Source organism: Streptomyces sp. NPDC046727, assembly GCF_040645635.1.
Taxonomy (GTDB): Bacteria; Actinomycetota; Actinomycetes; order Streptomycetales; family Streptomycetaceae; genus Streptomyces.
This window is the reverse complement of record NZ_JBEYYR010000026.1, coordinates 55,676-111,983: the sequence shown is the minus strand read 5'-3', so window position 1 is coordinate 111,983 and position 56,308 is coordinate 55,676. Positions and strand designations below refer to the sequence as shown.

Here is a 56,308-nt window from a genome sequence, read left to right as displayed (position 1 = left end):
TGATAAGTGCACATCCGCACGTGTGCACCCGCACCCTTACCAGCTGATTCGGCCTCTCATGCCCAGCCGAGAGGTCGCCGAGCAGCCGGCTGGCTGAGACAACCTCTGAGGAGACAGTGCTGTGACCGGGATCAAGACGACCGGCGAGAAGAAGTTGATGTTCTTCTCCGGCCGCGCCCACCCCGAGCTTGCCGAGGAGGTCGCCCAGCAGCTGGGTGTCGGGGTTGTCCCGACGAAGGCCTTCGACTTCGCGAATGGTGAGATCTACGTCCGTTACCAGGAGTCGGCTCGTGGTGCGGACTGCTTCCTGATCCAGAGCCACACGGCTCCGATCAACAAGTGGATCATGGAGCAGCTGATCATGATCGACGCGCTGAAGCGTGCGTCGGCGCGCTCCATCACGGTGATCGTGCCGTTCTACGGTTACGCGCGGCAGGACAAGAAGCACCGGGGTCGTGAACCGATCTCGGCGCGTCTGATCGCGGATCTGATGAAGACGGCGGGTGCGGACCGGATCCTGACGGTGGATCTGCACACGGATCAGATCCAGGGTTTCTTCGACGGTCCGGTGGATCACCTGTTCGCGCTGCCGCTGCTGGCGGACTACGTGGGCGCGAAGGTGGACCGGGACAAGCTGACGGTGGTGTCGCCGGACGCGGGTCGTGTGCGGGTGGCGGACCGTTGGTGTGACCGGCTGGGTGCGCCGCTGGCGATCGTGCACAAGCGGCGTGACAAGGACGTGGCGAACCAGGTCACCGTTCACGAGGTGGTCGGTGAGGTCAAGGGTCGTGTGTGTGTCCTGGTGGACGACATGATCGACACGGGTGGGACGATCTGTGCCGCTGCGGACGCGTTGTTCGCGCATGGTGCGGAGGATGTGATCGTGACGGCGACGCACGGTGTGCTGTCGGGTCCGGCCGCTGATCGGCTGAAGAACTCGCGGGTGAGTGAGTTCGTGTTCACGAACACGCTGCCGACGCCGGCGGAGCTGGGCCGGGATCTGGACAAGATCACGGTGCTGTCGATCGCTCCGACGATCGCGAGTGCGGTGCGTGAGGTGTTCGAGGATGGTTCGGTGACCAGCCTCTTTGACGAGCAGTGAGGTTTCTGCGACCTCGGGTTCGTTGATCCTTTTGGGTGCGGCCTCCCTCTCCGAGTAGACTGCTCCAGTTGCTCGGCGAGGGAGGCCGTACTCCGTTTCTGACGGGGGTACGGCGGTCCGTTATCGACGCGCTCTTCGTAGCAGGCCGTTCGTGGCCGGGTGACCACGTCCGTTCCCAGTTTCTACGAGGAGTGATCCACATGTCCGAGGTGAAGCTCACCGCCGAGACCCGCACCGAGTTCGGCAAGGGTGCCGCCCGTCGCATCCGCCGTGAGAACAAGGTTCCGGTCGTTCTGTACGGGCACGGCTCCGAGCCGCTGCACCTGAGCCTGCCGGGTCACGACCTGCTGCTGGCGCTGCGTACGCCGAACGTCCTGATCTCCCTGGACATCGACGGCAAGACCAACGAGCTGGCGATCCCGAAGGCCGTGCAGCGTGACCCGCTGAAGGGCTTCCTGGAGCACGTCGACCTGCTGCTGGTCAAGCGTGGCGAGAAGGTCACGGTCGAGGTTCCGGTGCACGCCGAGGGCGAGCTGGCCCCGGGTGGCAACCTGCTGGAGCACGTCCTTGCCGCGCTGCCGGTCGAGGCCGAGGCCACGCACATCCCCGAGGCGCTGACCGTCTCCGTCGAGGGCCTGGAGGCCGGTGCCTCCGTCCTCGCCAAGGACGTCACCCTGCCGGGCGGTGTGTCGCTGGCCGTGGACGAGGACGCCGTGGTGCTGCAGGTGCTGCAGGCCCAGGCCGAGGAGACCGAGGGCGAGGCCGCCGAGGGCGAGGCCGCCGAGGCCTGATCCTCGCCGTCGTCATCATCTGGTCAGCCGCTGCTTCCCTCGCCGGGGGCAGCGGCTGGCGCGTATCAAGGAGACATGGACGTGACCACTCCCGCCAGCGGCCCCTGGCTCATCGTGGGGCTCGGCAATCCCGGGCCGGAGTACGCCATGAACCGGCACAACGTCGGTTTCATGGTGGCCGACCTGCTCGCGGAGCGGATCGGGGGGAAGTTCAAGCGGGCGGGCAAGGCGCAGGCGCAGGTGCTTGAGGGGCGGATCGGTCCGGCCGGGCCGGCGAACCGCCGGGTGATCCTGGCGAAGCCGATGTCGTACATGAACCTGTCCGGCGGTCCGGTGAACGCGCTGAAGGACTTCTACAAGGTTCCGGTGGCGAACGTCGTGGCCGTGCACGACGAGCTGGACATCGACTACGGCACGCTGCGGCTGAAGCTGGGCGGCGGGGACAACGGGCACAACGGTCTGAAGTCGATGACGAAGGCGATGGGGGCGGACTATCACCGGGTGCGGTTCGGGATCGGCCGGCCGCCGGGGCGGATGCAGGTGGCCGACTTCGTGCTGAAGGACTTCTCGTCGGCGGAGCGCAAGGAGCTGGACTACTTCGTGGACCGTGCGGCGGACGCGGTGGAGTGTCTGGTGACGGAGGGGCTGGAGCGGGCGCAGAGCGCGTACAACTCCTGACTTGTCCGGTCTTGGCTCCGAGCGGAGTTGACCGGCCGTAGGCGTATGGCCAATGATCCCGGCCATGCCTGCCACAGCCGCCTCCGCTCGCCGGGCCTCCGTGACCGCTCTGCGGTTCGGGCGGGTCGCGGCGATGGGCACGCTCGCCGCGCTGATCCTGTTCGCCGGGGTGTGGGGTTCCTGGGGGACCGCACAGCATGTGCTGCTGACCAAGGGGCGCGAGCACGGGACGGTCCGGGTGACGCGGTGCGCGGGGGATGTGTGCAGCGGCCCGTTCACGCCCGTGTCGTCGGGGGCGCGGCCACGTGCGCGCGTGGAGATCGAGAAGTCTGTCGCGGTGCGTGCGGGGACGACGTACGACGTCGTGCTGAAGCCCGGGACGGGGGAGGCGGTGCGGTCCGGTCCGGCGGGGATCCTGTACGCCTGGGTGCCGCTGGGCGGGGCGCTGCTGCTGGCGTCGGTGGTGGTCGCGGGCGGGATGCGGTTGGTCCGGCCGGCGTGGGTGCTGGGGCTTGCCGGGGCGGGGCTGCTGACGGTGACGTTCGTGTTGTTGCAGTGAGCGGAGACAGACGAGTGCCCCCGGGGTCGTACGACCTCGGGGGCACCTTTGTGTCCGGGTGGGTCAGCCGGTGTTGCGCAGGCCGGCTGCCACGCCGTTGACGGTGAGGAGCAGGGCGCGGGAGAGCAGCGGGTCGGGTTCGGCGTCGGCGGCCGCGGCGTCGCGCTGGCGCTTGAGCAGGGTGACCTGGAGGTAGGAGATGGGGTCCAGGTAGGCGTCGCGGATGGCGAAGGTCTGCTTGAGGACGGGCTGGGCGTCCAGCAGTTCCTCTTCGCCTGTGACCCGGAGGACCTCGCGGACGGTCAGCTCGTGTTCGGCCTTGATGGTGTCGAAGACGTGCTTGAGTTCGTCCGGGACGAGGGTGTCGACGTAGTGCTGGGCGATCCGCAGGTCCGTCTTGGCGAGGGTCATCTCCACGTTGGAGATGAAGTTGCGGAAGAAGTGCCACTGCTGGTGCATCTCGTCGAGCACGGTGTCCAGGCCGGCTTCGCGGAGGGCCTTCAGGCCGGAGCCGACGCCGAACCAGCCGGGGACGATCTGCCGGGACTGGGTCCAGCCGAACACCCAGGGGATGGCGCGCAGGCCGTCGAGCGAGACGCCGGAGCCGGGGCGGCGGGACGGCCGGGAGCCCAGGTGCAGGTCGGCGAGCTGGTCCACGGGTGTCGACGCGAGGAAGTACGTCGGCAGGTCGGGGTCCTCGACGAGGCGGCGGTAGGCGGCGTGGGCGGCGTCCGAGACGACGTCCATGGCGGCGTCCCAGCGGGCGAGGGCCTCGTCGGACTGGCGGGGGGCGGTGTGCAGGGCGGATGCCTGGAGCGTCGCGGCGACGGTCAGTTCCAGGTTCTCCCTGGCCAGGGAGGGGATGAGGTACTTGTCGGAGATGACCTCGCCCTGCTCGGTGACCTTGATCTCGCCTTCCAGGGTGCCCCAGGGCTGGGCGAGGATGGCGTCGTGGGAGGGGCCGCCGCCGCGGCCGACGGTGCCGCCGCGGCCGTGGAAGAGGCGCAGGCGGACGCCGTAGCGGTGGGCGACGTCGCGCAGTCGGCGCTGGGCGCGGTGGATCTCCCACTGGCTGGTGGTGATGCCGCCGAACTTGGAGGAGTCGGAGTAGCCGAGCATGACCTCCTGGACGTCGCCGCGCAGCGCGACCAGGCGCCGGTAGGACGGGTCGGAGAGCATGTCCTCCAGGATCGTGTCGGCGGCCTTCAGCTCGTCCGTCGTCTCCAGGAGCGGGACGATGCCGATCTTCGCCCAGCCGGCGTGCAGGTCGATGAGGCCGGCTTCGCGGGCGAGGACGGTGGCGGCGAAGACGTCGTCGGCGCCCTGGCACATGGAGATGATGTACGACTCGATGACTTCGGGGCCGAAGACCTCCAGGGCCTTCTTGACGGTCTCGAAGACGCCGAGGGTCTTCTGCCCGGCTGCGTCGACGGGTGCCGGGGTGGGGGCGAGGGGCCGGCGTGAGCGGAGTTCCTTGGCGAGGAGCTTGGCGCGGTACTCGCGGGGCATGTCGGCGTAGCGCCAGGATTCCTCGCCGAGGCGGTCGAAGAGCTGGCCGAGGGCGTGGTGGTGGGCGTCGGCGTGTTCGCGGACGTCCATGGTGGCGAGCTGGAGGCCGAAGGCGGCCAGGGTGCGGATGGTACGGGCGAGGCGGCCGTCGGCGAACAGTGCGCCGCGGTGTTCGCGCAGGGAGGCCTGGATGATCCGCAGGTCGTGCAGGAGTTCGCTGGTGCCGAGGTAGTCGCGGCCGGGTTCGTGGGGGGTGCCGCTGGCGAGGCGCTGCTTGGTGTTCTCCAGCTTCTGCCGGATGCAGGTGGCCTTGAGCCGGTAGGGCTCCTCGGCGTTGAGGCGCTTGTAGCGGGGGCTGATCTCGGGGAGGAGTTCCAGGTCGGTGTCGAGGGATTCGAGCAGCTCGGTGGTGGCTCCGGTGTAGCGGATGGAGTTGGAGAGCAGGCCGCGCAGCTCGTCGATCATCTCCAGGGCGTCGTTGATGCCGTGTTCGTGCTGGAGGATGAGGACGTCCCAGGTGACCTGGGGGGTGACGTTGGGGTTGCCGTCGCGGTCGCCGCCGATCCAGGTGCCGAAGGTGAGGGGGCGGGTGTCGTCGGGCAGCTTGACGCCGACGCGTTCCAGCTCCGCGGTCAGGTCTTCGAGGACGTCGCCGACGGCGTCGGCGTGCAGCTCGTCGAGGTAGTAGATGGCGTTGCGGGCCTCGTCGGCCGGTTCGGGGCGTACGACGCGCAGCTCGTCGGTCTGCCAGACGAGGTCGATGTTCTCGGCGAGGCGGACGTCGTGGCGGCGGCGGTCGGAGTCGAGGACGGGGGTGTCCAGGAGCGCGGCGATGCGCCGGAGCTTGTTGAGGACGGAGCGGCGCGCGGCCTCGGTGGGGTGTGCGGTGAAGACCGGGCGGACGTTCAGGTTCTCGACGGTCTCCTTGAGGTGCTCCGGGTCGGCGTCCTTGAGCCGGTCCGCGGTGCGGGAGAGGAGGCCGCCCTCGGCGGCGCGCTTGGCGCGCAGTTCCCGGCCGCGGTGCACCTGTTCGGTGATGTTGGCCAGGTGGAAGTAGGTGGAGAAGGCGCGGACCAGCTTGGCCGCGGTCTCCAGTTCGGTGCCGCGCAGCAGCTCGGCGGCGGCGTCGCCGTCCTCGCGGGTCAGGCGGCGGACCTTCTCGACCAGTTCGAGGAGCTCGGGGCCTTCCTGCCGGACGAGGGTCTCGCCCAGGAGATCACCCAGCCGGCGGATGTCGGCGCGCAGCTCACTGCTGGTCGTGGTGGTCTGGTCGTCGGCACTGCTCACAGGTGCGGCTCCTTGCAGTGTTGAAGCTCGTCTGGGAGGGAACCCGGTCGGCTGCCGCGCGGCGGGCGCCGCATACGGGCCGGAGGGTCCGGGAAGGAAACTTCAGCGGACCGCGCTGTCCGACCGACTCCAAGGATAGGTGGCCATGCGGACGCGCAGGGTCTGGGGCTCTTGCCGCCGCACGACACGCTGCCATACTTACGACGCCGTAGGTTACGGAACCGTAGGGAAGCATCGTGGAGTCCCGTTCGGTCCCGGCGGCCCGGCATCTGTCTCGACCCTCGAACCCTCGACCCTCGACCCCACAGGGGACGCGCATGACCTCAAGTTCCGATGTGATCGACGAAGCCCGTAAGGCCACCGACACCGCTCTTCCCTCGGCCACGCTGGGCGGGGAGCAGAAGCGTTCGATCGAGCAGATCACGCTGCTGCTCTTCATCTCCGTCCCGTTCCTGGCGCTGGTGGCGGCGGTGCCGCTGGCCTGGGGCTGGGGGGTGAGCTGGCTCGATCTGGGCCTGCTGGTGTTCTTCTACTTCCTGGGATGCCACGGCATCACGATCGGTTTCCACCGGTACTTCACCCATGGTTCGTTCAAGGCCAAGCGGCCCCTGCGGATCGCGTTGGCGATCATGGGTTCGCTGGCGGTCGAGGGCCCCCTGGTGCGCTGGGTGGCCGATCACCGCAAGCACCACAAGTTCTCCGACGCGGAGGGCGATCCGCACTCTCCGTGGCGGTTCGGGGAGACGGTTCCGGCGCTGATGAAGGGCCTGTGGTGGGCGCACATCGGCTGGATGTTCGATGAGGAGCAGACTCCGCAGGAGAAGTACGCCCCGGATCTGATCAAGGATCCGGCGATCCGTGCGATCTCCCGCCAGTTCGTTCTGTGGACGGCGCTCTCGCTGGCGCTGCCGCCGGTGATCGGCGGTCTGGTGACGATGTCCTGGTGGGGCGCGTTCACCGCGTTCTTCTGGGGCTCACTCGTGCGGGTGGCGTTGCTGCACCATGTGACGTGGTCGATCAACTCGATCTGTCACGCGGTCGGCAAGCGGCCGTTCAAGTCGCGGGACCGTTCGGGCAACGTGTGGTGGCTGGCGGTCCTGTCCTGCGGCGAGTCCTGGCACAACCTGCACCACGCCGACCCGACCTCGGCGCGGCACGGGGTGATGCGCGGCCAGATCGACTCGTCGGCTCGTTTCATCCGCTGGTTCGAGCTGCTCGGCTGGGCGTACGACGTGCGCTGGCCGTCACGCTCGCGTATCGATTCGCGCCGCAACACCGAGGAAGGCGGCTCCCGGCGCCGGAGGGAGAGCGCCGAGGCGGCATGATTGACGCCGTGGCGACCGACTCCAGCAGCACTTCAGGCAACGACAAGCAGCGGCGGACCCGCCGGACCCGTATGACCGGTGCCGAGCGCCGCCAGCAGCTGCTGGAGATCGGTCGCACCCTCTTCGCGGCCAAGGGCTTCGAGGGCACGTCGGTGGAGGAGATCGCGGCGAAGGCCGGGGTGTCCAAGCCGGTGGTGTACGAGCACTTCGGCGGCAAGGAGGGCCTGTACGCGGTGGTGGTGGACCGCGAGATGCGCCGCCTGCTGGACATGGTCACCAGCTCCCTCACGGCCGGCCACCCCCGCGAACTGTGCGAGCAGGCGGCCTTCGCCCTCCTGGACTACATCGAGGAGTACACGGACGGTTTCCGCATCCTGGTCCGGGACTCCCCCATCCCCCAGTCCACAGGCTCCTTCGCGTCCCTCATCTCCGACATCGCCACGCAGGTGGAGGACATCCTGGGCCGCGAGTTCAAGTCCCGCGGTTTCGACCCGAAGCTCGCCCCGCTGTACGCGCAGGCCCTGGTCGGCATGGTCGCGCTGACCGGCCAGTGGTGGCTGGACGTGCGCCGCCCGAAGAAGGCGGAGGTGGCGGCGCACCTGGTGAACCTGGCGTGGCACGGCCTGGACGGGCTGGAGCAGAAGCCGCGGCTGATAGGGCACCGCAAAGCGTGAGATCAGTCCGAATCCGTGGCCGGCAACCGCAGCGCGCCGCCGGCACCATCGATCTCCGTCATGCCCCCTTCACCGCCACCGCGAACAGCCGGCGGAACGGCATCACCGTGCCGTACGGCGCGCTCGGGTAGGCCTTGCGCAGCAGGTCCCGGTACTCGGTGACGAACGCGTCCCGTGCCTCGGGGTCGTCGGCGAGGGCGGTCAGGGCGGGTCGCAGGCCGGTGCCCTTCACCCAGTCGAGGACCGGGTCCTCGCCGGTCAGGACGTGGAAGTACGTCGTCTGCCACACGTCGGCCGCGCAGCCGAGGCGGGTGAGGCGGTCCAGGTAGGCGGCGGGGGTGTGCACGGAGTCCGTGCGGCGCAGGACGTCGGCGAGGCGGTCCCGCCAGCGGGGGGTGCCGGCGAGGTCACGCATCAGGGCGTGCAGGGGGGCGTCGATGTTGTCGGGGACCTGGAAGGCGAAGGCGCCGCCGGGCCGCAGGGCGGCGATCCAGTCGCCGAAGCGGTCGGCGTGACCCGGCACCCACTGGAGGGTGGCGTTGGAGACGATCAGGTCGTACGGCTCCCCGGGTGTCCAGGTGCGGACGTCGGCGGGGGCGAAGTCCAGCCGGCCGCCGCCGGCCGTGGGTCCCTCGTGGTCGACGTGGGCCTTGTCGAGCATGTCGGGCGAGTTGTCGTATCCGGTGATGTGGGCGGTGGGCCAGCGGTCGGCGATGAGGGCGGTGACGTTGCCGGGGCCGCAGCCGAGGTCGGCGATCCGGGGCCGGTCGCCGGGCAGCGCCGGGACGCGGGCGAGGAGGTCGGCGAAGGGCCGGGCCCGGTGACCGGCGTGGCGGAGGTACTGAGCGGGATCCCAAGTGGTCATGTCGTCCACTCTCCCCGGCCAAACATCTCGACGTCAAGAGACTCGACATCAAGAGACTTCATGTCGACACAACCACTACACTGATCTCCATGGAGGACGAGGTCGATCGGCTGGTCGCAGCGTGGCGCCGGGAGCGTCCGGACCTCGACGTGGAGCCGCTGGAAGTGCTGAGCCGGGTGAGCCGACTCGCCCGGCATCTGGACCGTGCCCGCCGGCTCGCCTTCGCCGAGCACCAGCTGGAGCCCTGGGAGTTCGACGTGCTGACCGCGCTGCGGCGCGCGGGCACGCCGTACCAGCTCTCCCCCGGCCAGCTGCTGACGCAGACCCTGGTCACCTCGGGCACGATGACCAACCGGATCGACCGGCTCGCTAAGAAGGGCCTGGTCGAGCGGCTGCCCGACCCGAGCGACCGGCGGGGCGTGCTGGTCCGGCTGACCGACGAGGGCCGGGACCGCGCGGACCAGGCGCTGGCGGGCCTGCTGGAGCAGGAACGGGCGATCCTCGCCGAACTGTCCCGCGCCCAGCGCGCGGAACTGGCCGGGCTGCTACGCCAGCTGACCGCCCCGTTCGACAACATCCCCGGCTAGGTCCACCGGGCCCACCCCGGCCCGCCGGGCCAGCGCGACGGCGGCCAGCGTGGAGTGGACGCCCAGCTTGCCGAGGACGTTCTGCATATGGGTGCGGACGGTGTGCGGGGAGAGGAACAACCGCTCGGCGACGGCCTTGCGGCCGAGCCCGGCGACCATGCAGCGCAGCACCTCCCGCTCCCTCGGGGTGAGGGACTCCACCAGCCGCTCGCTCTCGGTGCGGTGCCGGCGGGCGGCCGTCAGTTCCTTCAGCACCCCGGTGAGCAGCGCGGGCGGCAGATGCGTCTCGTCACGCAGCACTCCTCGTATCACCGTCAGCAGCCGGGACAGCGAGCAGTCCTTGGCGACCCAGCCGGAGGCGCCGGCCTGCAGCGCGAGGGCCGCGCGACGCGGGTCGTCCTTCTCGGCGAGGACGACGATCCGTACGGCGGGCTGGGCCACGCGGACCCCGGCGACGAGGGAAATCCCGTCGACCAGGCCCTCCTCGTTGCCCTCCCGCACCGGGACGGCCGGGCGGGCGCCGGGCAGGTTGCCGCCCAGGTCGGCGTCGACCAGGAGGACGTCGTAGCGGCGGCCCTCGCCGGCCGCGCGCTCCAGGCAGCGCAGCGCGGCCGGGCCGCTGCCTGCGGCGAAGACGTCGACGTCCGGCTCGGCGGCCAGCGCGGCGGCGAGCGACTCGGCGAAGATGCGGTGGTCGTCGACGACCAGGACTCGGATGCGAACCACGAAACCCCCTTCCCCAGGCTCCGCGTGGAGCAGGGGATACCCAAGGTCCGGAAAGCTCCGGAACAGGCCGTCCGGAAATACCCGGAAAAGGTCCGGAGAACGACGACGCGCACGGGGTACGACACCCGCGGACAGGGACACACACCGCACGGCCGCCGCCGTTGCGGACACTGCTACCCCACCGCGGGCGTCGTACCCGCCTGTCTCGCCCCCTGAGCGGCACCGGCCCCCACCGGTGCTGTTCCACAGAGTACGGATGAGAGCACGCAGCGGAAGGAGATTTGCAGAACTGGCCGCCCAGCACGTTTATGGTGTGCCGCATGTTTCGTATTGAGGCGGAAGTCGACAAAGACCGACGTGATCTGCTCCGCTCACGGCTGCGGGACACCAACACGGCGGCGTCCCCGGTCCTGGCGGCCCTGCGCGGCACACCCGGCGAGCGCGAGGCCCCGCTCCACGTCTGGGCGCTGGACGCCGCCGGCGACCTCGCGGGCGGCCTGGTCGGCCACACCTGGACGACCTGGCTGCACGTCACCTACCTGTGGGTCGACGCCGCCCACCGCGGCACGGGCCTGGGCGCACGCCTGCTCACCGAGGCCGAGCACATCGCCGCGGCCGGCCGCGGCTGCACGGCCGCCCGTGTGGAGACCTGGGACTTCCAGGCCCCGGGGTTCTACCGGAAGCAGGGCTACGAGGTGGTGTGCGTGATCCCCGACTATCCGCCGGGGATCACGGAGTACACACTGACGAAGCGGCTGGGCTGACGGGAGGTCAGGCCAGCCGCCGGGCCCCGGCGGACGGTACGGCCTCGAAGACCCGCGGGGCCGTGAGGTCCGCCGCGGCGAAGGCCGCTTCGACCGCCTTGGTGAGGGTGTCGACGTCCGTCGCCTCCGCCAGGACGATCGCCGAGCCGCCGAAGCCGCCGCCGGTCATCCGGGCGCCCAGGGCGCCGTTCGCCAGGGCGGTGTCGACGACCAGGTCCAGCTCCGGGCAGGAGATGCGGAAGTCGTCGCGCAGGGAGGCGTGACCCTCGGTCAGGACGGCGCCGATGGCGCGGGTCTCGCCGGCGCGGAGCAGGGCGACGGTCCGCTCGACCCGCTGATCCTCCGTCACCACGTGCCGGACCAGGCGGATCACCTCCTCCTCGTCGCCCAGGCGGGCGAGGGCCGCGTCCAGTTCGGCGTACGGGATGTCCCGCAGGGCGTCGACGCCGAGCAGGGCCGCGCCCTTCTCGCAGCCGGCCCGGCGCTTGCCGTACTCGCCGCCGCTGTGGGCGTGCTTGACCTGGGTGTCCACGACCAGCAGCCGCAGGCCCTCGGCCGCGAGATCGAAGGGGATCTGCTGCTGGGACAGGTCACGCGTGTCCAGGAACAGCGCGTGGCCCTGCTCGCAGCAGGCCGACGCCGTCTGGTCCATGATGCCGGTCGGGGCGCCGACGTAGACGTTCTCGGCGCGCTGGCACAGCCGGGCCAGCCTCCAGCGCTGCAGGCCGAGGCCGAACAGGTCGTTCAGCGCGAGCGCGATCACGACCTCCAGCGCGGCGGACGAGGACAGCCCCGCGCCGGTCGGGACCGTGGAGGAGAGGTGGACGTCGGCGCCGGTGATCTCGTGGCCCGCCTCGCGCAGCGCCCAGACGACGCCCGCCGGGTACGCCGTCCAGTTCTCGTCGCTCTGCGGGGCGAGGGCGTCCAGCCGCAGCTCCACGACGCCGCCCTCGACGTCCGCCGAGTGCAGGCGCAGGATCCCGTCGTCCCGGCGCGAGACGGCCGCGATCGCCTGGTGCGGCAGCGCGAACGGCATGACGAAGCCGTCGTTGTAGTCGGTGTGCTCGCCGATCAGGTTGACGCGGCCGGGTGCCGCCCAGACGCCCTCCGGTGCGGCACCGTACAGCTCGGTGAAGCGCTCCGCGACCCGCTGTGCCCCCACTAGTGCTCCTTTGCGATGCTCTGCGCGAACTCCCAGGCGTCCGCGACGATCCCCGCGAGGTCCGCGCGGGTCGGGTTCCAGCCCAGTTTCTCGCGGGCGGTGTCCGCGGAGGCGACCAGGACGGCGGGGTCGCCGCCCCGGCGCGGGGCCACCACCTCGGGGATCGGATGGCCGGTGACCTCGCGGACGGTCTCGACGACCTGGCGGACGGAGAAGCCGTTTCCGTTGCCGAGGTTGCAGATCAGGTGCTCGCCGGGCCGCGCCGCGGTCAGGGCCAGCAGATGCGCGTCCGCCAGGTCGGCCACGTGGATGTAGTCGCGGATGCAGGTGCCGTCGGGGGTCGGGTAGTCGTCGCCGTAGACCGAGATCGCGTCACGGCGGCCCTGGGCGACCTGGAGGACCAGCGGGATGAGGTGCGACTCGGGGTCGTGCCGCTCGCCGTAGGCGCCGTACGCGCCCGCCACGTTGAAGTAGCGCAGCGACACCGCGGCCAGGCCGTGGGCGTTCGCCTCGCTGGTGATCATGTGGTCGACGGCGAGCTTGGAGGCGCCGTAGGGGTTGGTGGGCTTGGTCGGGGCGGTCTCCACGATCGGGACCTGCTCGGGCTCGCCGTAGGTGGCCGCGGTGGAGGAGAAGACCAGCGTGCGGACGCCGGCCTCGCGCATCGCGGCGAGCAGGGCCATGGAGCCGGCGACGTTGTTGTCCCAGTACTTCTCCGGCTTCACGACCGACTCGCCGACCTGCGAGGACGCCGCGAAGTGCAGCACGCCGTCGAAGGAGGGGTCGAGCCACTTGGCGGCGTCCCGGATGTCGCCCTCGACGAACGCGGCACCGGCCGGGACGCCCGCGCGGAATCCGGTCGAGAGGTTGTCGAGGACGGTGACCTCGTGGCCGGCCTCCAGCAGATGCTGGGCCACGACACTGCCGACGTATCCCGCGCCACCCGTCACCAGGTACTTCATGAACTCGCTACCTCTCGCAGTCGCTCGGCCGCGCGCTCCGGCGGCACGTCGTTGATGAACACGTTCATGCCGGACTCGGAACCCGCGAGAAACTTCAGCTTGCCGGAAGTGCGGCGAATGGTGAAAAGCTCTAGGTGGAGCGCGAAGTCGTCGCGCGTCACGCCGTCGAACTCGTCCAGCGCGCCGAACGGGGCCTGGTGCCAGGCCGCGATGTACGGCGTCGGAGGCTCACCCTCGCCGAAGATCCGGTCGAAGCGCCTCAAGAGTTCCAGATAGACCTGGGGGAATTCTGTGCGCGCCGCCTCGTCGAGCGCGAGCAGATCGGGCACCCGGCGCTTCGGGTACAGGTGGACCTCGTAGGGCCAGTGCGCCGCGTACGGCACGAAGGCCGCCCAGTGTTCACCCTCAAGGACGACCCGCTCCCCGGCGAGTTCCCGTTCCAGGACCGCGTCGAACAGGTTCTCCCCGCCGGTCGCCTCCCGGTGGGCGGCGAGCGAGCGGAGCATCAGCGCGGTGCGCGGGGTGGTGAAGGGGTAGGCGTAGATCTGTCCGTGCGGATGGCCGAGGGTCACGCCGATCTCGGCACCGCGGTTCTCGAAACAGAACACCTGCTCGACGGAGGGCAGATGCGACAGCTCCGACGTGCGGTCCGTCCACGCGTCCAGGACGAGCCTCGCCTGCTCCGGGCCGAGGTCGGCGAAGGAGGCGTCGTGGTCGGAGGTGAAGCAGACGACCTCGCAGCGGCCGGAGTCGCCGGCGAGGGAGGGGAACCGGTTCTCGAAGACGACGACGTCGTACGAGGAGTCCGGGATCTCGCTGAGCCGGTCGCCGCGCGTCGGGCACAGCGGGCACTCGTCGGCCGGCGGATGGTAGATGCGGCCCTGGCGGTGGGAGGCGATCGCCACCGAGTCGCCGAGCAGCACGTCGCGGCGGACCTCGGACGTGGTGATCGTACGGTCCAGCGGGCGGCGGTCGGCGGCGTCCCGCACGGTGTCGTCCCGGAGGTCGTAGTAGATCAGCTCACGACCGTCGGCCAGCCGGGTCGAGGTCTTCTTCACGGGTGGACTCCTCTACGTCCCGCACCCCATCAGCTCAACACAATCAAACATAACAGACCACAACTCCACAACGCCCTGGATCATCACGATCAAACAAAGAACACCAACAGAAGTGTTCAATAACTGAACACGGAGGCGTAGGTTCCGCTCTGATCAGTTCGCGCAACGAAGCGAGTTCTTCATGCAAACCCCCACATACGGCACCGTCCACCTGGCGGCGGAGCTACGGCTCCCCACCAACTGGCTGGACTACACGATCCTGGCGATCTACTTCGTCGTCGTCCTCGGCATCGGCTTCGCCGCCCGCCGCTCGGTGAAGACCAGCCTCGACTTCTTCCTCTCCGGACGCTCGCTGCCCGCCTGGATCACCGGCCTCGCCTTCATCTCGGCGAACCTGGCGGCCACCGAGATCCTCGGCATGGCCGCGAACAGCGCCCAGTACGGCGCCTACACCGTCCACTGGTACTGGATCGGCGCCATCCCCGCCATGGTCTTCCTGGGCCTCGTGATGATGCCCTTCTACTACGGCAGCAAGGTCCGCTCGGTGCCCGAGTTCCTGCTGCTGCGCTTCGACCGGGCCGCTCACCTGCTCAGTTCGATCCTGTTCGCGTTCGCCGCGATCCTCATCGCCGGCGTCAACCTCTACGCCCTCGCGATCGTCGTCGAGGCCCTGCTCGGCTGGCCGCAGTGGGTCGCCATCGTCGTCGCCGGCGCCTTCGTGCTCGCCTACATCACGCTCGGCGGCCTGTCCTCGGCGATCTACAACGAGGTGCTCCAGTTCTTCGTGATCCTCGCCGCCCTCATCCCGATCACCATCCTCGGCCTGAAGAAGGTCGGCGGCTGGGGCGGCCTGACCGACAAGCTCACCGCGACCCACGGCGCCGACTTCACCACGGCCTGGGGCGGCACCGGGATCGGCCACGCCAACCCGCTGGGCGCGAACTGGCTGACCATCGTCCTCGGCCTCGGCTTCGTGCTCTCCTTCGGCTACTGGACCACCAACTTCGCCGAGGTGCAGCGCGCGCTGTCCGCGAAGAACCTCTCCGCGGGGCAGCGGACCCCGCTGATCGCCGCCTACCCGAAGATCTTCATCGTCTTCCTGGTGATGATCCCGGGCCTGGTCGCCGCCGCGCTGATCCCGAAGTTCGGCACCGCCGGCTCCGGCTACCAGTACAACGACGCCATCCCCTTCCTGATGCAGGAGCTGCTGCCCAACGGCGTGCTCGGCATCGCCGTCACCGGCCTGCTGGCGGCCTTCATGGCGGGCATGGCCGCGAACGTGTCGTCCTTCAACACCGTGTTCACCAACGACATCTGGGCGAAGTACGTGGTGCGGGGCCGCGAGGACGGGTACTACGTGAGGTTCGGCCGCCTGATCACCGCGATCGGCGTGTGCGCGTCCGTCGGCACGGCGTTCCTGGCGTCCTCGTTCTCGAACATCATGAGCTACCTGCAGACGCTGTTCTCCTTCTTCAACGTGCCGATGTTCGTCGTCTTCATCGTCGGCATGTTCTGGAAGCGCGCGTCCGCCAAGTCCGGCTTCTGGGGCCTGCTCGCCGGCACCGTGACCGCGATGGTCAACTACTTCGTCCTCTACAAGAAGGACATCATCTCCATCCCCTCCGACCAGGGCGCCAACTTCGTCTCCGCCATCGCGGGCTTCGTCGCCGGCGCGGTCGTGATGGTCGCGGTCTCCCTGTTCACCCGGCCGAAGCCGGCGGAAGAGCTGCAGGGCCTGGTCTACGGCACCCGCTCCCCCGGCATGTCCGAACCGCCCGCACCCGGCGACGAGGCCTGGTACCGCAAGCCGGCCCTGCTGGGCTGGGGCGCGGTCGTCCTGGCCGCCGCCTGCTACATCCCGTTCTCGTTCTGACGCGGGAGGATCGAGGAAACCATGTCCGAACACCCTGAGCACCCCGACCGGCGCCACCACTACACCGAGCAGGAGGTGGCGCGGGAAGTCGACGAGCTGGAGACCAAGTCGGCGACCGCGGCCCGCATCTTCGACCTGCGCCGCATCATCGGCGGCCTGTTCGTGGTCTACGGCGTCATCGTCACGATCACCGGCATCACCGACTCCCAGTCCGCCATCGACAAGGCCGAGGGCGTCAACATCAACCTCTGGACCGGCATCGGCATGCTGCTCCTGGGCCTCTTCTTCCTGGCCTGGCTGAAGCTCCGCCCGACCCCTCCGCCTCTTCCTCCGGAGGGTCTGCCGGAGGAGAGGGAGGGCGAGTAGCGCCGTTTCCGTCCGCGGGCGCGCGGGGGCTGGTCGCGCAGTTCCCCGCGCCCCTTGCGGGGGCGGCACCGGCGCAGGGTGCCTACTCGGTACCGGAACCCAACGGTCCCGCCCGGTCCAGCAAGCCCGTCCGCGCGGCCAGCGCCGCCGCCTCCAGCCTCGACCCCACCCCCAGCTTCATCAGCACCCGCTGCACATGCGTACGGGCCGTGCTCGGCGCGATCCCCATCCCCGCCGCGATCCGCCGCGTGTCCTCCCCGTCGGCGACCCGGACCAGCACCTCCACCTCCCGCGGCGTCAGCATCTCCAGCAGCCGCTGCGCCTCGTCGTCCGGCTGCGCCGCAGGGTTCAGCAGTTCACCGAACGCCCCCTGCAGCAGCTGCGGAGCCACCGCGGCCTCCCCGGCCCGGGCCTTCATGATGGCCCGCTCGACCCCCTCGATCCGCTCGTCGTGCCGCACGTACCCCGACGCACCGGCGGCGAAGGCCGCCGCGATCCCGCGCGGCGACGGCACCGGACCCAGCACGAGCACCGCCACCTGCGGCCGCTCCCGCTTGATCTTCACCACCGGGTCGAAGATCCCCGGCTCGGCCGGCGCCGCCGTACCCAGCAGACACACCTCCGGCGCCCGCGCGATCACCAGATCCGCCGCGCCCGCGGCCGGCGCCGCCGCGGCCACCACCCGGTGCCCGCGCAGCTTGAGCGCCGACGCCAGCGCCTCCGCGAGCAGGCGATGGTCGTCGACGACCATGAGCCGCACTCCCATGCAACAACCCCCCAGACCCCCCGGCACCCCCGCCCTTCATGCCCCCGGAAGCTACACGCTTGTTCGACGTCGCGCTGCCCCTCCAGATGAGAAGTGCCCCGGATCGATGAAATCCGGGGCACTTCTCGGCAAGTCACCCATTCGGGCGAGGCTCGCGACGGCGGGGGCGGACGGTCAGCCGCCCGTGCCGAACGCCACCACCAGGTACTCCTTGCCGTACGACGAACTCGACTTGTGGGCGTACACGGCCGACATGAACAGGCGGCCCTTGCCGAAGAGGACCTCCGCGTACTCCGGCAGCAGGCTGGTCTCCGCGTCGTGCACGGTCCGCGTCCCCGGGTTCTCCAGCAGCTTGGTCTCCTTGAACGAGCCGCCGTCGAGGCTCACGATCTGGCCGCCCTTGTTGTACGGCGGCTCCTTGTAGGCGAGGAGATTGCCGCCGTCCATGCGCAGCGGGGAGATCGTGTACCCGTCGCCGGCCTCGGCCCGCTGGCCGGTCGGCTTGCCGGTCTTCAGGTCGAAGGAGACGATCTCGTTGGTCTTGGAGTACTCGCCGGTGCCGTCGTGTTCCTCGGTCATCAGATACAGCCTGCCGTTGCCGGCGACCATCTGCTTGCAGCCGTCGACGAGGTAGACGTCGTCGCAGTCGCCCCCGTAGGTGTCGGCGGGCGAGGGGATGCGGGCGAGGAGCTTGCCGGTCTTGTTGTCGACCGAGAAGAAGTCGGAGATGCCGCCGCTCGAGTTGTCGCCGACCTCCGCCGCGACCACCAGCGGGTCGGTGGAGACGAGGGAGGCGTACTCGACGCCGTCGGGCATCTTGAACTCGGAGATCACCTTCCCGCTCTTCGGGTCGATGGTCTGGACGCTCAGCTGCCGGTCGTCGTACGAGCCGCACTTGCGGACCGCGACCAGCCGGCTGCCGCCGCCGTACCCCGAGTCGAAGCAGGTGTCGTCCGGCTTCGGCTGCCACAGCGTCTTGCCGGAGTCGATGTCGAACGCGGCGCCGCCGTCGCTGCTGCCGACCGCGACGGTCTGCTGAGCGACCGTCACATTCTGGAAGTTGACCGGGAAGTCACCGGACTTGATCGACTTCGTCCACAGCTTCTTCCCCGCGGTGAGGTCGATCGCCGCGACCTGGCTGCAGCCGGCGGAGGAGCCCTTCGCGGGCATCTTCGGCTGGAAGGTGATCGCCGTCCGGCCGTCCTCGGTGACAGGGCGGCTGGCGGCGCAGACCGGGCCGGGCAGCTTGATCGTCCAGAGCTTGGTGCCCTTGGCCGGGTCGTAGCCGACGATCTCCGCGATGCCGCTCTTGGCGTACACCGTGTCCGTCAGCCACGAGCCCGAGGTGACGACCGTGTCGTCCGTCTTGGGCATCGGCACCTCGAAGAGCACCGAGGAGGCCGGGTCGGCCGGCGCCTTCTCCTTGCCGCCACCGCCGGTCGGCCCTCCGGAGCCGCCCTTGTCGCCACCGGTGCCGCCGCTGGAGGAGGCGGTGTCGTGCTGCTTGCCGTCGTCCCCGGAGGACTTGGCGTACCAGATGCCGCCGCCGACGATCAGCGCGATGGCGACGACCGCCGCGACGACGATGAACAGCGCGGTGTTGTTCCGCCCGCCGCCGCCCGACCCCGCCTGGGGCTGCATCGCCACGGTCGGCGGCTGCCCCTGACCCGGATAGCCGTAGCCCGGCTGCACGCCCTGCATGGGCTGCGTGGGCTGGGCGTACGGGTTCTGCGGCGGGGCGGGCTGCGCGCCGTAGCCGGCGGGCTGGTTGTAGACGGTCGGCTGCTGGGCGTACGGATTCTGCTGCGCGCCGGGGTAGCCGTAACCGGGCTGCGGGGCCTGGGCCGGCGGCTGCGGGGTCTGCGGGTAGCCGTAGCCCGGCTGCGGCTGCGGGGGCTGGGCCGGTGGCTGCTGGGGCGGCTGCGGCGGCTGGTTCGGGGGCGGCGGGGGCGGCTGGGTCATGACGCGGGTACCTCGGGGACGCTCGGAAGGCCGTACGGCAAAGGGGACGCGGACTCGGGAGGAGACGGGGGCTCAGTTGCCGAACGCCATGATCAGCTTCTCCTTCGAGTCGTCGTCGCCGGAGAGCCGGCCCGAGGAGATGAAGAACCGCCCGCCGCTCCAGTCGACGACCCCGTCGTAGAAGGTGTTCTCGACGTCGGCGGCGCCCTCCGGGTTCTGCAGCAGCCTGGTCGTCTTGTGGGAGGAACCGGTGACCGGGACCGACACCACCTGGCCGCCCGAGTCGTACGACGGCTGCACGTACGCGATGAGCTTGCCGCCCTCGGCCTTCACCGGCGCCATCGGCCGGTCCGACGGGGACTTGACCCGCCACTTCTCCTTGCCGTCGGAGAGGCTGATCGCGACGATCTCGTTGGCGCGGATGGTGGAGTCGGTGGGCAGGTAGAGCGTGTCGGCGTCGACCGCGACACCCTGGCAGCCCTGCAGCTCGCGTTCGAGGACCGCCCAGCCGCAGCGGGGGGCGAACTTCTCGTCCACCTTGACCTCCGAACGGAACTTGCCGTTCGCGGTGAAGGTGGAGATGTTCCAGGCCTTCTTGTCCCGGTTGGTCAGGTAGACCACGAGCGGGTCGACCGAGTACGTCCGGGACACCTCCCAGCCCTTCTTGACCGGCTGGGTCCAGCGCACCTTGCCGGTGGCCGGGTCGAGTTCCTGGATCTCCTCGTGCTCGCTCGCGGTGCCGGCGCCGCAGGACGCCACCTGGATCAGCCGGCTGGTGCCGCCCGCGAAGGCGGCCGGGAAGCAGGCGGAGCCGTAGCGCTTCTTGTCGTACAGCTTCTTGCCGCTGTCGATGTCGTACGCCGTGCCCGACTGCGAACGGCCCACCATCAGCGTCTTGCCGCTCACCGTCAGTTCGACGGTGAGCGCGCTGTCGAACAGCCCGCCGTCGGCGACCTCGCCGCTCCAGCCCTTCTCGCCGGTGCGCAGGTCGAGCTGCTGGAGCTGGTTGCACTTGGCGCGGTCGCCGCCGCCGTTCATGTACGCCACGACGATCTTGTCGTCGGCCGACTTCTGCGGGGTGGCCGCGCAGATCTTCTGCGGGAAGGTGACCGGGCCCCAGGCGGTGCTGCCGTCACCGGCGCCGAAGGCGAAGACCTGCTTGTACGCCGCCTTCACCGCCGTGTCGCCGCTGACCCACATGCCGGGCGCGTCGGCGCCGGACGCGGGGGCGTCCGGGGCCGGCTTGTACCAGAGCACCTTGGCCTCGCCGGCCTGCCGGCCCGCGTTGAGGTGGTCCGGGTCGTCACCGCCGGGGGACGCGGTCGGCGTGCCGGAGGAGGACTGCTTGGAGTCGTCGCTGTGCTCGGCGACGGGCTTCTTCTGGCCCTCGTCGCCGTCGCCGCCGGCGAACGCGAACACCGTGCCGCCGATGACGAGCAGCGCGGCCACCGCGGCACCGATGATCAGCGCCGTCTTCTTCCGGTTGCCCTGCCCGCCCCCGACGGGGCCGCCGGGCGCGCCCGGGTACGGCGGCTGCTGCGGGTGCCCGTAGCCGGGCTGGGCAGCGCCGTACGGGCCCGGCTGCTGCGGGGCTTGCGGGTAGCCGTAGGGCCCCGGGGCACCGCCGCCGTACGGCCCGGGCTGCTGCGGGTAGCCGTAGCCCGGCTGGGGCTGCTGCGGGGGCGCGGCGGGCGGCTGGGGCGCGCCGAAGCCGCCCTGCGCCGGTGGCGTCTGCGGAGCGCCGAAACCACCCTGCGCCGGTGGCGTCTGCGGGGCGGGGCCGAAGCCACCGCCCTGCGGCGGCTGGTCCTGCGGCGGTCCGAACCCGCCCTGCGGCGGCTGGTTGGGCGGCTGAGTCATCAGCGCTCTTCCCCCTCGTTCACTGATTTTTTTCGCCACGCCCGGAGGTTCGTGACCGACCCGAGGTCGTTTTCAGACAGTTCTCAGACGGCTCTTTCTATCACCCGGGACTGACAGCACAGGGGGCCGCGTCCGCCCCTGTTCCCAAGGGCGGACCGGCCCGTGATGCCGTTGTTATGACCCTTCACGGCCCCTTCACGGGGCACACGTCAGGCGTCCTCCGCCAGTTCCAGCCAGCGCAGCTCCAGTTCCTCGCGCTCCCCGGCGAGGTCCCGCAGCTGGGCGTCCAGTTCGGCCACCTTCGCGAAGTCGGTCGCGTTGTCGGCGATCTGGGCGTGCAGCTTGGACTCCTTCTCGGAGATCTTGTCCAACTGGCGCTCGATCTTCTGGAGTTCCTTCTTCGCGGCGCGCTGGTCGGCGGCGCTCTTCTCCGCGGTGGCCGGCTTGGGCGCCGCGGCGGCGGCCTGCGCGGCGACGGCCTCCTCCATCCGCTGGCGCCGCTCCAGGTACTCGTCGATCCCGCGCGGCAGCATCCGCAGGGCGCCGTCGCCGAGGAGGGCGAACACCCGGTCCGTCGTACGCTCCACGAAGAACCGGTCGTGGGAGATGACGATCATCGAGCCGGGCCAGCCGTCGAGGACGTCCTCCAGCTGCGTGAGGGTCTCGATGTCGAGGTCGTTGGTGGGCTCGTCCAGGAAGAGGACGTTGGGCTCGTCCATGAGGAGCCGCAGCAGCTGCAGGCGCCGCCGCTCACCACCCGACAGGTCGCCGACCGGCGTCCACTGCTTCTCCTTGTTGAAGCCGAACGTCTCGCACAGCTGCCCGGCCGTCATCTCGCGCCCCTTGCCGAGGTCGACGCGCTCCCGGACCTGCTGCACGGCCTCCAGCACCCGCCAGGTGGGGTCGAGTTCGGCGACCTCCTGGGAGAGGTAGGCGAGCTTGACGGTCTTTCCGACGGCGATACGGCCGGCGGCGGGCTGCGCCTCGCCCTCGGTCCGCGCGGCCTCGGCCATGGCCCGCAGCAGCGAGGTCTTCCCGGCCCCGTTGACCCCGACGAGGCCGATCCGGTCACCCGGCCCGAGCTGCCAGGTGACGTGCTTGAGCAGCACCTTGGGCCCGGCCTGCACGGTGATGTTCTCCAGGTCGAAGACGGTCTTGCCGAGCCGCGAGGAGGCGAACTTCATCAGCTCGCTGCTGTCCCGGGGCGGCGGAACGTCCGCGATCAGCTCGTTGGCGGCCTCGACGCGGAAGCGCGGCTTGGACGTCCGCGCGGGCGCGCCGCGGCGCAGCCAGGCCAGCTCCTTGCGGATCAGGTTCTGCCGCTTGGCCTCCTCCGTGGCGGCGATCCGCTCACGCTCCGCGCGCGCGAAGACGTAGTCCGAGTAACCGCCCTCGTACTCGTACACGTCGCCGCGCTGCACGTCCCACATGCGCGTGCACACCTGGTCCAGGAACCACCGGTCGTGCGTCACGCACACCAGTGCCGACCGCCGGTTCCGCAGGTGCTGGGCGAGCCAGGCGATGCCCTCGACGTCGAGGTGGTTGGTGGGCTCGTCCAGGACGATCAGGTCCTGCTCCTCGATGAGCAGCTTGGCGAGCGCGATACGGCGCCGCTCGCCACCGGAGAGCGGCCCGATGACGGTGTCCAGGCCCTTGGGGAAGCCCGGCAGGTCCAGCCCCCCGAACAGCCCCGTCAGCACATCCCTGACCTTGGCGTTGCCGGCCCACTCGTGGTCGGCCATGTCACCGATGACCTCGTGACGCACGGTGGCGGCCGGGTCGAGCGAGTCGTGCTGGGTCAGCACCCCGAGGCGCAGCCCGCCCGAGTGCGTGACCCGCCCGGTGTCGGCCTCCTCCAGCTTGGCGAGCATCCGGATGAGGGTGGTCTTGCCGTCGCCGTTGCGTCCGACGACCCCGATCCGGTCCCCTTCCGACACGCCGAGCGAGACGCCGTCCAGCAGGGCACGGGTGCCGTACACCTTGCTGACGTTCTCGACATTGACCAGGTTGACGGCCATTTCACTCCTGCGTGCGGGGGTCGGTCAGCCTTCTAGCGTAGGGCCTGCGGGGGTGGGAGCGGGGCGCGAGGGGCTTGTCACTCTTCGTGATGACGTGATCGGGAAACGGCCGCTACGGTGAGAAGGCAGCTGCAGGATCCCGTCCATGGGAGGAACCATGACAGCCCAGCGTGCTGAGCAGCCCGGATGGCGAATGCCCCCGCTGGACGGCTACACCGTCGACGACCTGCTCACCTTGCCGGATCTCCCGCCGCACACAGAGTTGATCGACGGGAGCCTGGTCCTCGTGAGCCCGCAGCGCTACTTCCACTTCGCCACGATTGACTTGCTGGTGAGCGGCCTGCGCCAAACCGTGCCGTCCGACCTGAAGGTCGCTCGTGAGATGACGGTGGTACTGGATCGCCGCAACGGCCCCGAGCCCGACATCTCCGTGATCAAAGCCGCCGCAAAGAAGGGACTGGACCAGACGTACTTCGAAGGAAAGGACGTAGTGCTCGCCGTAGAAGTCATCTCTCCGGAGTCCGAGGCCCGCGATCGGCTCACCAAGACGCACAAGTACGCGGCGGCAGGTATCCAGTACTACTGGCTGGTCGAGATGACCGAACCGCACGACCACCCCGTCATCGAGGTCTTCGAACTCTCGGCGGACACAGGCACGTACCGGTCGACCGGCACCTACCGGGACCGCGTCAAGGTCGACAAGCCGTACCCCATCGACATCGATCTGACGGCGATCGACGAACTCTGAAGCGCTAGAGGACCGTCGCCCCCGCCACCGGCCCCGCCGCCGTCCGCACCGCCCTGCACGTGCCGGACGCCCGCAGGGCCGCCGCCACCTTCTCCGCAGACTCCGCATCCCGCGCGAGGAACGCCGTCGTAGGCCCGGACCCGGAGACCAGCGCGGCCAGCGCACCCGCCCCCCGCCCCGCCTCCAGCGTGTCCGCCAGCTCAGGGAACAGGGACAGCGCGGCAGGCTGAAGATCGTTGGAGACAGCGGCGGCCAGCGCCTCGGCGTCCCCCTTCGCCAGCGCCTCCAGCAGTTCCTGCGAAGCCACCGGCTCGGGAATCTCCCGCCCCTCCGCCAGCCGGTCGAACTCCCGGAACACCGCCGGCGTCGACAGGCCCCGCTCGGCCATCGCGAACACCCAGTGGAAGGTGCCGCCGACCTCCAGGGACGTCAGCTGCTCACCGCGTCCGATACCGAGGGCCGCGCCGCCGACCAGGCTGAACGGCACATCGCTGCCCAGCTCGGCGCAGATCGCGAGCAGCTCGGCCCGCGAGGCGCCCGTGCCCCACAGCCTGTCGCAGGCGAGCAGCGCGCCCGCGCCGTCCGCGCTGCCGCCCGCCATGCCGCCGGCGACCGGGATGTCCTTGGCGATGTGGATGTGCACGGCCGGTTCGATGCCGCGGCGCGCGGCGAGGGTGAGGGCCGCGCGCGCGGCGAGGTTGGTGCGGTCCAGGGGGACCTGGCCGGCGTCCGGGCCGTCGCAGGTGATCCGGAGCTCGTCCGCGGGGGTCACCGTCACCTCGTCGTACAGGCCGACCGCGAGGAAGACGTTGGCCAGGTCGTGGAACCCGTCGGGGCGGGCGGCGCCGACCGCGAGCTGGACGTTGACCTTGGCCGGTACGCGTACCGTGACGCTCACACGCCCGCCTCCTTGTTCTCCGCGATCCGCGCGAACTCCTCCACGGTCAGCGACTCCCCGCGTGCCTGCGGCGAGATCCCGGCCGCGACCAGGGCCGCCTCGGCCGCCGCCGCGGACCCGGCCCAGCCGGCGAGCGCCGCCCGCAGCGTCTTGCGGCGCTGGGCGAAGGCCGCGTCGACCACCGCGAAGACCTCACGCTTGGACGCGGTGGTCTTGATCGGCTCGGCCCGCCGGACGAGGGAGACCAGCCCGCTGTCCACGTTCGGCGCCGGCCAGAAGACATTGCGGCCGATGGCTCCGGCCCGCTTCACGTCCGCGTACCAGTTGGCCTTCACGGACGGCACGCCGTACACCTTGTTGCCGGGCGCCGCGGCGAGCCGGTCGGCGACCTCGGACTGGACCATGACCAGCGTCCGCTCGATGCTCGGGAAGGTGTCGAGCATGTGCAGCAGCACCGGCACGGCGACGTTGTACGGCAGGTTCGCCACCAGGGCCGTCGGAGCGGGGCCGGGCAGCTCGTCGACGTGCATCGCGTCGGAGTGGACCAGCGCGAACCGGTCGGCGCGCTCCGGCATCCGCGTGGCGACGGTCGCGGGCAGGGCGCCGGCCAGGACGTCGTCGATCTCCACCGCGGTGACCCGGTCGGCGACCTCCAGCAGCGCGAGGGTGAGCGAGCCGAGGCCGGGGCCGACCTCGACGACCACGTCGTCGGGGCGCACCTCGGCCGTACGGACGATACGGCGGACCGTGTTGGCGTCGATCACGAAGTTCTGGCCGCGCTGCTTGGTGGGACGGACACCGAGCGCTGCCGCCAGCTCGCGGATGTCGGCCGGGCCGAGAAGGGCGTCGGGGGTGGGGCTGCTCACGGGACAAGGGTACGGGGCCGCCACCCCGCCCTCGCCCCACGCCCGGCGCTCACTTGTGCAGGCGTACCCCGCAGTGCGGCCAGGGGCTCGAGCCGCGCTTCAGGTACAGCTTCTTCGCGCGGTACGTCTGCTCCTGCGCCGTGGCGTCCTGGGGGCGCCCGCTGCCGCCGAGGCTGTGCCAGGTGCGCGCGTCGAACTGGTACAGCCCGCCGTACGTCCCCGAGGGGTCGACCGCGTTCGGCCGGCCGCCGGACTCGCAGGCGGCGAGGCCGTGCCAGTTCAGGTGTTCGGTGCCCTGCACGGAGGTGGGCCGCCGCTTGGTGCCCACCTTCACCACCTGCTTGCGCGGCTTGCGCACCACCTCGGACCCCTCCGGGCGCGGCTTTTGCCGGACCCCGTTGACGGTGCGCAGGAGGTAGGTGGTCCGGAGCAGTCCGGGCTGCCCGGGCTGGGCGACGACCTCGGTGCCCTTGAAGAGCGTGGGGTCCTCGATCCGCTCGGTCTCGAACGGGATCTGCTCCTCCCGGACCTCCCGCCTGCCGCTCACCCGCAGCACGGTCACCGTCTGCCCGTCGCGCGGGAAGGTGTCCCCCGGGACCGAGAGGGTGTCCTGCCCGCGCAGGGTGATCCCGGCCTCCTCGACCGCCTCGCGGACGGTGGCCGCGTTGGTGCGGACGGTGCGGGTCCGGCCGTCCGCCATGACGGTGACCGCGCGTTCGGTGCGCACGTCGAGCGCGAGCCCGGCGCGTCCGATCGGCTGGGAGCGGGAGGCCGACAGGTACGCGCCCTCGGCGCGCACGCCCAGCTCGTCCAGCGCGCCCTCCACCGTGTGCGCCGTCGTCCACACCTGGTGCGGCCGGCCGTCCAGCGTGAGCCGCACGGGGCGCCCGTACCGCACGGCGACCGCGTCGCCGCTGGCGAGCGCCGTGCCGGCGGCGGGCACGATCCTGTCGTGCGCCCCCACGCGTACGCCCTCCTCGGTGAGCAGCTCGCTCACGTTGTCGGCGAAGGTGTGCAGGGCCCGCTGTCTGCCCTCGACGGTCAGCTCGACCGCCTTGTCCTTGGCGACGAACGCGGTGGTGCCGCCGGCCAGGAAGGCCACGACCAGCGCCTGGGGAAGCAGGCGGCGCACGGTGGATTCCGGACGCTCGGCGTACCGCGCCCTGCGCCGGCGCGCGGCCCGCCCGCTCACTCCGGCGCGCGTGTCCCGGTCGTCCCCGCCACCGAGGACGGCGTACCCGTCGTCGTCTCCGTGATCCCCTCCCGTGCATTCACCACCCAGGCCGCACGGGCAGGCGTCCTCGGCGTACGCGTCATGGTCACGCGCCCCGTCGGCCGCCGCGCTCCCGCCCTGGTGCGGCAGCGCCGGTTCGCGCACCCGCGCGTGCCTCGGCGCGGGCTCCGCCGCACGCGCCGCCATCTCGTACGCGGGCCGGTACGTGTCGTCGTACGGCATCGCGGTCGGCCCGGCCCCGGGCGCACCCCACTCGGACACCCCCGCCCCGTACGCCGGCACCCCGTACGCCGGCACCCCGTACGCCGGCACCTCGTACGCCACCGTCCCGGCGTCGTGCGGGGTGGGCCACACGCCGCCGGGCGTGGTGGACGGTGCGCTGTAGGGGCCGTACGCCGCGTACGTCTCGTACTGCGAGTTGCTCACGCCGACACGCTCCAGAAGGCCAGAGGGGTCCGGATCGGGCCACCAGAACCTAGCGGAGCGTTCGTCACTCTCCAAAGCGGCGCGACTACTCACGGTCGCGGTGGGACCCGAGCCGGACTCTGCCGGGCGTTATCGGCCAGTTATGATCAATGCACTCTCAGTAACCGAAGGCGCGGGCGGTGTTCGCGCCCAGGGCTGTCGCCAGCGCGTCCTCGTCGATGCCGCGCACGGCGGCCATCGCACGGACCGTGACCGGAATGAGATACGGGGCGTTGGGCCGTCCGCGGTACGGCGCCGGCGTCAGGAACGGCGCGTCGGTCTCCACGAGGACCAGTTCCAGGGGGGCGACCGCGAGGGCGTCCCGCAGATTCTGGGCGTTCTTGAAGGTGACGTTGCCGGCGAAGGACATGAAGTAGCCCTCGCGGGCGCAGATCCCGGCCATCTCGGCGTCGCCGGAGTAGCAGTGGAACACGGTGCGCTCGGGCGCGCCCTCCTCCTTCAGGACGCGCAGGACGTCGGCGTGGGCGTCGCGGTCGTGGATCACGAGCGCCTTGCCGTGCCGCTTGGCGATCTCGATGTGGGCGCGGAAGGACCGCTCCTGGGCGGCCTTGCCCTCGGGCCCGGTGCGGAAGAAGTCGAGTCCCGTCTCGCCGACGCCCTTCACCTGGGGCAGGCCGGCCAGCCGGTCGATCTCGGCGAGGGCCTCGTCCAGGGCCGCGTCCCCGCCCGCCGCGCGGGCGCCCTGCCGGGACCAGCCGTCGGGGTCGCCGTGCACGATGCGGGGGGCCTCGTTGGGGTGGAGGGCGACGGTGGCGTGGACGTTCCCGTGGGCGGCGGCGGTCTCCGCGGCCCACTGCGAGCCCTTGATGTCACAGCCGACCTGGACGACCGTCGTGACGCCCACCGAAGCGGCCTTCGCCAGGCCCTCCTCGACCGTGCCGGACTGCATGTCGAGATGGGTGTGGGAGTCGGCGACGGGCACCCGCAGGGGTGCCGGGAGCGGCGGCGCCGCGTTCTTGTCGTCGCCCTTGGTGCGCTGGCCGGCGTTCGAAGGCATGCCCCGATCCTACGAAAGGGGCATGCCTTCGCGGACGGGTGATCCGTTCAGCCCGCCTTGCGCTGGAACGGGTGCAGGAGATCGGACAGGTGCCAGCGGTGCCGTTCCCCGGACTCCCCCGGCACCCGCGGCACCTCGATCGGGCCCGCCTGCGGGACCCGGTGGTGCTGCCGCTCGGCCGCGCCGCGCACCGAGGAGACCTGGCCCGCGCGCATGATCCGCACGATGTGTCCGTCGCAGTTCTGGCAGGACGGCCGGCTCAGCGGCGACGGCACGACCCGGCCGTCGGCCACGTAGCGCACGTACTCCTCCCCCTGGGCGTCCGTGTGGTGCTCTATCTCGTACGACTGCTCCCAGCCGTGCCCGCAGCGCATGCAGGCGAACGAATACGACTCGTGGACGACGGCTATGTCACTCATGCCAGCTCCCTGTTGCACGGGTGCGTCCCTCTTGGACGGGTGCGTCCCTTCGACCAGTGGACGCCCGCGTTGGCGCGAATGCATCCGTCCTGTCGAGTGTTGGAGCCGATTTGGGCAGCGCTTGCCGAAGGGACTCGGATGAGACGGCTGTGCTTTGCCATCGACGCCAGCCTTTTGCCCGCCCATGGGGCGCGCGCTCAGCCGAGAAGGCCCCTGCTCAGGAGCGTGCGCACCTAGGCCCGGTCGGACTTCTTGGCCTCGACCACGGCGTCGAACACCACCCGCTTCGGCAGCCCCGCCTCCGTCGCGACCGCCGCGATGGCCTCCTTGCGGCGCTCGCCGGCCTCCTCCCGCACCCGCACCCGGCGGACCAGTTCCGCCGCGTCCAGTTCCTCGGGCCCGGTCTCGGGCGCGCCCTCGACCACGACGGTGATCTCCCCGCGCACGCCCTCCGCGGCCCACCGGGCCAGCTCGGCCAGCGGACCGCGCCGTACCTCCTCGTACGTCTTGGTCAGCTCGCGGCAGACGGCGGCCCGCCGGTCGGCGCCGAAGACCTCGGCCATGGCGGCGAGGGTGTCGTCGAGCCGGTGCGGGGCCTCGAAGTAGACGAGGGTGCGGCGCTCGCCCTCGACCTCGCGCAGCCGGGACAGCCGCTCGCCGGCCTTGCGCGGCAGGAAGCCCTCGAAGCAGAACCGGTCGACGGGCAGCCCGGACAGGGCGAGCGCGGTGAGCACGGCGGACGGCCCGGGTACGGCGGTGACCCGGATGTCCTGCTCCACGGCGGCGGCGACCAGCCGGTAGCCGGGGTCGGAGACGGAGGGCATGCCGGCGTCGGTCACCAGCAGCACGCGCGCCCCGCCGAGCAGCTCCTGGACCAGCTCCGGCGTGCGCGCGGACTCGTTGCCCTCGAAGTACGAGACGACGCGGCCCTTGGGCGTGACGCCCAGCGCCTGGGTGAGCCGGCGCAGCCGCCGGGTGTCCTCGGCGGCGACCACGTCGGCGCCGGCCAGCTCCTCGGCCAGCCGGGGCGGCGCGTCCGCGGTGTCGCCGATGGGGGTACCTGCGAGGACAAGAGTTCCAGTCACACCCCCATCCTCCCAGGAGACTCCCGGAGGATTCCGACCGTGTCCGGACCGGTACCGCACATGCGCGGGACTCGCACAGGACGGTTCCCTACGATGGCGCGGTGACCAGTACCGCGTCCTCCATGGACCTCCGGCAGGGCCAGGCACCGCACGACCAGCGGCCGTCGTGGCAGCAGCGGCTGCGCCGATTCGGGTACGCACCGGCCAAGGACGCGCCCGCGGGTGACGTACGCGACCGGCTGGTGCCGCCGTACGCCGAGCCGAGCCCCCGGCTGTGGCGGGCGCTCGGTGTGCCGCCGGTCCTCGCGGAGCGGCTCACCCGCTGGTCGGGCTGGGGCGGGCCGCTGCTGGTGACGCTGATGGCCGGGGTGATGCGGTTCTGGAACCTGGGCAGCCCGCGCGCGGTGATATTCGACGAGACGTACTACGCCAAGGACGCCTGGGCGCTCGTCCACCGCGGCTTCGAGGTCAGCTGGGACCAGTACGGCAAGAACGCCAACGACATGGTCCTGCAGCAGCACGGCCACCTGGCGATCCCGACGGACCCGGCGTACGTGGTGCACCCGCCGGTCGGCAAGTACGTGATCGGGCTCGGCGAGCTGATGTTCGGGTTCGACCCGTTCGGCTGGCGGTTCATGACGGCGCTGCTCGGGACGCTGAGCGTGCTGCTGCTGTGCCGGATCGGGCGGCGGATGTTCCGCTCGACGTTCCTCGGCTGTCTCGCGGGCGCGCTGATGGCGGTGGACGGCCTGCACTTCGTGATGAGCCGGACCTCGCTGCTCGACGGCGTGCTGATGTTCTTCGTGCTGGCCGCGTTCGGCTGCCTGATCGTCGACCGGGACCGGGCGCGGGAGAGACTGGCCGCCGCGCTGCCGGTGGGCCCGGACGGGCGGGTACGGCCGGACGCGCACATCGCCGACGCCTTCCGCTTCGGGTGGCGCCCCTGGCGCTGGGGGGCCGGCGTGATGCTGGGCCTGGCCGTCGGCACCAAGTGGAACGGCCTGTACATCCTGGCCGCGTTCTGTGTGATGACGGTCCTGTGGGACGTCGGCGCCCGCAAGGTGGCCGGCGCGTATCACCCGTATGTCGCCGTCCTCAAGTACGACACCGGTCTCGCCTTCGTGGCGACGATTCCGGTGGCGCTGGTGGTCTATGTGGCCTCCTGGACCGGCTGGATCCTGTCCCCCACCGACGGCACGGGCGGCTACTACCGCAACTGGGCGGCCATCGACGGCAAGGGCGGCACCTGGTCGTTCCTGCCGGACTGGCTGCGCAGCCTGTGGCACTACGAGCACGAGGTGTTCAACTTCCACGTCCACCTCGACCAGCCGCACACGTACCAGTCCAACCCGTGGAGCTGGATCGTGCTGGGCCGCCCGGTGTCGTACTTCTACGAGTCCCCCTCGCCCGGTGTGGACGGCTGCCCGGCGGACGCGGGCCAGAAGTGCGCCCGGGAGGTGCTGGCGATCGGCACGCCGCTGCTGTGGTGGGCGGCCTGCTTCGCGATCGCCTACGTGCTGTGGCGCTGGGCGTTCCGGCGTGACTGGCGGGCGGGTGCCGTCGCCTGCGGGATCGCGGCCGGCTACCTGCCCTGGTTCCTGTACCAGGAGCGGACGATCTTCCTCTTCTACGCGGTCGTCTTCGTGCCGTTCCTGTGTCTGGCGGTGGCGATGATGATCGGCGCGATCGTCGGCCCGGCGGGCTCCGGCGACACCCGCCGGGTGATCGGCGCGTCGGCGGCGGGCGTGCTGGTGCTGCTGATCGCCTGGAACTTCATCTACTTCTGGCCCCTCTACACCGGCACGGCGATCCCCATCGACAGCTGGCGGTCGCGGATGTGGCTCGACACCTGGGTCTGAATCACGGTTTCGGCAACTCCGGTCACCGGGGCGCCGTAACCGCCTACAGTGCTCCCGAGACCTGTTTTGAACGCGTTCAACAGGCCGAACGGGAGGGGAATCCGCGCCATGCGCAACGGGGTCAAGGCCGCCGTCATAGGCGGCGTGTGCGTCACGCTGCTGGGCGGCGCCGGCTACGGCGTCTACAACTTCGCGTCCGCGCTGAGCGGCGACGACGGCACGGGAGGCGCGGCCTCCGTGCGGACCGGGCCGCCCAGCGGCTCCGAGGTGAAGGACGCGACCGGGGCGTTCTTCGCCGCCTGGGAGAAGGGCGACGCGGCGACCGCGGCGTCGTACACGAACTACCCGGAGGCGGCCCAGAAGCTGCTGACGGCCTTCGGCGGGGACGCGCACATCGGCGAGGTGCGGATCACGCCCGGCGAGGCCACCGGCGACACGGTGCCTTTCACGGTGAAGGCAACGGTGTCGTACGACGGCACGTCCCGCCCGCTCTCCTACCGGAGCACGCTGACCGTCGTGCGCGGCGAGACCTCGCACCGCGCGCTGGTCGACTGGCAGCCCTCCGTCGTCCACCCGCGCCTGCGCAAGGGCGACACGCTCACCACCGGCGGGTCGGCCGCACCTCAGATCGAGGCCGTGGACCGCGACGGGAAGGTGCTGACCCGGGTGAAGTACCCGTCCCTCGGCCCCGTTCTGGACGAGTTGCGAAGACGGTACGGCGACAAGACCGGCGGCCGGCCCGGCGTCGAACTCGTGATCCGGCATCAGGCGGCGGCGGACGGCAGCCAGGCCGCGGACACCACGCTCCTCACCCTGGCCAAGGGCAGGCCCGGCAGGCTCCCGACGACGCTCAGCGCGAGCGCCCAGGCGGCGGCGGAGACGGCCGTGCAGAAGTACCCCGAGTCGTCCGTCGTCGCCGTCAAGCCGAGCACCGGCGAGATCCTCGCCCTCGCCAACAACCGGCGGGACGGCTTCGACGCGGCCCTCCTCGGCGAACGAGCCCCCGGCTCCACCATGAAGATCATCACTGCGGCGACCCTCATCGACAACGGACTGACCACCGCGAACGGTGCGGCGCCCTGCCCGCCGGACGCCGTCTCGAACAGCCAGACCTTCCACAACCTCAAGGGCCTCCAGCCGGACGAACACGCCACCCTGGCCGACAGCTTCGCCCGCTCCTGCAACACGGCGTTCGTGAAGTTCGCGGACGAGGTGAAGGAGGACACCCTCACCCGGGAGGCCCAGGAGCGGTTCGGGCTCGGACGGAACAACTGGCAGATCGGCGTGCCGTCCTTCGACGGCCGGATACCCGCCGCCGGCGGCCCCGACAAGGCCGCCGCCCTCATCGGCCAGGGCCAGGTCCAGATGAGCCCGCTGAACATGGCGTCCGTGACGGCGACCGCGAAGACCGGCGCCTTCCGCCAGCCCGTGATCGTGCCGCTCAAGCTGGACGGCCGCGAACCGGCACGCGCGCGGGGACTGTCGTCGGCCACGGCCCAGCAGCTGCGCGCGATGATGAACCGCACGGCGCGCAGCGGCACCGCGGCGGGCGTGATGGCCAGGCTGAGCGGGGACGTCGGCGCGAAGACCGGTTCCGCCGAGGTCGACGGGGAGGCCAGGTCGGACAGCTGGTTCGCCGGTTACCGGGGCGACGTGGCCGCGGCGGCCATGGTCCAGGACGGCGGGCACGGCATCGACGCCGCCGGTCCGATTGTCGCAAGCGTGCTACGGAACGCGGGGTGAGATCACCCGCGAAGGCGGGGACCTTAAGGTGATTGCCGTCGTTGGGGATGGTGAGGGCTGCGGAGACCCTGGGAAAGGTGCGGAGGAACTGAGGCTGTGGGCAAGAGAAGGCGCGTCGCCGGGCGACGGAAGAACCGACCCGCCGTACTCGGCGGGATGATCGCCCTGGTGGTCGGCGGCGCCGGGTTCGGCGTCTACGCGCTGTACGACGGCGGGGCCGCGGCCGACGAGCGGTCCGCCGCCGCGTCCGGCCACAAGACCGTCAGGACCGGCCCGCTCACCGCGACCGAGGTCCGCACGGCCTCCACCCGCTTCCTCACCTCCTGGCAGCACGGCAAGGCCACCGAGGCGGCGGCCGCCACCGACGACCCGGCCGCCGCCGGCAAGCTGCTCGCCGGCTACGCCAAGGACGCCCATCTGAAGGACGTCACGCTCACCCCGGGGGCGGCGAAGGGCGCCGAGGTGCCGTTCACCGTGAAGGCGACGGTGGCCTACCAGGGCCTCAGCAAGCCGCTGACGTACGGCAGTTCGTTCACCGTCGTGCGCCGGGCGAGCGACGGCAGGCCGCTGGTCGACTGGCACGCGGCCGTGCTCCACCCGGACCTGAAGGACGGCGACAGGCTCGTCACCGGCGAGTCCGGCACCCCGCCGGTCAAGGCGCTGGACCGCGACGGCGGCGAGGTGACGGCCGCCACGTACCCGTCCCTGGGCACGGTGCTGGACGGGCTGCGCGAGAAGTACGGCAAGACGGCGGGCGGCAAGGCGGGTGTCGAGCTGCGCGTGGTGCGCGGCAAGGCGGCCAAGGCCGCCAAACTGTCCGACAAGACGCTGGTGGAGCTGAGCAAGGGCACGCCGGGCACGGTGAAGACGACGCTCAGCCCCTCCCTGCAGGCGGCGGCCGAGCAGCAGGTGTCCAAGCGCGCGCGTGCCTCGGTGGTCGTCCTGCGCCCGTCGACCGGTGAGATCCTCGCGGTCGCCAACAGCGGGCACGGCTTCAACACCGCGTTCCAGGGCTCCCTCGCGCCCGGCTCCACGATGAAGGTCATCACGTCGTCGCTGCTGATCGACAAGGGCCTGGCGTCGGCGGACAAGTCGCACCCCTGCCCGAAGACGGTCACCTACGGCGGCTGGAAGTTCCACAACGACGACGACTTCGAGATCAAGGGCGGCACGTTCAAGGCGAGCTTCGCCCGCTCCTGCAACACCGCGTTCATCAGCCAGGCGAAGAAGCTGAAGAACGACGACCTGACCAAGCAGGCCCAGCAGGTCTTCGGGCTGTCGATGAACAACTGGGCGATCGGTGTGCCCAGCTTCGACGGTTCGGTGCCGGTGCAGTCGGCGGCGCAGATGGCGGCCTCGCTGATCGGGCAGGGCGCGGTGCGCATGAACCCGCTGAACATGGCCTCGGTCGCGGCGACCGTGCGGTCCGGCAGCTTCCACCAGCCGTACCTGGTGTCGCCGTCCGTGGACCACCGCAAGCTGGCCACCGCCTCGCGCACCATGTCGGGCAAGACGCTGTCCCAGCTGCGCGAGCTGATGCGGTACACGGCCGCGTACGGCACCGCCGCCGAGGCCATGTCGGGGCTCGGCCCGGACTACGGCGCCAAGACCGGCTCGGCCGAGGTCGACGGGCAGAAGAAGCCGAACGGCTGGTTCACCGCCTACCGGGGCGACCTCGCCGCCGCGGGCGTCGTCCAGGCGGGCGGGCACGGCGGCGACACGGCGGGCCCCATCGTGGCGAAGCTGCTGAAGCTCGGGAGCTGATCAGCCCCGCACGGGCCCGGCGGCTCCGCTCCGCACGGGCTCGGCGGTGTACGTCCGGCGCAGAAATCTGATCAGCGCCTTCGAATCGAACTGGACCACTTCGACACCGTTGTCGGAGTGGAACTCGACCACCGCCTGGACGCGCCCGCAGGGCCACACGCGGACATGACCGCTCTCGGCCGGTGCCCGCAGTCCCTTCTCGAGTAGCGCGCGCGAGAAGGTCCACTCGTGCGGGCCCGGCAGGCCGACGCGTACCGACCGTGGATCCCTGTCGGGGTCGTACCGCAGCACTACGGGTACGGCCCCAGGGTCCTCCTCGTCCGTGACGATGTGAGCGCGCGCGTACTGTTCGACTACAGACATCGGACCGCCCTCTCACGCACCGTGACCTATGCGAAAGCTGTTCATCCGCTTTCCCTCAAGACTCGCACATTTTCCGGTTCGCGCCTCGGCGAGAGACGAGACTTCGTCTCTCTTGCAACTGGTTCGCAACAAGGCTCTAAAATCGTCGGGTGCACGTACCTGACGGATTCATCGACGCCCCGACCTCCGCGGTCACCGGAGTGGTCGCCGCCGGCGCCCTCGCGGTGAGCCTGCGCGGCGCCCGCCGCGAACTCGACGAGCGCACCGCCCCGCTGGCCGGCCTGGTGGCGGCGTTCATCTTCGCCGTCCAGATGCTCAACTTCCCCGTCGCCGCTGGGACCAGCGGCCATCTGCTGGGCGGGGCACTGGCCGCGATACTCGTCGGCCCGTACACGGCCGTGCTGTGTGTGTCGGTCGTGCTGCTCATGCAGGGCGTGCTGTTCGCCGACGGCGGGCTGACCGCGCTCGGCGTGAACATCACCGACATGGCCATCGTCACGACGATCGTCTCGTACGCCGTCTTCCGCGGCCTGCTCGCCGTGCTGCCCCGCAAGCGGCGCTCGGTGACCGTCGCCTCCTTCGTCGCCGCGCTGGTGTCCGTGCCGGCCGCCGCGGTCGCCTTCACCCTGATCTACGCCGTCGGCGGTACCACCGACGTCTCCATCGGCAAGGTCGCCACCGCGATGATCGGTGTGCACGTGCTGATCGGCATCGGCGAGGCGGTCATCACCGCGCTCACGGTCGGCGCCGTCATCGCCGTACGCCCGGACCTGGTGCACGGCGCGCGCGGCCTGCGGCAGCGGCTCCAGTTGCGCGTGAACGGCGCACTGGTGGACGCCCCGGCTCCCACGGCGCCCGTGGCGGCGCGCACCTCGCGGCGCACGCTGTGGGTGACCGGCCTCGTCACCTCCCTCGTCCTCGCCGGTTTCGTCAGCTTCTACGCCTCCGCGAACCCCGACGGCCTGGAGAAGGTCGCGCATGACAAGGGGATCGACAAGAAGGCGGAGAAGCACGCCGCGTCGGACTCGCCGCTCGCCGGCTACGGCGTCAAGGACGTCTCCGACGCCCGGCTGTCCGGCGGCCTCGCGGGCGTGATCGGCGTCGGCGTCACGGTCGTCGCGGGCAGCGCGGTGTTCTGGGTTCTGCGCCGGCGGCGCAGCGACGACGTCTCCCCCGCGAACACCGGCGTCTGACATGGGAGCGGGACACGCCCACCGGCTCTACCGGCACGCGCACTCGCCGGTGCACGCCCTGCCGCCGCACACCAAGCTCGCCGCGGTCTTCCTGTTCGTGGTGGTCGTGGTGTCGACCCCGCGGGAGGCGATGTGGGCGTTCGCGGTGTACGCCGTGCTGCTGGCCTGCGTGGCGCACCACGCGCGTGTGCCCGCCGGCTTCCTGCTCAGGCGGCTGCTGATCGAGGTGCCGTTCGTCGCGTTCGCGGTGCTCATGCCGTTCGTCGCGGAGGGCGAGCGGGTGCACGTGCTGGGGCTCTCCCTGAGCGTGAACGGGCTGTGGGGCGCCTGGAACGTGCTCGCCAAGGGCACCCTCGGCGTCGCCGCCTCCGTGCTGCTGGCCGCCACCACCGAGCTGCGCGAACTCCTGCTCGGCCTGCAGCGGCTGAAGCTGCCGCCGCTGCTCGTGCAGATCGCCTCCTTCATGATCCGCTACGGCGACGTCATCACCGACGAGATGCGCCGGATGCGGATCGCCCGTGAGTCGCGCGGCTTCGAGGCGAAGGGCGTCCGGCACTGGGGCGTGCTCGCCAAGTCCGCCGGCGCGCTGTTCATCCGCTCCTACGAACGCGGGGAGCGCGTGCACCTGGCCATGGTGAGCCGGGGCTACGCCGGCGCGATGCCGGTCATCGACGAGGTGACCGCGTCCGGCGCGCAGTGGCGGCACGCCCTCGCGCTCCCCTGCACCGCCCTCATCGTCTGCCTGCTGGGATGGGTCCTGTGAGTACTGCTTCGCTGGAGGTCTCCGGCCTCGCCTTCGCCTACCCCGACGGCCACCAGGCCCTGTTCGGCGTGGACTTCTCCCTCGCGCGCGGCGAACGGGTCGCCCTCCTCGGCCCCAACGGCGCCGGCAAGACGACCCTGGTGCTGCACCTCAACGGCATCCTGGGCGGCGGCACCGGCACGGTGACCGTGGCCGGGCTGCCGGTCGGCAAGCAGCACATGGCCGCGATCCGGCAGAAGGTCGGCATCGTCTTCCAGGACCCGGACGACCAGCTGTTCATGCCGACCGTGCGGGAGGACGTGGCGTTCGGTCCGGCCGCCGCCGGGATCAAGGGGGCCGCGCTGGAGGAGCGGGTGCGCACCGCCCTGGAGCGCGTCGGGATGCAGGACTTCGCCGACCGGCCGCCCCACCACCTGTCCTTCGGCCAGCGCCGGCGGGTCGCGGTCGCCACCGTGCTCGCCATGGAGCCGGAGATCCTGGTCCTGGACGAGCCGTCCTCCAACCTGGACCCGGCCTCGCGCCGCGAACTCGCCGACATCCTGCGCTCCCTGGACGTCACGGTGCTCATGGTCACGCACGACCTGCCGTACGCCCTGGAGCTGTGCCCCCGCTCCCTCGTCCTCAGCGACGGCGTGATCGCGGCGGACGGCCCGACCGGCGCGCTGCTCTCCGACGACGCGCTGATGCGGGCGCACCGGCTGGAGCTGCCGTTCGGCTTCGACCCGAAGTCCGTGACAATGGGCGCGTGACGAACGAGGACCCCGCCGCCGAGGGCTCGCTGCTGCTGGACGACCAGCTGTGCTTCGCGCTGTACGCCGCGCAGCGCGCCGTGACCGCCGCGTACCGTCCGCTGCTGGACGACCTCGGGCTCACCTACCCCCAGTACCTGGTGCTGCTGGTCCTGTGGGAGCGCGGGGAGATCAGCGTGAAGGAGCTGGCACGTGCGCTCCGGCTGGACTACGGCACCGTCTCGCCGCTGCTGAAGCGCCTGGAGGCGGCGGGTCTGGTGCGCCGGGAGCGCGCGGCGGGCGACGAGCGCTCGGTGCTGGTCGCGTGCACCGGGCGCGGGGAGGAACTGAGGGAGCGCGCGGCCCGCGTGCCCGGCGCACTGCTCACCACGACGGGGCTCGACGCGTCCGAGGTGGTGCGGTTGCGTGAGGAGTTGTGGCGGCTCGCCGAGCGGGCGGAGAGCGCGGCCAGACGCGCCCGCTGATCCCGCGCGCCGGCGCACTCCCGATCACCACCCCCGGCCGACCGGGCATACCTACCAGCAAGTACCTTGTGCACGATGTACTTGTGCGCCACTTGTTCCGGGGGAGGCCGGCCATGACCGAGGGCACCGCTGTCGACACGCGTCCGACGAAGATCATGTATGTCGCCGAGGCCACCGCCCACGGTGGCCGGGACGGCTATGTCACCAGCCAGGACGGCCACATCGAGCTGAAGGTGGCGATGCCTCCCGAGCTGGGCGGCGACGGCAACGGCACGAACCCCGAGCAGCTGTTCGCGGCCGGCTACAGCTCCTGCTTCCACAACGCGCTGATCCTGGTCGGCAACCGGGCGGGCTACGACCTGACCGGCTCCACCGTGGCCGCGAAGGTCGGCCTCGGCCCGAACAAGCACCGCGGCTACGGCCTCGCGGTCGCCCTCAGCGTCTCCCTGCCGGTCCTGGACCCGGAGGTGGCGTCCCAGCTGGTGGACGCGGCGCACGAGGTGTGCCCGTACTCGAACGCCACCCGAGGCAACATCGATGTAACGATCCTTCTCGGCTGACGCGGCAGAGGAATCCCAGGCCGACAGTGGGGGTTGCACCCACTGTCAAAGGTGAGCCGAGGGGATGAGCGGGCGTGGACGTGAACGGCGTGGTGGCCGAGGGCTTCGAGCCGGTCAGGGAGGCGTTCGCAGGGAACTTCGCGCTGCTCGGCGAGCGCGGCGCGGCCGTCGCCGTCTACCGGGACGGGCACAAGGTCGTGGACCTGTGGGCCGGCACGAAGGACGTGGACGGTACGGCACCCTGGGAGCCCGGGACCGCGCAGATCGTCCGCTCCGCCACCAAGGGCGTCGCCGCCGCCGCGCTGCTGCTCCTGCACCAGCGCGGCGAACTGGACCTGGACGCCCCGGTCGGCGCGTACTGGCCGGAGTACAAGGCGGCCGGCAAGGAGCACACCCGCGTACGGGACCTGCTGGCGCACCGCGCGGGCGTGCCCGTGCTGGACCGCCCGCTGACCCCGGCCGAGGCCGCCGACCCCGACCTCGGCGCCGCGGCCGTCGCCGGCCAGGCGCCGGTGTGGGAGCCGGGCACGGACCACGGCTACCACGCCCAGACCTACAGCTGGCTCACCGGCGAACTGCTCCGCCGGGTCACGGGCCGCCCGGTCGGCGAGTGGATCGCGGCCGAGATCGCCGGCCCCGTCGGCGCGGACCTGTGGCTCGGCCTGCCCGAGTCGGAGCAGGCGCGCGTGGGCCGCGTCGGCCCGGTGGACCCGCCCGCCGCCGCGGGCGGCCTGAAGACGCGCCCCAAGCGGGCGGTGGCCGAGGCCTACGCCGACCCGGACTCCCTGACCCGCCGCGCGTTCGCCGCGATCACCCCGCTCCCCGACGAGAACGACCCCGCCTACCGCGCCGCCGCCCTGCCCGCCTCCAACGGCATCGCGACGGCCGACGGACTGGCCCGCTTCTACGCCTCGCTCATCGGCGAGGTGGACGGCGGCAGGCGCCTGTTCACCCCCGAGACGGCGGAACTGGCCCGCGCCGAGCGGTCCGCCGGACCGGACCGGGTGCTGGTGGTGGGCACCCGCTTCGGCCTCGGCCCCATGCTGCACGGCGCCGCGTCCCCGCTGCTCTCCCCCGGCTCCTTCGGCCACCCCGGCCGCGGCGGCGCACTCGCCTTCGCCGACCCGGAGTCCGGCATCGCCTTCGGCTACGTCACCAACGGCTTCCGGCAGAGCGTGACGGCGGACCCGAGGGCGCAGGCACTGGTACGAGCGGTCCGCACGGTGCTCGGCTGAGCGCGGGCGCCCTCGGAGCACGCCGGGGGCGTGTCACACGTTGATCGGGTGCGAGGTCCGCCCGGACGCCGCGTCGATCTCCTCGTGGGCCTTGGTGAGCAGTTGCATGGCCAGTTCGTTGAGGGCGCGGGCGCCGGCGATCTCCTCGCCCACCCGGGGCTGGTTCGCGTCGACGCGGTGCCTGCTGGCGCTGCCGTGCGCCCTGACCTCGGTGCCGTCGGCCAAGCGCAGCAAGGCGACCGCGCGCGTGTGCTGATCGTCCTCCTCCTTGAACTCCAGCTCGACGTGCCATCCGACAGCGGTGTGCATCATGAGGACCACCTCCGAAAACCGATGCTTCCAGGGTGCGCCACGGCACCCCGGCGCGTCATGTCGGGCCCGGAATCGGCGGCGGCACACCGCGCTACCCGGCGCGCAGCATCAATCCGATCCCCACGACCACCAGGCCCGCCGCCACGATCCGGGACGCCCCGAACCGCTCCTTGAAGAGCAGCGCGCCGATGGCCGCGCCGACGATGATGGACGACTCGCGCAGCGCGGCGACGGGAGCGAGCGGGGCGCGGGTCTGGGCCCACAGGACCAGGGCGTACGCGGCGACGGAGAGGGCGGCGCCGAGGAGGCCGAGCACGGCGAACGGCCGGAGCCGCCGTACCGTGTCGCCCCGCGCGCGTGCGTACAGGAACGCGGGCACGACGGCTCCCTGGACGACCATGAGCCAGGCGATGTACCCGAGCGAGGAGTGCGAGGCGCGTACGCCCATGCCGTCGATGACCGTGTACGCGGCGATCGTCAGGCCGGTCGCCAGGGCCGCGCCGATCGCCGCCCGGTTCGGCCGGTTTCCGCGCAGCCCCCACAGGCTGACGCCGGTCAGGCCGAGGCAGGAGACCGCGATACCGGCGCTCGCCCAGGCGCCGGGCACCTCGTGCGCGAAGACGGCGGCGAGCAGGGCGACGACGAGCGGGGCGCTGCCGCGCGCGAGGGGGTACGCCTGCCCGAAGTCGCCCAGCCGGAACGAGGTCATCAACAGCGCGTAGTAGGCGATGTGCACGGCCGCCGAGGCGAACAGGTACGGCCAGGCGGGCCCCGCAGGGAACGCCGTGAACGGCGTCGTCGCGAGCCCGATCAGCAGCCCGCCGCCGGAGATCAGGCTGAAGCCGACGAGCTTGTCGGTGATGCGGTGCGCGATGGCGTTCCAGCTGGCGTGGGTGACGGCGGCGAGCAGGACGGCCACCGCGACCAGCGGCGTCACGCGGTCCGCTCGCGCACGTCCACCAGTGTCGCGCCCGAGTGGGCGAGGAGTTCCTTCGGCTCGATCGGGAAGACGGTGTACGGGGTCCCGGCCGCCGCCCACACCATGTCGTGCGCGAGCAGCGAGCGGTCGGCGAGGACACGCGTGCGCGTGCGGTGCCCGAAGGGCGGTACGCCGCCGATGGCGTACCCGGTCGCCTCGCGGACGACACCGGCGTCGGCGCGGGTGACCTTCCCGGCGCCCAGTTCCTCCCGCACCCGCTCCACGTCCACGCGGGAGCCGCCGTCCATCAGCACCAGCACCGGTACCCCGTCGGCGGCGAAGACCAGGGACTTGCAGATCTGGCTCAGCCCGCACCCGATCGCGGCGGCGGCCTCGGCCGCGGTCCGGGTCGCCTCCGGAAAGCGCCGGGTGCGCGCGAGCACCTCATCGAGCCCCAGCGCGCGGAGCGCTTCGGCGAAGCGGGGGTGGGCTCCGGATCCGTCGGCGTCGGCGGCAGCTGTCGGCATGGTGGTCACGCTAGCAGCGCGTCCTCGACGCGTACGCAGAAGAAAGCCGGTGAGGGTGCAGCCCCGTCCCCACGGGCACCCTCACCGGCCGCTCATCCACGCGCCGCGGTACGTCAGGCGCGTACCAGCTCCTTCTCCTCCTCGGGGTCGGCGTGGGCGCGGAGTCCCTCGCCCTCCACGTCGACGTTGGGCAGCGCGCGGTCCAGCCACTTCGGGAGCCACCAGGCCCGCTTGCCGAGCAGGGCGAGCACCGCCGGGACGATGGCCATGCGGACGATGAACGCGTCGAAGAAGACGGCGATGGCGAGGCCGAAGCCGATCATCTTGACCATCGACTCGCTGGAGCCGATGAAGCCGGAGAAGACGGCGATCATGATGACGGCGGCGGCGGTCACGACGCGTGCGCCGTGCTTGAAGCCCGTGACCACGGCCTGACTGGGCTTCTCGCCGTGGACGTACGCCTCCCGCATCCGCGTCACGAGGAACACCTCGTAGTCCATCGCGAGACCGAAGACGACGCCCACCATGAAGATCGGCATCATCGACATGACCGGGCCGGTCTCCTCGACGTTCATCAGGCCGGACAGCCAGCCCCACTGGAAGACCGCGACCACGGCGCCGAGGGCCGCCATCACGCTGAGCAGGAAGCCGAGGGCCGCCTTCAGCGGGACGAGGATCGAGCGGAAGACCACGATCAGCAGGAGGAAGGCCAGGCCGACGACCAGGGCGAGGTACGGCAGGAGCGCGTCGTTCAGCTTCTGCGAGACGTCGATGTTCATCGCCGTGGAGCCGGTGACCAGGACCTTGGAGTCGGTCTCGGCGGCGATGTCCGTGCCCTTGTCACGGATGGCGTGGACCAGGTCCTCGGTCGTCGCGGAGGACGGCTTGGACTTGGGTACGACGGTGATGGTCGCGGTGTCGCCGGCCTTGTTGGGCGTGGCCGGGGTGACCGTGACGACGTTCTTCAGGCCCTTGATCTCGTCGCCGACCTTGGTGAAGGCGGCCTTGGGGTCGGCGCTGCCCTTGGCGTCGACGACGACCATCAGCGGGCCGTTGAAGCCGGGGCCGAAGCCCTCGGAGAGGAGGTCGTAGGCGCGGCGCTGGGTGGTGGAGGTGGGCTGGGAGCCGTCGTCGGGCAGGCCCAGCTCCAGGGAGGCGGCCGGGATCGCCGCCGCGCCGAGGCCGAGCACGCCGAGCAGCAGGACGGCGACCGGGCGGCGGACGACGAAGCTGGCCCAGCGGGTGCCCATGTTGGGGCGGCCCGGGTTCTTCGGCGTACGGCCGCCGCCGAGCAGCTTGCTCTTCTGGCCGGCCGGCTTGATCTTGCGGCCGGCGTAGCCGAGCAGCGCCGGGATCATCGTCAGGGCGATGAGGACGGCGATGGCGACCGTGCCCGCCGCCGCGACGCCCATCTTCGTCAGCATCGGGATGTTGACGACGGACAGGCCGACCAGGGCAATGACGACGGTGAGGCCGGCGAAGACGACCGCCGAGCCCGCCGTGCCGACGGCGCGGCCGGCGGCCTCCTCGCGCTCGCGGCCCTCGGCGAGTTCGGCGCGGTAGCGGGAGACGATGAACAGGGCGTAGTCGATGCCGACGGCGAGGCCGATCATCGATGCCAGGGTGGAGGTGGTGGAGCCCAGGTCCAGGGTGCTGGCGAGCGCGGTGATCGAGGAGACGCCGATGCCGACCCCGATGATGGCGGTGAGCAGCGGGAACCCGGCAGCGAGCAGCGAGCCGAAGGTGATGACGAGGACGACGGCGGCGATGGCGATGCCGATGACCTCGCTGGAGCCGGTCTCCGGGGTCGCGGTCAGCGCGTCACCGCCGACCTCGACGGTGAGGCCCGCGTCCCGCGCGTCCTGGGCCGCGTCCTTCAGGGCGTCCTTGGAGGAGTCCTCCAGCTCCATGCCGGAGACCTTGTACTTCACCGAGGCGTAGGCGACGGTGCCGTTCTTGCTGACGGCGTGCCCGGCGTAGGGGTCGGCGACGGAGGCGACCTCGGAGCCGCTGCCCAGTTCCTTGACGGTCTTCTCGACGGTCGCCTTGTTGACGGCGTCCGTCATCTTCTCGCCCTTCGGGGCCTTGAAGACGACCCGGGCGGTCGCGCCGTCGGCGCTCATCCCGGGGAAGCGCTGTTCCAGCAGGTCGAAGGCCTTCTGAGCCTCGGTACCAGGGATGGAGAAGGACGTGTTGCCGGCGGGCGGCGCGGAGGCGGCGCCCACCCCGGCGAGGGTGAGCAGCGCGACCCATATGAGGGCGACGAAGTGCCGTCGCCGGAAGGCGAGACGGCCGAGTTTGTAAAGGAACGTGGCCACGGAGGCGTACTCCCGGTCAGGTCGTGGGGTTCAGCAGGGCAGGGGCGATCAGCCCGACGACGTGAGCGGTGACGTCAGGTGGTGGGCTTGCTGGGGAAGGGTTCAGCGGGTGGAGACGCCGAGGGCGGGGAGGACCACGGCGTCGATGTACGACAGGAGGAAGGCCTGCGTCGGCGGCTGCTCGTCGATCAGCGTGCGGGCGGCGAACCCGCCGATCATCATGTGCATCACGTAGTCGAGCGCCGGGTTGTCCGCACGGACCTCACCCCGGTCGATCGCCCGTTGCAGCACATGCCGGAACTCCGCCGTCTCCGGCTCGATGAGGTGCTCCCGGAACGCCCGGAGGAGATCCGGGTTGCCGTGGACCGCCATGGCCAGGCCCCGCATCAACGCGGAGTTCTGCTCCATCTCGCAGTCGTCCGAACGCAGGGTGAGGGCGTGCAGGTCACCCCTGAGGGATCCGGTGTCGATCTCGCCGGCCGACCCGCCCGGCTTGTTGTGCCGCACGGCCTTCGCGACCAGCTCGGCCTTGCCGCCCCACTGGCGGTAGAGCGTGGCCTTGCTGGAACGGGTGCGGGCGGCCACGGCGTCCATGGTGAGGGCGTCGTAGCCGACCTCTCGGAGCAGGTCGAGCACGGCCTCGTACAGCTCGGCCTCGCGCTCGGGGGTGATCCGACTGCGACGTGTCGCCGCGACGGCTTCGGCCATGCCCATCACCTCCCGCTCCGGAGCTTCTCTCTTCGTACACCCATGAAGATACCCTGAGCACCTGCGAAACGAAACCGTTTCGTACGTGTGTTGGGTCACGAACGTGAGGGGCGCATAAGTACGCGGCCGTGCGGCTCACGAGTTGCTGGGCCCCAGCAGGCGGAAAAGCATGGGGAGAGTGAGCTATCTGCGCTTCCCCCACCTCAGTGGCGACCTGGTGTGCTTCGTGGCCGAGGACGACGTCTGGCTGGCCCCGCTCGACGCCCCGGACCGGGCCTGGCGGCTCACGGCGGACCGCACGAAGGACGGACACCCGCGCTTCTCCCCCGACGGCCGCCTGATCGCCTTCACCAGCTGGCGCAGCCTCGTCCCCGAGATCCACCTCGTCGGCGTCGAGGGCGGCCCCGCACGGCAGTTGACGTACTGGGGCAGCACCGACACCCAGGTCTGCGGCTGGACACCCCCGGACGAGAACGGCACGTGCGACATCCTCGCCGTCGCCTCCCACGGCCAGCCCTTCTCGTACTTCACCTGGGCCTACAAGGTGTCCACCGACGGCGACCCCGGACGCAAGCTGCCCTGGGGCCCGGTCGCCGACATCCAGGTCGCCGACATCGACGGCGTCCACAAGACCCTGCTGCTCACCGGCACCCCGCCGCACGAGCCGGCCTCCTGGAAGCGGTACCGGGGCGGCGCCATGGGCCGTCTCTGGCTGCACGGGCAACGCCTGCTGCCCGACATCGACGGGCACCTGGCCTGTCCCATGTTCGTCGCGGGCCGTATCGCCTTCCTCTCCGACCACGAGGGCGTCGGCAACCTCTACTCCTGCGCGTACGACGGCACCGACCTGCGCCGCCACACCGACCACGACGCCTTCTACGCGCGGCACGCCGCCGGCGACGGCACACGGGTGATCTACCAGTGCGCGGGCGACCTGTGGCTGGTGGACGACTTCTCCCCGGGCGCCGTACCGCGCAAGCTGGACATCCGCCTGGCCGGGCCGGCCACCGGGCGCCGCCGCTACCCCGTGCCGGCCGCGCAGAACGTCGACGGCATCTCCGTGGACGAGACCGGCCGGGCCAGCGCCGTCGTCGTACGCGGCAGCCTGTACTGGCTCACCCACCGCGACGGCCCCGCCCGCACGATCACCGACACGCCCGGCGTACGGGTACGGCTGCCGGAGATGCTGGGCACGACCGGCCAGGTGGCGTACGTGACGGACACCGAGGGCGAGGACGCCGTCGAGATCGTCCAGCTCCCCCGCGCGACCGGCGACCGCGCGCCCCGCCGGCTGGCCTCCGGCCTGATGGGCCGGGTCCTGGAGATGGTCTCCGATCCCGAGGGCGAACGGCTGGCGATCGCCTCGCACGACGGGCGGCTGCTGCTGATCGACGTGGCGGAGGAGGAGAAGGCGGAGGGAGAGGCGGAGGAGGCGGAGACGGGTGAGCCGGGGGGTGCCGGTGATCAGGCCACGGAAGAGGCGGCCGACGCCGGAGGCGATTCCGGTGGATCCGACGGATCCGGTGATTCCGCTGTCGCCGAGGTCGGAGAGCGGGTGACCGAGCTGATCCGGTCCCTCAACGGCCCCGTGCGTGACCTCGCCTTCTCCCCGGACGGCGCCTGGCTCACTTGGTCCCACCCGGGCATCGGCCGCTCCCTGCGCAAGATCAAGCTGGCCCGCATCAAGGACCGGCTGATCGTGGACGTGACCAACGGCCGCTTCGAGGACGAGAACCCCGTCTTCACCCGCGACGGCCGCTACCTCGCCTTCCTCTCCTGGCGCGGCTTCGACCCGGTGTACGACGTCCACACCGGCGACCTGTCCTTCCCGCTCGGCTGCCGCCCGCACCTCGTGCAGCTGAACTCGGCGACCCCCTCCCCCTTCGCCCTGAACCCCGAGGGCCGTCCGGCGGCCGGCGGGCTCGACCCGGCCGAGGAGGAGGCGGGCGAGACCGGCACGGTGACCGTGGAGGTGGAAGGCCTGGCGAACCGGGTCACTCCCTTCCCGGTGATCGCCTCCAAGTACTCCGCGCTGTCCCCGGTCGCCGGCGGCGGACTGGTCTGGCTGCGCTGGCCGATCTCCGGCGCGCTCGGCGAGACCTTCGCCAACCCGGCCGACATCAGCGGCCGGCCGACCCTGGAGCACTTCAACCTCAGCAAGGCGAAGAAGTCCGAACTGGTCGACCACCTGGACTGGTTCGCGGTCAGCGGCGACGGCACCCGGCTGGTCGTGGTGGACGAGGGCGACCTGCGCGCGGCGCCCGCCACGGAGATGGGCGACAGCGACACGACCGTCTGGATCGACCTGCGCCGCATCCTGCACGTGGTCGACCCGCCCGCCGAGTGGCGCCAGGCCTTCGACGAGGCGGGCCGGATCATCCGCGCCTACTTCTGGGACCCGGGCATGTGCGGCATCGACTGGGACGCGGCGCTCGACCAGTACCGCCCCCTCGTCGACCGGGTCGCCTCCCCCGACGAGTTCGCCGATCTCCTGCGCGAGGTCCTCGGCGAACTGGGCACCTCGCACGCCTACGTCACCGCCGCCCGCCGCAACGAGGGCCCGCCCCACTACCAGCGCTGGCAGGGCCTCCTCGGCACCAACTTCGTGCACCGGGACGAGGGCTGGATCGTCAAACGCATCCTCCCCGGCGAGTCCTCCGACTCCAAGGCCCGCTCGCCGCTGGCCGGCACCGGCATCCGCGAGGGCGCCGTCCTGACCCACGTCGACGGCCGCCCCGTCGATCCGGTGACCGGCCCGTATCCCCTGCTCGCCGGCTCCGGAGGTACGACCGTGGAGCTGACGTTCGCCCAGGCGGACGGCGAGGGGCACGCCCGCCGGGTCGCCGTCGTCCCGCTCATCGACGAACGGCCGCTGCGCTACCAGGACTGGGTGGCCAAACGCCGCCAGGTCGTCCGGGAGCTGAGCGGCGGCAAGTGCGGCTACCTGCACATCCCCGACATGGGCGGCTCCGGCTGGGCCCAGTTCAACCGCGACCTGCGCATGGAGGTGTCCCGGCCCGCGCTGATCGTCGACGTGCGCGGCAACGCGGGCGGGCACATCAGCGAACTCGTCATCGAGAAGCTGACCCGGACGATCCTGGGCTGGGACCTGACCCGGGACGCGCAACCGGTGTCGTACACCTCGAACGCCCCGCGCGGGCCGGTGGTGGCCCTGGCCGACGAGGCGACCTCGTCGGACGGCGACATGATCACCGCCGCCTTCAAGCTGCTGAAACTCGGCCCGGTCGTCGGCCAGCGCACCTGGGGCGGGGTCGTCGGCATGACCGGCCGGCACCGCCTCGGCGACGGCACGGTCATCACCGTCCCGATGAACGCGGCCTGGTTCGACGCCTACGGCTGGTCCGTCGAGAACCACGGTGTCGCCCCCGACCTGGAGATCCTGCGCACCCCCCTGGACTGGGCGGAGGGGCGCCACGCCCAGCTCGACGACGCCGTCCAACTGGCCCTGGAGCTCCTGGAGTCCAACCCGGCCGCCATCCCCCCGGACTACAGCGAGGTCCCCAACCGAGCCCGGCCGAAGCTCCCGCCCCGGGCGACGTGAGGCGACGCGGGCGACGTGACACAGCGCAGGGCGCCCTCCACGAGGAAGGGCGCCCCACGTTCGCTCCGGTCAGGGCCGAGCGCAGCGGCTACGCGTCGTAGTCCTGGTCGAACCTGTCCTGCATCTGCTGCTCCGTGTCCTCGATGTCGCGGAGGTTCTGGCCGCCCCGCTGGGTCTGCTGCGGCTTCTGTCGCTGGCCCTGCTGACCCTGGCGCTGCTGGCCCTGGCCCTGCTGGCCCTGCTGAATGCGCTGGCCGGCCTTCTCGCGACCCTGCTCCATCTTCTGCTTGCCCTGGCGCGACTTGTCCTGGGGCTGGTCCTTCATACCCATGTGGGTTCACTCCCGTGTCTGGTGGGGTCGGCCCCTCGACGGGGCCTCGACCAGACTCACACGGGCGAACACGGCCTGCATGTCGATCAGTTACGGTGCGTAGCCCGCGCCTCCTCGTCGGCCGCCCCACCTGCGCCGACGAGCCCGGAACGCATTCCCTCCAGCCGGGGCGCGAACCGCTTCATCTCCCGCTGCCCGACCGTCCCGATGACCGCCGGGAGGTATCCGCGCACCCCCTGCATGCCCCGCAGCCACCACTGCCCGTACACGTGCGCCGAGCGCCGCTCGATCCCGGCGACGAACCGGTCCACCGCGGGGCCCAGCGGGTACGTCTTGTTCGACGGCCACGGCAGCCGCTGCCGCAGCTCCCGCATGACGTCATCCTGGTCGGCGCCGCGCACCATGTCGGTGTCGGTCCAGGACAGGTACCCGACGCCGACGCGCACGCCCAGGTGGCCGACCTCAGCGCGCAGACTGTGCGCGTACGCCTCCACGCCCGACTTGGACGCGCAGTACGCCGTCATCATCGGCGCCGGGGTCATCGCGGCGAGCGAGGCGATCTGCAGCAGGTAGCCGCGGCTCTCGGTGAGCACCGGCAGGAAGGCCCGGGCCGTCACCGCCGAACCGATCAGGTTCACCTCGATCACGCGCCGCCACGCCCGCGGGTCGGAGTCGGCGAACGGTCCGCCGGCCGCCACACCGGCGTTGGCGACCACGATGTCGACCTTCCCGAACCGCTCCTTGACCTCCTGCGCGACCCGGCTCATCGTCTCGTCGTCGGTGACGTCGGCGTACCAGTGGGCGCTCTCGCTGTGCAGCCGCCCGGAGACCTCCTTGAGCGCCTCCTCCTCAAGACCGACCAGCGCGACCTTCGCCCCGCGCGCGGACAGCTTGCGCGCCAGGAGTTCACCGACGCCGCGCGCCGCTCCCGTGACGACGGCGACCTGGCCTTCGAGGCTGACCTTGCTCATGCGCCCTCCTTGATCTGCGCGGGGGTGGAACGGGGCTCGTGCTCCTGCTCGGGGCCGGCCCCCGTGACGTACGCGGTGACGAGGTCCCGGATCCTGCCGGTCACCAGCTCGGGAGCCTCGATCGGGGTCATGTGGCCCATGCCGGGCAGCTCGGTGAGGCCGACGCAGTGCGGCAGCGCGGCGACCAGCGCGTGGGCGTGCACCGGGGGCGTGAGCCGGTCGGACGCGCCGTGCAGCACCGCGGTGGGCGCGTGCAACTCCCGTACGCCGTGGTCGAGATCGAGCGCCGCGAGTACGGCCGCCCACGCGTGGCGCACGCCCCGCGGACAGGCGTGCACGATCCGCGCGCACGCCTCCACCCGGTGCGGAGCCGAACCGGCGCCCATGGTGGCGTACTTGAGGATGCTCTTCGCGACCGGCGTGACCGGACCGAGAGGGGCGCGCGAACCGAGAACGCGCCCCGTGATCCAGGTGCGCACGCGCCCGGCGCGCAACGGCACCACGCGCGCCTTGGCGACCAGCCGCGAACTGCCCGTGCTGCACAGCAGGACGGCGCCGGCGTGTTCCCGGAAGCGGGGGCGCCCGGCCGCGGCCATGACCGTCATACCGCCCATGGAGTGGCCGACGATCAGCGCCTTCTCGCCGGGCGCGAGCGTCTCCGCGAGCACCGCTTCGAGATCGTCCGCCAGCGCATGGGTGGTGCAGGCGGGGCTCGCGGGGCTGCGCCCGTGCCCCCTCTGGTCGTAGGCGATCACCCGGTGGTCGGTCGCCAGGTCCCGGATCTGAGCCGCCCAGAACGCCGTCGAGCAGGTCCACCCGTGGGAGAGGACGACGGGGGGCGCGTCCTCGGGACCGTGCACCTCCACATGCAGCCGCGCGCCGTCGGCGGAGACGGCGGTGAGCGTGCGGGAAGGGGCGGGCGGCGCGTACGGGCCGGAGGTGACGGAGGCGGGGCGGGTGCGGGAGGCACGAGGGCTCATGCGGTCGCCCCGCTCCGCCCGCGGACCACCGAGGCCTCCGCCACCGGCTTCCGGACGACCTGGTACTCGGCCAGGTCCACCCGCCGGGTCGCGCGCCGGAACTCGGTCGTCGTACCGGGCCAGACGACGGTGTTGCGACCGCTCGCGTCCAGGTACCAGCTCGTGCAGCCGCCGGTGTTCCACACGGTGCGCTTCATGCGCTCCTGGACCTTGCGGCTCCAGTTCTCGACGGCGCTGGGCCGGGCGTCGAGGGCGGTACGGCCGCCGAGGACGTCGAGCTGGCGCAGATAGTCGACCATGTAGTTCAGCTGGGACTCGATCATGAGGATCATGGAGGAGTTCCCGAGTCCGGTGTTCGGGCCGATGATCGTCATCAGGTTCGGGAACCCGGCCGCCGAGGTGCCGCGCAGCGCCCGCATGCCGTCCTTCCAGGACTCCGCGAGGGTGATGCCCTCCGCGCCGACGACGCGCTCGGCGATGGGCATGTCCGTGACGTGGAAGCCCGTACCGAAGATGATCGCGTCGACCTCGGCCTCGGTGCCGTCGGCGGCGACGACGGTCGACCCGCGGATCTCGCTCAGTCCGCTGGCGACGACGTCCACATTCGGCTGGGCCAGCGCCGGGTAGTACTCGCTGGACAGCAGGATCCGCTTGCAGCCGATGCGGTAGTCGGGCGTGAGCTTGGCGCGCAGGGCCGGGTCCTTGATGGCGCGGGCCATGTTGCGCTTGGCGAGCTGCTCGACGAGTCCGAGTTCGTCGGGGTGCTTGGTGAACGCCTGGACCTGCAGCTCCCGGATGCCCCACAGCAGTCCGCGCCGCAGCTGGGTGGTGAAGGGCAGCGCCCGGTGCAGCCGCCGCTCGGCGCCGCTGATGGCGCGGTCCACGCGGGGCATCACCCAGGCCGGGGTGCGCTGGAAGAGGGTGAGCCGGCCGACCTGGCGCTGGATGGCGGGCACGATCTGGATGGCGGAGGCGCCGGTGCCGACCATGGCGACCCGCTTGCCGCGCAGGTCGTAGTCGTGGTCCCAGCGGGCGGAGTGGAACACCTGGCCCGGGAAGGAGTCGAGGCCCGGGATCCCGGGGACCTTCGGGTCGGACAGCGGCCCGGTGGCGGAGACCACGACGTCCGCGCAGAGCGTGCCCCGGGTGGTCTCGATGTTCCACCGCAGCTTGTCGTTGTCCCAGGTCATCAGCTTGACCTCGGAGTCGAAGCGGAGGTGCGGGCGCAGTCCGAAGAGGTCGGTGACGTGCTCCAGGTAGGCGCGGATGTGCCGCTGTCCGGAGAAGGTCCGCGGCCACTCCGGGTTGGGCGCGAAGGAGAAGGAGTAGAGGTGCGAGGGCACGTCACAGGCGCACCCGGGGTAACTGTTGTCCCGCCAGGTACCGCCGACGCTGTCGGCCCGCTCCAGGACGACGAAGTCGGTGATTCCCGCGCGGCGCAGCCGCACGGCGGCTCCCAGCCCGCCGAAACCGGACCCGATCACCGCCACCCGTACATGCTCGTGCTCGGCCATCCCGAAGCCTCCACGCATCTCCTAGGGACCATGCCAGTGATTACTGGCGCAATGGGACTGTAGAGCAGCGGCGTACCGAGCGGTAGGGGCGCGAGGAAGGAAGTTACCGGCGGTACACCATAGGCTGCGGGCGTGGCAGAGGACACAGAACACACGGGGGCCCGCCCGCGCGAGTACCGCATGGAGGAACTGGCCCGGCTGGCCGGCATCACCGTACGCACGCTGCGCTTCTACCGCGAGCGCAAGCTGCTCCCGCCGCCCCGCCGCGAGGGCCGCATAGCCTGGTACGACGACCACCACCTGGCCCGCCTGCGCACCATCGCGGCCCTGCTGGAGCGCGGCCACACCCTGAGCGGCATCGCCGAACTGGCCGAGGCCTTCGAGCACGGCCGCGACGTCGCCGACCTCCTCGGCGTCGGCACCCCCACCGAGGAGGAGCCGGTCCGCCTCACCCCCGAGGAACTCGCGGCCCGCTTCGAGGGCGAGGTCACCCCTGAGAACCTCGCCGCCGCCCTGGAACTGGGCTACCTCGGCACCGACGGCGACGAGATCGTCCACATCAGCCGGCGCCTGCTGGACGTCTCCTCCGCACTGGTCCGCGAGGGCATCCCGCTCGCCGAGGTCCTCACGGCCGCCACGCGCGTCCGCGAACACGCCGACGCCCTGGCCGAACTCTTCGCCGCCCTGATCCTGCGCCACGGCCCCGAGGAAGACCTCCACCGCCTGCGCCCACTGGCCCGCAGCGTCGTGGAGGCGGAACTCTCCCTGGCCCTGGACCGCCGGCTGAACAAAGGGGAGTGAAGGGGCGGGGCGGGGCCTCAGAGGTCGTAGACGACCGTCACCGGGGCGTGGTCCGACCAGCGCTCGGCGTGGGTGGTCGCGCGCTCCACGAACCCCTTGACCGCCCTGTCGGCGAGTCCGGGCGTGGCGACGTGGTAGTCGATGCGCCAACCGCTGTCGTTGTCGAAGGCCCGCCCGCGGTACGACCACCAGCTGTACGGCCCCTCGGCGTCCGGGTGCAGGGCGCGGACCACGTCGACGTAGCCGCCCTCCTCGGCGGCGAACACCCGGCCGAGCCAGTCGCGCTCCTCCGGCAGGAAGCCGGAGTTCTTGGTGTTGCCGCGCCAGTTCTTGAGGTCGGCCTGCTGGTGGGCGATGTTCCAGTCGCCGCAGACGAGGACCTCGCGCCCGTCGGCGGCGGCCCGCTCGCGCAGCTCCTTCAGGTAGGCGAGGAACTCGCCCATGAAGCGGATCTTCTCGTCCTGCCGCTCGGTGCCGACCTCGCCGGAGGGCAGATAGAGGGAGGCGACGGTGACGCCGGGCAGCTCGGCCTCGACGTAGCGCCCGCTGCCGTCGAACTCGGCGGAGCCGAAGCCGACCCGGACGCGGTCGGGTTCGCGCCGGACGTAGAGGGAGACGCCCGCGCGGCCCTTGGCGGCGGCCGGGGCGTGTACGACGTGCCAGCCGTCGGGCTGCCGGACCTCCTCGGGCAGCTGGTGCGGCTCGGCGCGCACCTCCTGGAGGCAGACGACGTCCGCGTCGGTCCCGGCGAGCCACTCCACGAATCCCTTCTTCGCGGCGGCCCGCAACCCGTTCACGTTCACCGAGGTCACAGTCAGCACCAGGGCACGATACCGGCACACTGGTCGGGGTCCGCAAAACCCGGGAGCTCCCAACGTATGCATAGAAGTACGATACCCGGCATGAATATACGCCGTGTTCGCTTCGATCACCCCGACGCCGTGAAGCTCAACGACGAGGTCCAGGCCGAATACCACCTGCGCTACGGCGACGGAGGCGACGCCACGGCCCTGGACGCCGCCGACTTCGATCCGCCCCGGGGCGTGTACCTGATCGCGTACGACGAGCGCGACCGCCCGGTGGCCACCGGCGGCTGGCGCAGCCAGGACAGCAACGGCGAGGGCAACGAGGACGGCGACGCCGAACTCAAGCGCATGTACGTCATCGAGGAGATGCGCGGCCGGGGCCTGGCGCGCCGCATGCTGGCGGCCCTGGAGGAGGACGCCCGCATGGCCGGCCGCATCCGCATGGTCCTGGAGACGGGCACCAAGCAGCCTGAGGCCATCGCCCTGTACACCTCCAGCGGCTACGCACCGTGCGTGAAGTTCGGCTACTACCGCGACTACGAGGACAGCCGCTGCTACGCCAAGCGGCTGTGACCTCCCCCACGAAGCCACCGCCCCGGCTGCACAGAGCGCGGCCGGGGCGGATGGGACGGGAGCGCGATGTGGCCCCTCTCACGCAAACGACGAAGATCCCGACCGATCGTGATGATCGGCGGGATCTTCGTTCACCATTCCCGAGCTGACTCGGGAACAGTCGTGCGTGGACCTGAGGGGATTTGAACCCCTGGCCCCCTCGATGCGAACGAGGTGCGCTACCGGACTGCGCCACAGGCCCTTGCAACGAGTGAAACTCTAGCATCCCGATCAGGGTGCTTGGAAATCCGTTCCCTGACTGGTCAGGGCGGCGGGGTCACTCGTTGGCCGCGCGCGGACGGTCGCCGTCCTCGTACTGGTCGAAGAGGGGCGTGCGTCCGCGTTCGCGCGCCCGGCGCGCCGAGGCCGCGCGGCGCGCGTCGCTGCGGCCGTCCGCGGGCTTGTCCCCGGCCGCCGGCTCCGGCTCGTCCGCCGCGCCCTGAGGCGCATGGCCCGCCTCGTGCTCCGGCACGACCGCGCTGGACCGCGCCGAACTCCACGTGTCGGGTGCCCCCAGGTCCACGTCGGAGGTGGCGCGCGGAGCGACGGGCGCGGTCACGTACGTCGGCAGCGGCACCGGCACCGGGTCCCAGCTGTCGCCGTGCCCGGGCCGCCGCTGCCGCTCCCGCTGCTGGTCGACCCACTCCGCGTGGTCGGTCTGCTCGACCAGTGCGCGCCGGTCCGCGGCGAGCGCGGAGAGGCCGGTGTCGGTCTCGGCGTCCTGGCTCTCGTCCGACTCGTCGGCACCGGGTCCCTCGTCGACGGGCGCCCGGCGGCGCGGCTGGCGCTCGCGCAGGCGCTGGGCGGCGGCCTCGGCGCTCTTGCGGTCCATCTGGTAGGCGAAGCGGCGGCGCTCCTGCGCACGCAGGTAGGCGATGTACGTGCTGAGCAGTGCGGCCGGCGCTGCCGGTGCCCACAGGAAGGCGAGCCCGCCGACGGCGGCGATGATCGCGCCGAGTGTGAAGGCGAGGAAGAGCATCACGGTGGTGCGCCGACGGCGCGCGAGCACCTTCGAGCGCCGGGCGCGCGCTGCGGCGGCCTGCGCCGAGGGCGCCGGCCGCGCGCTCGGTTCACGCTGCTGCGCGGGCGTACTCCCGGATGCGTGCCCGGACACGGAGGCGGACTTGGGCGCCGGCGCGGCGTCCTGGTCACGCGCCGGCTCCGCGCTGCCGGGCGTCTCGGGCTCCGCTTCCGCGATGACCTGACGGCGGGTCGGAGGCATGGCGAAGGCCCGGACGTCCACCGAGTCGGTGACGGCGTCCGGGTCGCCGGCGTCCGGCTCCCCCTCCTGGGCGGAGCGCGCCCGCAGGTCCCTGGCGTACCGGCGCTCCATGCCCGCCCGTCCGGAAAGCAGCCGGATGGCGGTGCTGAAGCGTTCCGTCGGACGGGCCTCGTTCAGCTCGTCCTGCCTACGGAGCCACATCGGCACCAAGTAGGCGGCCCAGGCCCCGACAATGACTGCGTAGATGAGGCCGCTGCTGCTCACGCCTCACACGGTAGAGGGGTTTGCGTGAGGCCATCCGCCAATTGGCCCGGTGTGTCGCACGATCTGGCTGATATTTCCAGCATTTTTTGCGACCGATGCGATCAGAGGATCGCCCACAGTAGCGAATTCAGTGCCCTGAGA

At 71.4% G+C, this 56,308-nt stretch carries 51 protein-coding genes and 1 tRNA gene; 23 read left to right on the top strand and 29 right to left on the bottom strand.

The genetic code is table 11. From position 1 onward, the window contains the following. Window positions 1–121: 121 nt before the first annotated feature. From ABZ937_RS28240 to ABZ937_RS28225, 4 genes are all read left to right on the top strand, one after another. On the top strand, window positions 122–1,102 hold the full coding sequence (locus tag ABZ937_RS28240) for a ribose-phosphate diphosphokinase (protein ID WP_361696139.1): 981 nt from the start codon (window positions 122–124) through the stop codon (window positions 1,100–1,102). Between the two features lie 200 nt (window positions 1,103–1,302). Further along, entirely contained in the window at window positions 1,303–1,893 is a 591-nt protein-coding gene (locus ABZ937_RS28235; protein WP_361696138.1) for a 50S ribosomal protein L25/general stress protein Ctc, read from the top strand. 75 nt (window positions 1,894–1,968) lie between these two features. Beyond that, the gene (gene pth / locus ABZ937_RS28230) at window positions 1,969–2,571 is read left to right on the top strand and encodes an aminoacyl-tRNA hydrolase (protein ID WP_361696137.1); all 603 of its coding nucleotides are present in this window, start codon (window positions 1,969–1,971) and stop codon (window positions 2,569–2,571) included. A gap of 52 nt (window positions 2,572–2,623) precedes the next feature. Next, complete coding sequence (locus ABZ937_RS28225; protein WP_361696136.1) at window positions 2,624–3,130, top strand: hypothetical protein; 507 nt, start codon at window positions 2,624–2,626, stop codon at window positions 3,128–3,130. Between the two features lie 63 nt (window positions 3,131–3,193). On the opposite strand, the gene ppc is transcribed toward ABZ937_RS28225, so the two are convergent. Then, window positions 3,194–5,926: a phosphoenolpyruvate carboxylase gene (ppc, locus tag ABZ937_RS28220; RefSeq protein WP_361696135.1), complete on the bottom strand. Its 2,733-nt coding sequence runs from the start codon at window positions 5,924–5,926 to the stop codon at window positions 3,194–3,196. A gap of 317 nt (window positions 5,927–6,243) precedes the next feature. Between ppc and ABZ937_RS28215 the strand changes: the two genes are divergently transcribed. Next, a complete protein-coding gene (locus tag ABZ937_RS28215; RefSeq protein ID WP_361696134.1) occupies window positions 6,244–7,251 on the top strand; it encodes a fatty acid desaturase in 1,008 nt (335 codons plus the stop codon). After that, the gene (locus tag ABZ937_RS28210; protein WP_189992077.1) at window positions 7,248–7,925 is read left to right on the top strand and encodes a TetR/AcrR family transcriptional regulator; all 678 of its coding nucleotides are present in this window, start codon (window positions 7,248–7,250) and stop codon (window positions 7,923–7,925) included. Before ABZ937_RS28215 ends, ABZ937_RS28210 begins: the two co-directional genes overlap by 4 nt. A gap of 58 nt (window positions 7,926–7,983) precedes the next feature. Here ABZ937_RS28210 and ABZ937_RS28205 read toward each other — a convergent pair whose 3' ends face one another. Next, complete coding sequence (locus ABZ937_RS28205; RefSeq protein WP_361696133.1) at window positions 7,984–8,790, bottom strand: trans-aconitate 2-methyltransferase; 807 nt, start codon at window positions 8,788–8,790, stop codon at window positions 7,984–7,986. Window positions 8,791–8,879: 89 nt separating this feature from the next. On the opposite strand from ABZ937_RS28205, the gene tamR reads away from it, so the two are divergent. Then, window positions 8,880–9,377 carry a MarR family transcriptional regulator TamR gene (gene tamR, locus ABZ937_RS28200; RefSeq protein WP_014673201.1) on the top strand — a complete coding sequence of 166 codons (498 nt, stop codon included), beginning with the start codon at window positions 8,880–8,882 and terminating at the stop codon, window positions 9,375–9,377. Here the strand turns inward: tamR and ABZ937_RS28195 are convergent. Continuing rightward, entirely contained in the window at window positions 9,336–10,103 is a 768-nt protein-coding gene (locus ABZ937_RS28195) for a response regulator transcription factor (RefSeq protein WP_361696132.1), read from the bottom strand. The two genes, tamR and ABZ937_RS28195, sit on opposite strands and share 42 nt — an antisense overlap. Window positions 10,104–10,423: 320 nt before the next feature. On the opposite strand from ABZ937_RS28195, the gene ABZ937_RS28190 reads away from it, so the two are divergent. Further along, window positions 10,424–10,867: an N-acetyltransferase gene (locus tag ABZ937_RS28190; RefSeq protein WP_361696131.1), complete on the top strand. Its 444-nt coding sequence runs from the start codon at window positions 10,424–10,426 to the stop codon at window positions 10,865–10,867. Window positions 10,868–10,874: 7 nt separating this feature from the next. On the opposite strand, the gene galK is transcribed toward ABZ937_RS28190, so the two are convergent. From galK to galT, 3 genes are read right to left on the bottom strand one after another with little or no spacing between them, the layout of a single operon-like run. After that, window positions 10,875–12,029 (bottom strand): galactokinase, encoded by a 1,155-nt coding sequence (gene galK / locus ABZ937_RS28185; RefSeq protein ID WP_361696130.1) that lies wholly within the window; start codon window positions 12,027–12,029, stop codon window positions 10,875–10,877. Next, a complete protein-coding gene (gene galE / locus ABZ937_RS28180; protein WP_361696129.1) occupies window positions 12,029–12,991 on the bottom strand; it encodes a UDP-glucose 4-epimerase GalE in 963 nt (320 codons plus the stop codon). The genes galK and galE overlap by 1 nt, the downstream gene beginning before the upstream one ends. Continuing rightward, window positions 12,988–14,049, bottom strand: a complete 1,062-nt coding sequence (gene galT / locus ABZ937_RS28175) for a galactose-1-phosphate uridylyltransferase (RefSeq protein WP_361696128.1) — start codon at window positions 14,047–14,049, stop codon at window positions 12,988–12,990. Before galT ends, galE begins: the two co-directional genes overlap by 4 nt. A gap of 181 nt (window positions 14,050–14,230) precedes the next feature. Here galT and ABZ937_RS28170 point away from each other — a divergent pair, with 181 nt between their 5' ends. Together ABZ937_RS28170 and ABZ937_RS28165 are read left to right on the top strand one after the other, a co-directional pair. Further along, entirely contained in the window at window positions 14,231–15,922 is a 1,692-nt protein-coding gene (locus tag ABZ937_RS28170) for a sodium:solute symporter family protein (RefSeq protein WP_361696127.1), read from the top strand. A gap of 21 nt (window positions 15,923–15,943) precedes the next feature. Further along, entirely contained in the window at window positions 15,944–16,288 is a 345-nt protein-coding gene (locus ABZ937_RS28165) for a hypothetical protein (protein ID WP_361696126.1), read from the top strand. Between the two features lie 82 nt (window positions 16,289–16,370). On the opposite strand, the gene ABZ937_RS28160 is transcribed toward ABZ937_RS28165, so the two are convergent. From ABZ937_RS28160 to ABZ937_RS28145, 4 genes are all read right to left on the bottom strand, one after another. Continuing rightward, complete coding sequence (locus ABZ937_RS28160) at window positions 16,371–17,054, bottom strand: response regulator transcription factor (protein WP_361696125.1); 684 nt, start codon at window positions 17,052–17,054, stop codon at window positions 16,371–16,373. 174 nt (window positions 17,055–17,228) lie between these two features. Next, a complete protein-coding gene (locus ABZ937_RS28155) occupies window positions 17,229–19,016 on the bottom strand; it encodes a PQQ-binding-like beta-propeller repeat protein (RefSeq protein WP_361696124.1) in 1,788 nt (595 codons plus the stop codon). Between the two features lie 72 nt (window positions 19,017–19,088). Beyond that, complete coding sequence (locus ABZ937_RS28150; RefSeq protein WP_361696123.1) at window positions 19,089–20,876, bottom strand: PQQ-binding-like beta-propeller repeat protein; 1,788 nt, start codon at window positions 20,874–20,876, stop codon at window positions 19,089–19,091. A 209-nt stretch (window positions 20,877–21,085) separates the two neighbouring features. Beyond that, window positions 21,086–22,894, bottom strand: a complete 1,809-nt coding sequence (locus ABZ937_RS28145; RefSeq protein ID WP_361696122.1) for an ABC-F family ATP-binding cassette domain-containing protein — start codon at window positions 22,892–22,894, stop codon at window positions 21,086–21,088. A gap of 157 nt (window positions 22,895–23,051) precedes the next feature. On the opposite strand from ABZ937_RS28145, the gene ABZ937_RS28140 reads away from it, so the two are divergent. Continuing rightward, a complete protein-coding gene (locus ABZ937_RS28140) occupies window positions 23,052–23,642 on the top strand; it encodes a Uma2 family endonuclease (RefSeq protein WP_361696121.1) in 591 nt (196 codons plus the stop codon). Between the two features lie 4 nt (window positions 23,643–23,646). Here ABZ937_RS28140 and ABZ937_RS28135 read toward each other — a convergent pair whose 3' ends face one another. The 6 genes from ABZ937_RS28135 to rsmI all read right to left on the bottom strand — a co-directional run bounded on the left by ABZ937_RS28135 (window position 23,647) and on the right by rsmI (window position 29,627). After that, window positions 23,647–24,540 carry a 4-(cytidine 5'-diphospho)-2-C-methyl-D-erythritol kinase gene (locus tag ABZ937_RS28135; RefSeq protein ID WP_361696120.1) on the bottom strand — a complete coding sequence of 298 codons (894 nt, stop codon included), beginning with the start codon at window positions 24,538–24,540 and terminating at the stop codon, window positions 23,647–23,649. Further along, window positions 24,537–25,406: a 16S rRNA (adenine(1518)-N(6)/adenine(1519)-N(6))-dimethyltransferase RsmA gene (gene rsmA / locus ABZ937_RS28130; RefSeq protein WP_361696119.1), complete on the bottom strand. Its 870-nt coding sequence runs from the start codon at window positions 25,404–25,406 to the stop codon at window positions 24,537–24,539. The genes ABZ937_RS28135 and rsmA overlap by 4 nt, the downstream gene beginning before the upstream one ends. Before the next feature lie 49 nt (window positions 25,407–25,455). Next, entirely contained in the window at window positions 25,456–26,862 is a 1,407-nt protein-coding gene (locus tag ABZ937_RS28125; RefSeq protein ID WP_361696160.1) for a ubiquitin-like domain-containing protein, read from the bottom strand. A gap of 361 nt (window positions 26,863–27,223) precedes the next feature. Continuing rightward, window positions 27,224–28,123, bottom strand: a complete 900-nt coding sequence (locus ABZ937_RS28120; RefSeq protein ID WP_361696118.1) for a TatD family hydrolase — start codon at window positions 28,121–28,123, stop codon at window positions 27,224–27,226. Between the two features lie 47 nt (window positions 28,124–28,170). After that, entirely contained in the window at window positions 28,171–28,542 is a 372-nt protein-coding gene (locus ABZ937_RS28115) for a hypothetical protein (protein WP_361696117.1), read from the bottom strand. 233 nt (window positions 28,543–28,775) lie between these two features. Then, window positions 28,776–29,627 carry a 16S rRNA (cytidine(1402)-2'-O)-methyltransferase gene (gene rsmI / locus ABZ937_RS28110; RefSeq protein WP_361696116.1) on the bottom strand — a complete coding sequence of 284 codons (852 nt, stop codon included), beginning with the start codon at window positions 29,625–29,627 and terminating at the stop codon, window positions 28,776–28,778. A 101-nt stretch (window positions 29,628–29,728) separates the two neighbouring features. Between rsmI and ABZ937_RS28105 the strand changes: the two genes are divergently transcribed. The 3 genes from ABZ937_RS28105 to ABZ937_RS28095 all read left to right on the top strand — a co-directional run bounded on the left by ABZ937_RS28105 (window position 29,729) and on the right by ABZ937_RS28095 (window position 34,993). After that, window positions 29,729–31,486, top strand: a complete 1,758-nt coding sequence (locus ABZ937_RS28105) for a phospholipid carrier-dependent glycosyltransferase (protein ID WP_361696114.1) — start codon at window positions 29,729–29,731, stop codon at window positions 31,484–31,486. A gap of 108 nt (window positions 31,487–31,594) precedes the next feature. After that, on the top strand, window positions 31,595–33,229 hold the full coding sequence (locus ABZ937_RS28100) for a penicillin-binding transpeptidase domain-containing protein (RefSeq protein ID WP_361696113.1): 1,635 nt from the start codon (window positions 31,595–31,597) through the stop codon (window positions 33,227–33,229). Window positions 33,230–33,325: 96 nt separating this feature from the next. Continuing rightward, window positions 33,326–34,993 (top strand): penicillin-binding transpeptidase domain-containing protein, encoded by a 1,668-nt coding sequence (locus ABZ937_RS28095; protein WP_361696112.1) that lies wholly within the window; start codon window positions 33,326–33,328, stop codon window positions 34,991–34,993. Here the strand turns inward: ABZ937_RS28095 and ABZ937_RS28090 are convergent, their stop codons facing one another. Beyond that, window positions 34,994–35,356: an SsgA family sporulation/cell division regulator gene (locus ABZ937_RS28090; protein WP_361696111.1), complete on the bottom strand. Its 363-nt coding sequence runs from the start codon at window positions 35,354–35,356 to the stop codon at window positions 34,994–34,996. A gap of 149 nt (window positions 35,357–35,505) precedes the next feature. On the opposite strand from ABZ937_RS28090, the gene ABZ937_RS28085 reads away from it, so the two are divergent. From ABZ937_RS28085 to ABZ937_RS28060, 6 genes are all read left to right on the top strand, one after another. Continuing rightward, window positions 35,506–36,549, top strand: a complete 1,044-nt coding sequence (locus tag ABZ937_RS28085) for an energy-coupling factor ABC transporter permease (RefSeq protein WP_361696110.1) — start codon at window positions 35,506–35,508, stop codon at window positions 36,547–36,549. Window position 36,550: 1 nt separating this feature from the next. Then, the gene (gene cbiQ / locus ABZ937_RS28080; RefSeq protein WP_361696109.1) at window positions 36,551–37,312 is read left to right on the top strand and encodes a cobalt ECF transporter T component CbiQ; all 762 of its coding nucleotides are present in this window, start codon (window positions 36,551–36,553) and stop codon (window positions 37,310–37,312) included. Further along, entirely contained in the window at window positions 37,300–38,061 is a 762-nt protein-coding gene (locus ABZ937_RS28075) for an ABC transporter ATP-binding protein (RefSeq protein ID WP_361696108.1), read from the top strand. The genes cbiQ and ABZ937_RS28075 overlap by 13 nt, the downstream gene beginning before the upstream one ends. After that, entirely contained in the window at window positions 38,058–38,525 is a 468-nt protein-coding gene (locus tag ABZ937_RS28070) for a MarR family transcriptional regulator (protein ID WP_361696107.1), read from the top strand. The genes ABZ937_RS28075 and ABZ937_RS28070 overlap by 4 nt, the downstream gene beginning before the upstream one ends. Before the next feature lie 113 nt (window positions 38,526–38,638). Beyond that, entirely contained in the window at window positions 38,639–39,085 is a 447-nt protein-coding gene (locus tag ABZ937_RS28065) for an organic hydroperoxide resistance protein (RefSeq protein ID WP_361696106.1), read from the top strand. A gap of 74 nt (window positions 39,086–39,159) precedes the next feature. After that, window positions 39,160–40,320, top strand: coding sequence for a serine hydrolase domain-containing protein (locus ABZ937_RS28060; RefSeq protein WP_361696105.1), 1,161 nt, complete (start codon window positions 39,160–39,162; stop codon window positions 40,318–40,320). 33 nt (window positions 40,321–40,353) lie between these two features. On the opposite strand, the gene ABZ937_RS28055 is transcribed toward ABZ937_RS28060, so the two are convergent. The 5 genes from ABZ937_RS28055 to ABZ937_RS28035 all read right to left on the bottom strand — a co-directional run bounded on the left by ABZ937_RS28055 (window position 40,354) and on the right by ABZ937_RS28035 (window position 45,104). Then, the gene (locus ABZ937_RS28055; RefSeq protein ID WP_361696104.1) at window positions 40,354–40,632 is read right to left on the bottom strand and encodes a DUF1876 domain-containing protein; all 279 of its coding nucleotides are present in this window, start codon (window positions 40,630–40,632) and stop codon (window positions 40,354–40,356) included. A 91-nt stretch (window positions 40,633–40,723) separates the two neighbouring features. Further along, complete coding sequence (locus ABZ937_RS28050; protein WP_361696103.1) at window positions 40,724–41,569, bottom strand: DMT family transporter; 846 nt, start codon at window positions 41,567–41,569, stop codon at window positions 40,724–40,726. Continuing rightward, the gene (locus tag ABZ937_RS28045) at window positions 41,566–42,078 is read right to left on the bottom strand and encodes a YbaK/EbsC family protein (RefSeq protein WP_361696102.1); all 513 of its coding nucleotides are present in this window, start codon (window positions 42,076–42,078) and stop codon (window positions 41,566–41,568) included. Before ABZ937_RS28045 ends, ABZ937_RS28050 begins: the two co-directional genes overlap by 4 nt. 113 nt (window positions 42,079–42,191) lie before the next feature. After that, the gene (locus ABZ937_RS28040) at window positions 42,192–44,396 is read right to left on the bottom strand and encodes an MMPL family transporter (RefSeq protein WP_361696101.1); all 2,205 of its coding nucleotides are present in this window, start codon (window positions 44,394–44,396) and stop codon (window positions 42,192–42,194) included. A 102-nt stretch (window positions 44,397–44,498) separates the two neighbouring features. Continuing rightward, window positions 44,499–45,104 carry a TetR/AcrR family transcriptional regulator gene (locus ABZ937_RS28035; protein WP_361696100.1) on the bottom strand — a complete coding sequence of 202 codons (606 nt, stop codon included), beginning with the start codon at window positions 45,102–45,104 and terminating at the stop codon, window positions 44,499–44,501. Window positions 45,105–45,282: 178 nt separating this feature from the next. On the opposite strand from ABZ937_RS28035, the gene ABZ937_RS28030 reads away from it, so the two are divergent. Then, window positions 45,283–48,666: a S41 family peptidase gene (locus ABZ937_RS28030; protein WP_361696159.1), complete on the top strand. Its 3,384-nt coding sequence runs from the start codon at window positions 45,283–45,285 to the stop codon at window positions 48,664–48,666. A gap of 88 nt (window positions 48,667–48,754) precedes the next feature. On the opposite strand, the gene ABZ937_RS28025 is transcribed toward ABZ937_RS28030, so the two are convergent. The 4 genes from ABZ937_RS28025 to ABZ937_RS28010 all read right to left on the bottom strand — a co-directional run bounded on the left by ABZ937_RS28025 (window position 48,755) and on the right by ABZ937_RS28010 (window position 52,462). Beyond that, window positions 48,755–48,997, bottom strand: a complete 243-nt coding sequence (locus ABZ937_RS28025; protein WP_361696099.1) for a hypothetical protein — start codon at window positions 48,995–48,997, stop codon at window positions 48,755–48,757. A gap of 86 nt (window positions 48,998–49,083) precedes the next feature. Further along, window positions 49,084–49,968 carry an SDR family oxidoreductase gene (locus ABZ937_RS28020; protein WP_361696098.1) on the bottom strand — a complete coding sequence of 295 codons (885 nt, stop codon included), beginning with the start codon at window positions 49,966–49,968 and terminating at the stop codon, window positions 49,084–49,086. After that, window positions 49,965–50,948: an alpha/beta hydrolase gene (locus tag ABZ937_RS28015; RefSeq protein WP_361696097.1), complete on the bottom strand. Its 984-nt coding sequence runs from the start codon at window positions 50,946–50,948 to the stop codon at window positions 49,965–49,967. Before ABZ937_RS28015 ends, ABZ937_RS28020 begins: the two co-directional genes overlap by 4 nt. Beyond that, window positions 50,945–52,462 carry an NAD(P)/FAD-dependent oxidoreductase gene (locus ABZ937_RS28010; RefSeq protein WP_361696096.1) on the bottom strand — a complete coding sequence of 506 codons (1,518 nt, stop codon included), beginning with the start codon at window positions 52,460–52,462 and terminating at the stop codon, window positions 50,945–50,947. Before ABZ937_RS28010 ends, ABZ937_RS28015 begins: the two co-directional genes overlap by 4 nt. A 180-nt stretch (window positions 52,463–52,642) precedes the next feature. Here ABZ937_RS28010 and ABZ937_RS28005 point away from each other — a divergent pair, with 180 nt between their 5' ends. Further along, window positions 52,643–53,263: a MerR family transcriptional regulator gene (locus ABZ937_RS28005; RefSeq protein ID WP_361696158.1), complete on the top strand. Its 621-nt coding sequence runs from the start codon at window positions 52,643–52,645 to the stop codon at window positions 53,261–53,263. A gap of 17 nt (window positions 53,264–53,280) precedes the next feature. Here the strand turns inward: ABZ937_RS28005 and ABZ937_RS28000 are convergent, their stop codons facing one another. Continuing rightward, window positions 53,281–54,084, bottom strand: coding sequence for an exodeoxyribonuclease III (locus tag ABZ937_RS28000; RefSeq protein WP_361696095.1), 804 nt, complete (start codon window positions 54,082–54,084; stop codon window positions 53,281–53,283). 81 nt (window positions 54,085–54,165) lie between these two features. Here ABZ937_RS28000 and ABZ937_RS27995 point away from each other — a divergent pair, with 81 nt between their 5' ends. Then, entirely contained in the window at window positions 54,166–54,642 is a 477-nt protein-coding gene (locus ABZ937_RS27995; protein ID WP_361696094.1) for a GNAT family N-acetyltransferase, read from the top strand. A 167-nt stretch (window positions 54,643–54,809) separates the two neighbouring features. On the opposite strand, the gene ABZ937_RS27990 is transcribed toward ABZ937_RS27995, so the two are convergent. Then, window positions 54,810–54,883: transfer RNA gene (locus ABZ937_RS27990), tRNA-Ala, on the bottom strand. A gap of 75 nt (window positions 54,884–54,958) precedes the next feature. Next, on the bottom strand, window positions 54,959–56,167 hold the full coding sequence (glpR, locus tag ABZ937_RS27985) for a gephyrin-like molybdotransferase receptor GlpR (RefSeq protein WP_361696093.1): 1,209 nt from the start codon (window positions 56,165–56,167) through the stop codon (window positions 54,959–54,961). Window positions 56,168–56,308: the final 141 nt, after the last annotated feature.

Coding starts and splice junctions, on each gene's coding strand:
- ABZ937_RS28235 (WP_361696138.1), top strand. CDS start 1,303: ATGTCCGAGGTGAAGCTCACCGCCGAGACCCGCACCGAGTTCGGCAAG.
- pth (WP_361696137.1), top strand. CDS start 1,969: ATGGACGTGACCACTCCCGCCAGCGGCCCCTGGCTCATCGTGGGGCTC.
- ABZ937_RS28225 (WP_361696136.1), top strand. CDS start 2,624: ATGATCCCGGCCATGCCTGCCACAGCCGCCTCCGCTCGCCGGGCCTCC.
- ABZ937_RS28215 (WP_361696134.1), top strand. CDS start 6,244: ATGACCTCAAGTTCCGATGTGATCGACGAAGCCCGTAAGGCCACCGAC.
- ABZ937_RS28210 (WP_189992077.1), top strand. CDS start 7,248: ATGATTGACGCCGTGGCGACCGACTCCAGCAGCACTTCAGGCAACGAC.
- ABZ937_RS28205 (WP_361696133.1), bottom strand. CDS start 8,790: ATGACCACTTGGGATCCCGCTCAGTACCTCCGCCACGCCGGTCACCGG.
- tamR (WP_014673201.1), top strand. CDS start 8,880: ATGGAGGACGAGGTCGATCGGCTGGTCGCAGCGTGGCGCCGGGAGCGT.
- ABZ937_RS28190 (WP_361696131.1), top strand. CDS start 10,424: ATGTTTCGTATTGAGGCGGAAGTCGACAAAGACCGACGTGATCTGCTC.
- galE (WP_361696129.1), bottom strand. CDS start 12,991: ATGAAGTACCTGGTGACGGGTGGCGCGGGATACGTCGGCAGTGTCGTG.
- ABZ937_RS28170 (WP_361696127.1), top strand. CDS start 14,231: ATGCAAACCCCCACATACGGCACCGTCCACCTGGCGGCGGAGCTACGG.
- ABZ937_RS28165 (WP_361696126.1), top strand. CDS start 15,944: ATGTCCGAACACCCTGAGCACCCCGACCGGCGCCACCACTACACCGAG.
- ABZ937_RS28160 (WP_361696125.1), bottom strand. CDS start 17,054: ATGGGAGTGCGGCTCATGGTCGTCGACGACCATCGCCTGCTCGCGGAG.
- ABZ937_RS28155 (WP_361696124.1), bottom strand. CDS start 19,016: ATGACCCAGCCGCCCCCGCCGCCCCCGAACCAGCCGCCGCAGCCGCCC.
- ABZ937_RS28150 (WP_361696123.1), bottom strand. CDS start 20,876: ATGACTCAGCCGCCCAACCAGCCGCCGCAGGGCGGGTTCGGACCGCCG.
- ABZ937_RS28145 (WP_361696122.1), bottom strand. CDS start 22,894: ATGGCCGTCAACCTGGTCAATGTCGAGAACGTCAGCAAGGTGTACGGC.
- ABZ937_RS28140 (WP_361696121.1), top strand. CDS start 23,052: ATGACAGCCCAGCGTGCTGAGCAGCCCGGATGGCGAATGCCCCCGCTG.
- ABZ937_RS28125 (WP_361696160.1), bottom strand. CDS start 26,862: ATGCCGTACGACGACACGTACCGGCCCGCGTACGAGATGGCGGCGCGT.
- ABZ937_RS28120 (WP_361696118.1), bottom strand. CDS start 28,123: ATGCCTTCGAACGCCGGCCAGCGCACCAAGGGCGACGACAAGAACGCG.
- ABZ937_RS28115 (WP_361696117.1), bottom strand. CDS start 28,542: ATGAGTGACATAGCCGTCGTCCACGAGTCGTATTCGTTCGCCTGCATG.
- ABZ937_RS28100 (WP_361696113.1), top strand. CDS start 31,595: ATGCGCAACGGGGTCAAGGCCGCCGTCATAGGCGGCGTGTGCGTCACG.
- ABZ937_RS28090 (WP_361696111.1), bottom strand. CDS start 35,356: ATGTCTGTAGTCGAACAGTACGCGCGCGCTCACATCGTCACGGACGAG.
- cbiQ (WP_361696109.1), top strand. CDS start 36,551: ATGGGAGCGGGACACGCCCACCGGCTCTACCGGCACGCGCACTCGCCG.
- ABZ937_RS28075 (WP_361696108.1), top strand. CDS start 37,300: ATGGGTCCTGTGAGTACTGCTTCGCTGGAGGTCTCCGGCCTCGCCTTC.
- ABZ937_RS28065 (WP_361696106.1), top strand. CDS start 38,639: ATGACCGAGGGCACCGCTGTCGACACGCGTCCGACGAAGATCATGTAT.
- ABZ937_RS28055 (WP_361696104.1), bottom strand. CDS start 40,632: ATGATGCACACCGCTGTCGGATGGCACGTCGAGCTGGAGTTCAAGGAG.
- ABZ937_RS28045 (WP_361696102.1), bottom strand. CDS start 42,078: ATGCCGACAGCTGCCGCCGACGCCGACGGATCCGGAGCCCACCCCCGC.
- ABZ937_RS28035 (WP_361696100.1), bottom strand. CDS start 45,104: ATGGCCGAAGCCGTCGCGGCGACACGTCGCAGTCGGATCACCCCCGAG.
- ABZ937_RS28025 (WP_361696099.1), bottom strand. CDS start 48,997: ATGGGTATGAAGGACCAGCCCCAGGACAAGTCGCGCCAGGGCAAGCAG.
- ABZ937_RS28020 (WP_361696098.1), bottom strand. CDS start 49,968: ATGAGCAAGGTCAGCCTCGAAGGCCAGGTCGCCGTCGTCACGGGAGCG.
- ABZ937_RS28015 (WP_361696097.1), bottom strand. CDS start 50,948: ATGAGCCCTCGTGCCTCCCGCACCCGCCCCGCCTCCGTCACCTCCGGC.
- ABZ937_RS28010 (WP_361696096.1), bottom strand. CDS start 52,462: ATGGCCGAGCACGAGCATGTACGGGTGGCGGTGATCGGGTCCGGTTTC.
- ABZ937_RS28005 (WP_361696158.1), top strand. CDS start 52,643: ATGGAGGAACTGGCCCGGCTGGCCGGCATCACCGTACGCACGCTGCGC.
- ABZ937_RS27995 (WP_361696094.1), top strand. CDS start 54,166: ATGAATATACGCCGTGTTCGCTTCGATCACCCCGACGCCGTGAAGCTC.